The following is a 57,671-nucleotide window of genomic DNA, read 5'->3' as shown; positions in this document are numbered from 1 at the left end:
TGTGGCCCATCTGCGAGCCCGACGGGTCGAGGTAGGTCGTGTGCGCGCCCTGGTCGAAGGCCGCCACCTCGAAGGAGCAGCGCGTCCGCGTCGAGGTCTTCTCGAAGATGAGGGCGATGTTCTTGCCCTTGAGGCGCTGGACCTCGGCTCCGTTCTTCTTCGCCGCCTTGAGTTCGGCCGCGAGGTCGATGAGCGAGAGCCATTCGGCGGGGGTGAAGTCGATCTCGCGGAGCAGGTGGCGTCCGTGGAGGGCGTGCGTCATGGAGTCGTGTCTCCTCAAAGTCGGGGTGCGGATACGGTATCGCGGATGATCGGGCAGGTCATGCAGTGGGCGCCGCCGCGGCCGCGCCCCAGCTCGTTGCCGGGGATCGTGAGGACCTCGAAGCCCTGGGAGGCGAAGTAGTCGTTCGAGGCGGTGTTGCGCTCGTAGGCGACGACGACGCCCGGTTCGAGGGCGAGGAGGTTCGAGCCGTCGTTCCACTGCTCCCTCTCTGCGGTGAGGGAGTCGGCGGGGACGGTGAGGATGCGGATGGCGTCGAGGCCGAGGGCGGAGGCGATGACCGCCTCCATCTCGTCGGCCTCGTGGACGGCGATGTCGAGTCCGCCGCGTGCTCCGGGGCGGATCGACTGGGTGCGGACGCGACCGAGGCCCGCGTAAGCGGTGAAGGTCCCCTCGTCGAGCATCGTGAGGATCGTGTCGAGGTGCATCTGCGCGCGCTTCTTCTCGATCTGGAGGACGATGACCTCCCGCGCGGCGCCGCCGTCGAAGAGCCGCTGGGCGAGCCGCTCGATGCCCTGCGCGGTCGTGCGCTCGGAGGCGCCGATGATGAGGGCGCCGTTTCCCGCGTTGATGATGTCGCCGCCCTCGATCGTCGCCGACCCGTCGAGCGTCCCGTGCTTCCAGAAGGGGATCTCCTCGGACGCGAATCGCGGGTGGAGGCGGTAGACGATCTCCTGGTTGATGGTCTCGCGCCTGCGGGCGGGCTTGCGCATGGAGGAGACGGCGACGCCGCCCGCGATCCACGAGGACGTGTCGCGGCTGAAGAGATGGTTCGGCAGCGGCGCGAGAATGAAATCGTCGAGGGCGAGGCCGCTGATCCACGCGGACCGCGGTTCCGCGATCCTCTCGAGGAGCTCGCGCTTGGTGAGTCCCTCGATGAGCATGCCGGCGAGGTCGGCGGAGGCGAGGGCCGCGCCGAACTCCCGGAGGGCGTCGAGGGCGGCCGGACCGACCGTCCGCTCGGTGAAGACGAGCTCGAGGGCCTCTTCGCGCCCGCCCTCGACCTCGAGTGCCTCGGTGAGGAGGTCGGCGAAGTAGAGGACCTCGATGCCGCGCGCGCGCATGAGCGCGGTCATCGCGTCGTGCTCGGCCTGGGCGCGCTCGAGCCAGATGAGGTCGTCGAAGAGGAGCTCCCCCATATTCGACGGCGTCAGCCGGTTCATCTCGCGACCCGGCCGATGGACGAGGACCGAGCGGAGGCGACCGACCTCGGAGGCGACCCGTGGCTGCATGACTCTCATTCCCTTCCGAGCGCGATGCGGGGCGGGGCCGTCCGGCCCCGCCCCGACGCTCACTTGGCGCCGCGCTCGGCGGCCTCGACGACGTTCGTCACGAGGAGGGCGCGGGTCATCGGACCCACTCCCCCGGGGTTCGGCGAGATCCACGAGGCGACCTCGTCGACGCCGTCGGCGACGTCCCCGGCGAGCCGCGACTTCCCGTCCTCTCCGGCGATCCGCGAGACGCCGACGTCGAGGACGACGGCCCCCGGCTTCACCATGTCCTTCGTGATGAGGCCCGCGGACCCGGCGGCGGCGACGACGACGTCGGCGCGGCTCACCTTGTCGGCGAGGTCCTTGGTGCCCGTATGGCAGATCGTCACCGTCGCGTTGACCTCGCGGCGGATGAGGAGCAGGCCGATCGAGCGGCCGACCGTGACGCCGCGCCCGACGACGCAGACGTCCTTGCCGGCCAGGTCGATCCCGTGACGGGTCATGAGCTCGATGACGGCGCGCGGCGTGCACGGGAGCGGCGAGTCGATCGGGCCGGAGCCGCGCAGGACGAGGCGCCCGAGGTTCGTCGGGTGGAGGCCGTCGGCGTCCTTCGCCGGGTCGATGCGCTCGAGGACGGCGTTCTGGTCGATCCCTTTGGGCAGCGGGAGCTGGACGATGTAGCCGGTGCAGGCCGGATCGGCGTTGAGCCGGTCGACGGCCGCCTCGATCTCCTCCTGCGTCGCGGTCTCCGGCAGGTCGACGCGGATCGACGCGATCCCGACCTCGGCGCAGTCGCGGTGCTTGCCCGCGACGTAGGTGACCGAGCCGGGGTCCTCGCCGACGAGGATCGTCCCGAGGCCGGGCACGACGCCGCGCTCGCGGAGGACGGCGACCCGCTGGGCGAGCTCCGTCTTGATGGCCGCCGCCGTCGCCTTCCCGTCGAGGACCTTCGCGGGCCCCTCCCAGGGCGCCCTCATTCGCCGAGCCCCGCGTAGAGCGGACGGGCGTCGGTGAGGGCCTTGACGCGCTTGCGCAGTCCCTCGACGTCGACGGAGCCGCCGGACGCGCCCTGGACGAGGGTCGTGCCGATGATGTCGGCGACCTCGGCGAAGTCCTTCGCATCGAAGCCGCGGGTCGCGAGCGCCGGCGTGCCGATGCGCAGGCCCGAGGTGACCTTCGGGGGGCGCGGGTCGAAGGGGACGGCGTTGCGGTTGACGGTGATGCCGACCTCGTGGAGGAGGTCCTCGGCCTGCTGGCCGTCGAGCTTGGAGTCGACGAGGTCGACGAGGACGAGGTGGACGTCCGTGCCGCCGGTGACGAGCTTGACGCCCGCGCCCTTCGCGTCCTCGGCGCCGAGGCGCTCGGCGAGGATCTGCGCGCCCTCGAGGGTGCGGCGCTGGCGGTCCTTGAACTCCTCGGTCTGCGCGACCTTCATCGCGATCGCCTTCGCGGCGATGACGTGCATGAGCGGCCCGCCCTGCTGGCCGGGGAACACGGCGGAGTTGATCTTCTTGCCCCACTGCTCGCCGCGCGAGGAGAGGATCATGCCGGAGCGGGGGCCGCCGAGCGTCTTGTGGACGGTCGTCGTCACGATGTCGGCGTGCGGAACGGGGCTCGGGTGGAGGCCCGCGGCGACGAGCCCGGCGAAATGCGCCATGTCGACCCACAGCGCGGCCCCGACCTCGTCGGCGATCTCGCGGAAGGCCGCGAAGTCGAGGTGGCGCGGGTAGGCGGACCAGCCCGCGATGATGACCTTCGGGCGCTCGCGCAGCGCGGCCTCGCGGACCTGCTCGGGCTCGATGCGCATCGTCTCGCGGGAGACCTCGTAGGCGACGGCGTTGTAGTTCTTGCCGGAGAAGTTGATCTTCATGCCGTGGGTGAGGTGGCCGCCGTGGGCGAGCGAGAGGCCGAGGATCGTGTCGCCGACGTTCGCCATCGCCATGAGGGCGGCGGCGTTCGCCTGAGCTCCCGCGTGCGGCTGGACGTTGACGTAGTCGGCGCCGGCGAAGACCTGCTTCGCGCGCTCGATCGCGAGATTCTCCGCGACGTCGACGGCCTCGCAGCCGCCGTAGTAGCGGCGACCCGGGTACCCCTCGGCGTACTTGTTCGTCAGCACCGAGCCCTGCGCCTCGAGCACGGCGCGGGGCACGAAGTTCTCCGACGCGATCATCTCGAGAGTCGTGCGCTGACGCTCGAGCTCCGCGTCGAGGACGGCCCGGATCTCCGGATCGAGCTGGGCCAGGGTCATGTCATTGAGGGAATCCATCGGGTTCTCCTGTTCTGGTCTTCTGAACCGCCGATTTCTCGGTCGGCGCCAGGGCCCAGGCGGGCGGCCTTGACGCCAGTTCATCGCTCCCCGGTGGTTTCCCACCTGTTCGCCAGTCACGACCCCTCCACCCTATCGCGGGCGGACTCCAACGGGCGCCGCCGTCCGCGAAGGGGCAATCGAGAGGATTCAGCGGGAGAAGACGACCGTCCGCGAGCCGTCCATGAGGACGCGGTGCTCGACGTGCCAGCGGACCGCCTGGGCGAGGACGCGGCGCTCGACGTCCTGGCCGAGCGCGACCATGTCGGGGGTCGAGTCGGCGTGGGTGACGCGGGTGACGTCCTGCTCGATGATCGGCCCCTCGTCGAGGTCCGCCGTCACGTAGTGGGCGGTCGCGCCGATGAGCTTGACGCCGCGGTCGTGCGCCTGCGCGTAGGGGCGGGCGCCCTTGAACGACGGGAGGAAGGAGTGGTGGATGTTGATGACGCGTCCGCTCATCTCCTCGCACACCTTCTCCGAGAGGATCTGCATGTAGCGGGCGAGGACGACGAGCTCGACCTTCTCGGAGCGGGTGAGGTCGAGGAGCTCGGCCTCGGCCTTCGCCTTCGTCTCCTTCGTCACCGGGATGTTGAGGAAGGGGACGCCGTAGAACTGGGCGACCGGCGCGAGGTCGGGGTGGTTGCCGACGACGGCGACGACCTCGATCGGCAGGCCCTGCGAGCGCTGCCGGTAGAGGAGGTCGGTGAGGCAGTGCCCCTCGCGGCTCACCATGATGATCGTGCGGACCGGCCTCCCGAGCGCGTCGATCGACCAGGTGGCGCCGAAGCGCTCGGCGACCCTCTTGAGCCCCTCCTCGACCGGGCCGCGCCCGACCGGCGAGTCGACCTCGACGCGCATGAAGAACAGGCCGGAGTCCGGATCGCCGAACTGCTGGGACTGGATGATGTTGCCGTCGACCTCGCCGATCACCCCCGACACCGCGTGGACGATGCCCGGCTGATCCGGGCACGAGAGGGTGAGGACGAGCTTCGTGTTCTGGGACGCCGTTTCGGTCATGGGGACAGAGTAGCCGGACGGCGCCGGGCCCCGCGGGGAGGGGCCTCGCCGCGGACCCCGTTCGGCGCGCGGCCCCGCCCTCGTCGATGATCCCCGGGCACGAGGCCGGGGCGGCGAACTCGCGAGGGGCGGACGACGCGACCCCTGATCGGCTCGGGCGTCACCGCGCGGCGCCCTCGAGCACTCCCTGCGCGGTCGCCGAATCGGTGACGACGACGTTCGCGAAACCGCCTGCCAAGCAGTAGCGGATCGGATCGGCCTTCCCCGATCCGGCTCCGACGACGACCGAGCGCTTGGCGCGCGCGAGGGCCTCGAGCTCGATGCCGATGCAGCGGTCCTCGAGCTCGGCGGAGACGGGCCTCCCCTCGGCGTCGATGAAGTGGGTGAAGAGGTCCATCACCGCTCCGAGCCCCTTGATCTCCTCCATCTCCTCGGGGCTGAGGTAGCCGTTGCGGACGAGGACCGACTCGGTCGACAGGACGCCGGGCGAGAAGAGGACGACGTCGGCGGCGGGGGCCGCCTCGAGGGTCCGGGCGACGCTCGGTTCCTTCTTCAGGCGGCGGCCGAGCTCGGGGTCGGCGACGATCGCCGGGGCCGGGAGGAGGTGCCCGATGCCGCGGCCCTTGAGGGCCATGAGGCCGATCGAGTCGGCGACCTCGTCGTCGTTCGAGCGGACGAGGCCCCCGTAGGTCTGGAAGACCTCGAGCCCTTTCGTCCACTTCGCGGGCATCGCCCGCGCGATCCGCGTGACGGTTCTCCCCCACGCGACGCCCATCGAGGTCGGCCTCGGCCGCAGTCCCGTGAGGTACTCGGCCGCGGCCTCGGCGAGCACGCTCCCCGTCGCCGAGTCCGAGGACTGCGTGGGGACGACGATCGCCTCGCGGGCGCCGAGCTCCTCGACGAGCCGCTTCTCGAGGTCGAAGCGGCGGGCGTGGGGGTGGTTGATGGAGATCGTGACGATCCCCCGCTCGCGCGCCTCCTCGAGGAGGCGCCCGACGGTCCAGCGCGTGGAGTCGACGCGGTCGGCGATCGCCGCCTGCGTGAGCGACTCCATGTAGTACATCTGCGCGACCCTCAGGAGGAGGGCGTCACGATCCCCATCGGCCGTCATCGTCGTTCTCTCGGGCCCGCGCTCACGCCTGCGCGGCCTCGGCGCTGATGCGCCGGAGCTCGTGCATCGTCTCGTCGGCCAGGCCGAAGCGGTCGTAGAGGCGGCGGTAGAGGGCGTAGAGCGCGTCGTAGCGGGCGGCGCGCTCCTCGTCGGGCCGGTAGACGACGTCGGAGACGCCGCCCATGACGGCGCTCGCCTCGGGGACCGACTCGTAGGCGCCGGCGGCGACCGCCGCGAAGATCGCGGAGCCGTGGGCGCCGGCCTGGAGGGTCGTCGCCGTGAGGAGCGGGCGGCGGGTGATGTCGGCGTACATCTGCATGAGGAACGCGTCCTTGAGAAGCCCTCCGGCGACGCGGATCTCGTCGACCGGGACGCCGTGCTCCTCGAAGTTCTCGATGATCACGCGGGCGCCGAAGGCCGTCGACTCGAGGAGGGCCCGGTACTGGTCCTCGGCGGTCGTCGTCAGCGTCTGGCCGATCATGAGGCCCGACAGGCGCGAGTCGACGAGGGTCGAGCGGTTGCCGTTCCACCAGTCGAGGGCGATGAGCCCGTGCTCGCCGACCTCCTGCTTCTCCGCTTTCTCGCCGAGGACGCGGTGGATGGAGACGCCGCGCTCCTTCGCCTCCTCGAAGTAGGAACCGGGGACGCAGTGGTCGATGAACCAGGCGAAGATGTCGCCAACCGCGCTCTGGCCGGCCTCGTAGGCCCAGTGACCGGCGCAGACGCCGCCGTCGACGACGCCGAAGACGCCGGGGACGTCCTCGAGGGTCGCCGAGGGGAGGATCCAGCAGGTCGAGGTGCCGAGGATGCCGGTGAGCTGGCCGGGGCGGACCGCGTCGACGGAGGCGCACTGGACGTGCGCGTCGATGTTGCCGGTCGCGACGGCGATGCCCGCGGGCAGGCCGAAATCGCGGGCGAACTCGGCGGTGAGGCTGCCGATGCGCGCGCCGAGCGGGACGATCTCGTGGCTCATCTTCTCCTCGAAGACGTTCGCGAAGCGCGGGTCGAGGGCGGCGAGGTATTCCTTCGACGGGTACGCGCCGTCCTGGTACATGCGCTTGTAGCCCGAGTCGGCGGCCGAGTACGCGCACACGCCCGTGAGGCGCCAGGTCACCCAGTCGACGAGGTCGACGATCTCCTCGGTCGCGGCGAAGAGCTTGGGGGCGTTGTCGAGGGCCTCGAGCGCCTTCGGCATGAGCATCTCGGAGGAGAGGATTCCGCCGTAGCGGGCGAGCCACGGCTCGTTCCGCTCCTTCGCGAGGGCGACGATCCGGTCGGTCTGGTCCTGGGCGCCGTGGTGCTTCCACAGCTTGAGGTAGGCCTGCGGCTCGTTGACGAACTCGGGGCGCTCGCACATGGGAACGCCCTGCGCGTCGGTCATGAGGACCGTCGAGGAGGTCGCGTCGATGCCGATGCCGATGACGGAGTCCGGGTCGACGCCGGACTTCGCGAGGGCGGCGGGCACGGCCTCGCGCATCGAGGCGAGGTAGTCGGAGGGGACCTGGAGGGCGAAGCCCGCGGGGAGGCGGCGTCCGTCGCCGACCGCGAGCGTCCGATCCATGATGGGGGTCGCGTATTCGCTCACGGCGTCGGCGAGCACGGCGCCGTCGTTCACGCGGACGACCGCCGCGCGCACGGAGAGGGTGCCGAAGTCGAGGCCGAGCACGTGGGCCTGGGAGAAGTCGTCGTTGACCATGATGTTCCTTCGTCGTCGGAGGGGGGTGGGCGGGGTTTTCCGGTACGAGGGCGGACCCGCTCGCGGACGTGGATCGACGAGGGCGGAGCGCCTCGTCGGATGAGGGGTCGGGGCTGCGCCCCATCGGATTCGGATTCGGTGGGGGCGCGGGGCCGCCGGCGCCGGGGCGCCGGCGACGGCGCGCTCAGTCCTCCGCCTTGTGGGGGTGCTTCCCCCAGTAGCCCTCGGGCGCGAAGAGCCGGTCGACGACCGCCTCGAGCTGTCCGAGGTCGGTGAGGACGTCGAAGACCGTGTAGCGCGGGCGGATCATCTGCGCCTTGAAGTGGGTGTCGCGGAATCGGCCCATGTCGATCTCGATCATCTCCGGGTGGAAGGGGGCGCCGACCTTCTCGAGGCGTTCGGCGACCTCGTCCGGGGAGATGAGCTGGGGACGGACCCGCTCGACGATCCGCGGCCAGGCCGCCTTGATCGCCTCGACGCGCTCGCGCAGCGCCTCGCCCTGGAGGTTCTTCCCGACGGCGTGGCCGACGGCGGCGTCGGCGATGCGCGGGAGCAGGGAGGCGCGGACGCGTTCGGCGATCTCCTCGTCCGTCTTGGCGTTCGCGACGATGGCGTCGACGTCGAGGTTCGCGACGTCGATCTTCAGGGCTTCCTCCCAGATCGCGCAGGAGGCGACGGTGCCGACGCCGACCTTGAACCCGTGCGAGAGCGGGGGCTCCCAATCGAGGCCGTGGCCCTCCATCTCCCACACGTGGGAGAACTGGTGGCCCGCACCGGAGGCGGGGCGGGAGGACTGGGCGGCCTGCATGGCGAGGCCCGACATGATGTTCCCCTCGGCGAGGCCGGTGATGGCCTCGGGGTCGCCGGCGCCGATGCGCTCGGGGTCGGCGAGGGCGTCGCGGAGCGGCCCCTGGACGAGCGACCACACGTAGTCGTCGATCCCCTCGATGCCGAGCTCGTCGGCGAGGATCCAGTCGGCGCCCGCCGGGATCTTCTCGATGAGATCGCCGTAGCCCGTCGCCGTGAGGCGGCGCGGGGCCGCGGCGATGACGTCGAGGTCGGCGACGAGGGCGGCGGGCGCCGGGCAGTTCCGGGTGATCTTGAAGCCGTCTCGCGAGATGGCCGCGCCGAAGGAGGCGTAGCCGTCGACGGAGGCGGCGGTGCAGACGTTCATGTACGGGCGCTCGAGTTCGCCGGAGGCAAGCTTCGCGATGTCGTTGAGCGTGCCCGAGGCGATCGAGCAGATCACCGTGTTCTCGAGGGGGCGCGCGTGCTCCCGCAGAAGCGAGACGTTGTCGTAGTCGCCGTAGAGGGTCGGGGTGCCGGGGAAGACGTAGGGCTCCTCGGCGAATTCGACGCCCGCGGCCTTGAGGGAGGCGACGACGGGATCGCCCGCCGCGCCGTAGGTGTTCTCGTCGGCGACGACGAGGACCCTCGCGCCGGGGAAGGTCTCCTTGAAGAGCTCTCCCGTCCGGTCGAGGACGTTCCTTCCGATGATGATCGCCTTCGTGTCGGTCGCCGTGGTCAATGCCTGTTCGATGAGTTCCGCGCTCATGTCCTGTTCCTTCCGGTGTCCTGCTGACTTCCGTGTCCTGCTGCTCGCGCCTTGCGTCCGGACCGCCGTCGATCCGGCCTCGTTCGTGCGCCGTCCTCGGGTGACGGCCCTCGGGGCGGTGCCGTGCGGTTTCAGTTGATGGGGTCGTTGTCCTCGGTCCACCCGATCTCGTCCCACAACGCCTTCGGAATCAACCGATCCACACGATCCACCACATGCGTCGGACGATGCGCCGCATCCAACGCCACCGCCTCCGCAAGAGTCGACTCCCCCGTCAACGGCATCGCCGAACACATCCCCGTATTCACCGCCATCTGAATATCCGTCATAATCCGATCCCCCACCATCACGCAGTTCGCCGGATCCACATCCAAACCACCCAACGCCGCACCCAACATCACCGGATCCGGCTTCCCCACCACCATCTCGCACCGCGCACCAGTGCACGCCTCAATCGCCGCAATAATCGCCGCACAATCAGGCTCACCCCGACCACCCGGAAAAGGACAAAAACGATCCGGATTCGTCGCGATCAACACCGCGCGCTTATAAAACCAAATCGCATCAAACGCGATCTGCAACTTCCGATAATCAAACGTCCGATCATACGACGCCACCACCACGTCAATCTCAGACGGATCCTCACTCATCCGAATCCCCGCCCGCGCGAACGCCCGCTTCAACGGCTCCTCCGCAATCGGAAACACCGTCTGCCCCGGCTTGTTCTCCAACAACCACCGAGTCGTCGTCACCACCGTATTCGCGATCTCCTCCACAGGAGTCGGCAAACCCAGCATCCCCAACTTCTCGACGTACTGACCAGGATCCTTCGTCGGATTATTCGACAAGAACCGCACAGGAATACCGCGCCGCCGCAACTCCTCAATCAACCGCTTCGCACCCGGAAGCAGATGATCACCCAAATAGATCGTCCCATCCATATCGAACACATACGCGTCATACAAACGCTCCGGCCACGCGGTCATCTCGGTGTCGACGGCGGTCACGGTCTTCCTCCTGCGGGTTCTCGTATCGGTGGACTCAGGCGGTGAGCGCCAGGGTCGTGACGGCCAGGGTGTTCATCAGCCAGATGACGGCGGCCGGCGGATCGATGTGGGTGTCGCCGTGGGCGTAGGTCCACCGGGCGGCGTATTCGCCGGCGAAGCCGGCGATGACGCCGAAGATCGTGCCGACGAGGATCGCCGCGAGGCCGGAGCCGGTGTTGTTGAAGGTGATGACGGCGGCGAGGCCGGCGGAGATCGTCATGTGGTGGGTGACGGGGAAGCGCAGGCCGCCGGCGACGAAGAAGATGCAGAGGGCCGAGATCGCGAAGGGGATGGTCTGCGCGTTCGCGACGATGACGTCGCCGTTCTTCGAGAGCGGGGCGATGTAGCCGACGAGCATGGTCGCGATGCCGGAGGCGAAGAGGCCGGCGAAGGCCGACACGGTGAGGAGCTGTCCGGGGGTCTCCTGCCAGTCGAGCCAGCGGGTCGTGCCCTCGGGCTTCGTGATCGCGTGGAAGACGCCGGTGCGGCCGAACATGATGCGGACGAGGACGCCCGAGGTGATGACGGTGAAGGCGACGGTGTCGGTGTGGGTGCCGAACCACGGGATGTGGGTGACGATGCGCTGGAAGATGTAGCCGCCCATGCCGAAGGCCGCGCCGACGAGCAGGACGTCCGGCTTGCCGAGGCCCGCGAGCGGGCTGTTGACGTCCTTGCCGCCCGAGGCGAGGTAGCCCTTCCGCGCGGCGTAGGCCGCGGCGGCGACGCCGCCGGCGAAGGCGATATGCGGGCCGAAGGCCGGGCCGAAGGCGACGTAGTCGAGGACCATCGTGTTGCCGGTGGCGGCGGCGACGCCGAATCCGAGGAGGATCGTCACGCCCGTGAAGGAGAATGCGTAGTTCGCGCCGATCATCGTTCCGAACACGCCGCCGGCGGCGGCGAGGAGCAGCCAGAAGAGGTCGAAATTCGACGCGAAGGTGAATACTGCATCAGGTGTCATTGTCTTCGTCCTTGAAGAGGGGCCCCGCCCTCGTCGATGGGGACGGTCGGCCTGAAGGGATGAATTCTTCTCGCGAGCGCGGTGTCCTCGGGAGGACTTTCGGGGGCCGCTCGTGCTCGCATTCGAGCGGCCCCCGAGTTCTGGGGGACTCAGCAGCCCGTGGGCTCGTAGTCCGGGTTCTCGTCGTACGCCTCGAGGGCCGCGACCTTGGGCGCGGACGAGGAGTTCGGGTCGAAGGTGTAGCCGAGCCACTCCTTGGCGAGGCGGCGGGCCAGCTGAAGGCCGATGACGCGCTGCCCGAAGGTGAGGACCTGCGCGTTGTTCGAGAGCACGAGGCGCTCGACGGAGAAGGAGTCGTGCGCGACCGAGGCGCGGATGCCGGGGACCTTGTTCGCGGCCATCGCGACGCCCATTCCGGTGCCGCAGACGAAGAGGCCGCGGTCGGCCTTCCCCTCGGCGATGAGGCGCGCGCCCTTGACGGCGACGTGCGGGTAGTCGACGTCCTCGCCGGGGGCGAGGCCGACGTCGATGACCTCGTCGACGCGGGGATCCTCTTCGAGATCCTTCTTGAGAACTTCCTTGTAGTCGACGCCGGCCGAATCGGCGGCCACGACGATCCTCAGACCCACTGTTGCCTCCTCGCTGCAGTTCCGGGAGCGGCACGAGCGCCGCGCCCGATGGGTTGAACGGTCTCATCGTGCCCGCCCGGGCCCCTGCTGCGAAGGCTCTGCACCCAGGTGCGAGGGCCCTCCCACCGGCTCGAATGCTGGACCTGGCGCGCCCCCAACAAAAGTGCGGGCCCGATAGACGACGAAGCGGCCGCGAACCCGTTAGGGTCCGCGGCCGCTTATTCGGCGCTGAGTCTCAGCGACTCACTTGATGAAGCCGAGCGCCTTGACGGCGTCGTACTCCTCCTGGAGCGCCTTGATGTTGTGATCGATGCCGGCGCGGGTCGCCTCGGAGATCTCGAGGCCCTCGACGACCTGCCACTCGCCGCCGTCGGAGGTGACGGGGAAGCCGAAGCAGAGGCCCGCGGGGACGTCGTAGTGGGTGCCGTCGGACATGATCGCGGAGGTCACCCACTCGCCCTCGGGGGTGCCGTGGATCCACGAGTACATGTGGTCGATGGCGGCGTTCGCGGCCGAGGCGGCCGAGGAGGCGCCGCGCGCCTCGATGATCGCGGCGCCGCGCTTGGCGACGACCGGGCGGTAGGTCTCCGAGAGCCACGCCTCGTCGACGAGCTCGGGGGCGGGCGTGCCGGCGACGGTCGCGTAGGAGACGTCCGGGTACTGGTCGGCGGAGTGGTTGCCCCACACGACGAGGTTCTTGATGTCGGCGACCTTCGCGCCCGTCTTGTGGGCGAGCTGGGCGACCGCACGGTTGTGGTCGAGGCGCATCATCGCGGTGAAGCGGGACGCAGGGACGTCCGGGGCCGCGTTCTGGGCGATGGTGGCGTTCGTGTTGGCCGGGTTGCCGACCACGAGGACGCGGACGTCGTCGGCGGCGCCGTCGTTGATCGCCTTGCCCTGGGGGCCGAAGATGCCGGCGTTCGCCTCGAGGAGGTCCGCGCGCTCCATGCCCTGGCGGCGCGGCATCGCGCCGACGAGGTAGGCGACGTTGGTGCCCTCGAAGGCCTTGGTCGCGTCGTCGAAGATCTCGACGCCTGCGAGGGTCGGGAAGGCGCAGTCGTCGAGCTCCATGGCGGTGCCCTCGGCGGCCTTGACGGCCTGGGGGATCTCGAGAAGGTGGAGCTTGACGGGGACATCGGGACCGAAGAGCTGGCCGGAGGCGATCCGGAACAGCAGGGCGTAGCCGATGTTGCCGGCCGCGCCGGTGACGGTGACGATGCGAGGTTCTGCCATGATGCGGCACTCCTTCTATTCGTGGACGACGCCGGATGTCGACGTCGACTAGTGGCGGCCGGGCCGCGCACTCATGGCACCAGACTAGGCGTCGCGACGGCGCGGGTGTAGGGTCTGCCGTCCCAAATGCTCATTGGTGCTGCGCGTGATCTGGGCCATGAATAGAGTTGAACCCGCGCGTCGGACGGGATTCCGCGCGTCCTCGGGCGCGTGCCCGAGCCGGGGATCGGAGGGACGACATGGGCGCCAAGAAGGATGCGAAGAAGGAAGCGAAGAAGGCGAAGGCCGAGGAGAAGGCCCGCAAGAAGGCGGTCGAGCGCTCGAAGGCGATCGCGAAGGACGCCCGTTCGAAGAAGAAGGACGAGGCGAAGCGGGCCGCGAAGGAGAGGAAGGCGGATCTCGCCTACCTCGACGGCCCCGCGAAGGAGTGGGAGACCGATCCGCGAGAGGCGCTCGCCGTCGGCCCCGACTTCTCCCTGACCGACTTCGTCCGCGATTCGACTCCCGGCTGGGACGGGGACGAGGACGAGGCCGTCAAGGCCCTCGAGAAGCGCACCCTCGACTTCTCCGAGCTTCAGGAGCGCCTGTACGCCGCCTCGAAGGAGGGCGCGAAGGACGCGGTCCTCCTCGTCCTCCAGGGGCTCGACACCGCGGGCAAGGGCGGGATCGTCCGCCACGTCGTCGGCCAGGTCGACCCGCAGGGCATCGTGCTGACGGCCTTCAAGGCGCCGACGGAGGAGGAGCGCGCGCACGACTTCCTCTGGCGCGTCGCACCGCGCCTCCCCAAGCCCGGCATGATCGGCGTCTTCGACCGCTCGCACTACGAGGATCTCCTCGTGCCGACCGCGCAGCGCCTGACGGGCCGCCCCTCCGAGTTCGCCGCGGAAGAGGACGAGCTCAACCGCCGCTACCACGACATCTACGAGATGGAGCTCGAGGCGATCCGCGCGGGCATCCGGATCGTCAAGGTCTGCCTCGTCGTCTCCTACGAGGAGCAGGGCGATCGCCTGCGCGAGCGCCTCGACCGCCCGGACAAGCACTGGAAGTTCTCGCTCGGCGACCTCGATACGCGCGACGACTGGGCGTCCTATCAGGAGGCCTACTCCGAGGTCGTCCGCCGCACCTCGACGCGGGTCGCGCCCTGGTACGTCGTGCCCGCGGACCACAAGTGGTACGCGCGTCTCGCGGTCCAGGAACTCGTCGTCCGCACGCTCGAGGACATCGATCCACAGTGGCCGGCCGCCGACTTCGACGTCGAGGCCGCCAAGGAGCGGCTCGCCCGTCAGACGGAGCCCGAGGCTCTCGCCGCCTTCCGCCACGAGAGGACCGCTCCCACGCCCGAGTCCCCGGCCGAGACGATCGCCGTCAACGCGCTCGGCCCGGTCGACGCGCCCGCGCGCGCGGACTGACGAGGACGGGGCGCGGCCCCGGAAGCGCGAAGGAGGGGCGAACCGATTCCGGTTCGCCCCTCCTCGTGCGTCGAGCGCCGAATCCGAGTCGCGGGGGCGGCCGGGAGGCCGCCCCCGCAATCGCTCAGGCGCGGTTGGCGCGGTAGTACTCGATGAGCGCGCGGGTCGAGGAGTCCTGCGCCTCGAGGGCGGCCTCGTCCCCCGTGATCGCCGGGAGGATCTGCTTGGCGAGGACCTTGCCGAGCTCGACGCCCCACTGGTCGAAGGAGTCGATGCCCCAGACGGCGCCCTGGACGAAGGTGATGTGCTCGTAGAGGGCGATGAGCTCGCCGAGGACGCGCGGGGTGAGCGAGGCGGCCATGATCGACGTCGTCGGACGGTTGCCGGTGAAGACGCGGGCCGGGATGATCGCCTCGGGGGTCCCCTCGGCGCGGACCTCGTCGGAGGTCTTGCCGAAGGCGAGAGCCTTCGTCTGGGCGAGGAAGTTCGAGAGGAACAGCTCGTGCATGTCGGCCTCGCCGTCCTTCAGCGGCCACGCCGGGTTGGCGAAGGCGATGAAGTCGGCGGGGACCATGCGGGTGCCCTGGTGGATGAGCTGGTAGAAGGCGTGCTGGCCGTTCGTTCCGGGCTCGCCCCAGAAGACCTCGCCGGTCTCGTAGGTGACCGGCGCCCCGTCGCGGCGCACCGACTTGCCGTTCGACTCCATCGTCAGCTGCTGGAGGTAGGCGGGGAAGCGGTGGAGGTACTGGGAGTACGGGAGGACCGCGTGCGTGTCGGCGCCGAGGAAGTTCGAGTACCAGACGTTGAGGAGGCCCATGAGGAGCGGGACGTTCTCGGCGGGGGCCGCGGTGGCGAAGTGCTCGTCCATGGCGTGGAAGCCGGAGAGGAACTCCTCGAAGCCGTCCGGGCCGATCGCGATCGCGAGCGAGGTGCCGACCGCGGAGTCGACGGAGTAGCGGCCGCCGACCCAGGACCAGAAGCCGAAGGCGTTGTCCGGGTCGATGCCGAACTCGGCGACCTTGTCGAGGGCGGTGGAGACCGCGACGAAGTGCTTGGCGATCGCCTCCTTCTCCCCCGCCTCGTCGGTCGCGAGGCCGCGCTCGCGCAGCGCCGTGAGGAACCAGTCGCGCACGACCTTCGCGTTCGTGATCGTCTCGAGGGTCGTGAAGGTCTTCGACGCGACGATGACGAGGGTCGTCTCCGGGTCGAGGTCCTTCGTCGTCTCACCGGCGTCGGTCGGATCGATGTTCGAGATGAAGCGGCACTCGAGTCCCGCCCGGACGAAGGGCTTGAGCGCCTCGTACGCCATGACGGGGCCGAGGTCGGAGCCGCCGATGCCGACGTTGACGACCGTCTCGACGGGCTTGCCGGTGATGCCGGTCCACTCGCCCGAGCGGACGCGGTCGGCGAAGTCGTAGACCTTCGCGAGGACCTCGTGGACGTCGGCGATCGCGTCCTGGCCGTCGACGACGAGCTCGTCCTCGGCCGGGCGGCGCAGCGCCGTGTGGAGGACGGCGCGGTCCTCGGTGACGTTGATGTGCTCGCCGGCGTACATGCGGTCGCGCAGCTCGAGGACGCCGGTCTGCTCGGCGAGGGCGAGGAGGTCGGCGAGGACGCCCGCGTCGACGAGGTTCTTCGAGAGGTCGACGCGCAGGTCGGCGGCTTCACGGGTCCAGGTCGCGGCGCGGTTCGGGTCGGCGGCGAACCAGGCCCGCAGGTCCGGGTCGAAGGCGTCGGCGCGGGCGTCGAGCGCCTCCCAGGCGGGGGTCATCGTCGGGTCGACGGCCGGGATGTCGGTCATGGGTTCTCCTGTGTTGTCGTTCGCTTCGATCTCAGGCTTCGGGGTCGGCGATGGTGATCGCCAGGGCGGGGGTGTCGGCGTCCTTCATCGACACGATCCGCTGGATGGGGGTGAGTTCGCGCCACCACTGGTGGAAGGGGCGCCGGTTGACGATGTCGAGGTCGTCGAACATGTTCTTCACGAGGCGGGCCTCGATCCGGTTCCCGACCTGGCCGATGTAGACGCCCTCGGCCTCGCCGCGGGTGAACTGGTTCTGGACGTGCTCGAGCGCCCGGTTCGCGAGTCGCGTCGCGAGGAGGCGGTCGAAGGGGCTCGGCGCGCCGCCCTGCTGGAGGTGTCCGAGGGCGGAGTTGCGGACGTCGTAGGCGCCGTCGGATTCGGCCTCGTAGACGGAGGCGAGGAATTCGCGGTCGTAGAAGCGGGAGACGGCTTCGTTGACGAGGACGAGGAAGAGGCGGCGCCCGTCCTTGAAGCTCTCGACCATGCGCTGCGAGTCCTTCGAGATCGTCTCGAGGTCGACGGCGTCCTCGTTGAGGTACGCGTACTCGGCGCCGGAGGCGAGGGAGGACATGAGGGTGAGGTAGCCGCAGCGACGGCCCATGAGCTCGGCGACGAAGCAGCGCTTGGTCGCGGCCGCGGACTCCTTGATGCGGTCGAGGGCCCACGTCGCGTTGTTGATCGCCGTGTCGGCGCCGATCGAGAGCTCGGAGCCGGGGAGGTTGTTGTCGATCGAGGCCGGGACGAGGACGATCGGGATCCGGAACGCCGGGTAGCGGTCTCGCTCGTCCATCATCGCCTTGACGGCGAGGTAGGCGTTGAGTCCGCCGATGACGAGGAGGGCGTCGAACTCGTTGCGCTCGATCGCGCGACCGAGCGCGTAGTACTGCTCGACCTCGGGGACCTCGCGGCGGGTGCCGAGCTCGGCGCCTCCCTTGAAGGCCCAGCCCTCGACGTCGGACCAGGTGAGCTCCTCGACGTCGTTGTCGGCGAGGCCCTTCCACGAGCCGCGCACGCCGAGCATCGTCCAGCCGCGGGCGATGCCGAGGCGGACGGCGGCGCGGGCCGCGGTGTTCATGCCGGGCGCGAGGCCGCCGGCGTGGAGGATGCCGATGCGCCGAGGCGTCCCGGTGGGCTCGGGGGTGAGCTGCGGGGGCGTCGAGAGGATCTCGTTGATCGTCACCATCGTCGCGAAGGAGACGCCGCGCGAGGCCTGGGCGCCCTCGAAGTCGCCGGCCTTAATGAGGTCCTTGACGGCGCGCGTGTCCTTCACGGCCTTCATGAGGGGGACGCGGGTGACGCGGTTGTGGCGGACGCCGAGGATGTGGGGGACGTCGTCGGGGCCGGCGGCGAGGATCTCCTGGACGGCCGCGTAGCCGAGGAGCGTCGACATCCAGCGGTCGTAGGCCGAGGGCGATCCGCCGCGCTGGACGTGCCCGAGGATCGTGACGCGCGCGTCCTCGCCGGTCCGCTCGGTGATCGTGTCGGCGATGTGCTGGGTGGTGAGGAGGTTGCCCTCGCGGTCGGTCGCGCCCTCGGCGACGAGGACGATCGACTCGCGGCGACCGGCCTCCCGACCGAGGCGCAGGTGCTCGGCGAGATCGTCCTCCCAGCCCGGTCCGGCGGGGTCCTCGGGGGTGAAGACGTAGTCGGCGCCGCCGGCGACCGCGGCCATGAGGGGGAGGTAGCCGCAGTGGCGGCCCATGACCTCGACGACGAAGGTCCGCTGGTGGGAGGCGGCGGTGCTCGTCAGCTGGTCGATCGCGTCGACGATGCGGTGGAGGGCGGTGTCGGCTCCGATCGTCATGTCGGTGCCGACCATGTCGTTGTCGATGGAGCCCACGAGGCCGACGACCATGAGGGCGGGGTGCTTCGCGGCCTCCTCCGGGGCCAGGGCGCCCTCGTCGACGAGTTCGGCCACGTGCTGGGCCCACTCGGAGCGGAATTCGTCGGTGCCGGAGAGGGAGCCGTCTCCGCCGATGACGACGAGGCGGTCGATGCCGTGCTCGAGGAGGTGGAGGGCGGCCGCGTGGCGGCCCTCGTAGTCGCGGAACTCCGGGCAGCGCGCCGTGCCGATGACGGTGCCGCCCTCGGCGAGGATGCTCGAGACGTCGGACCAGCCCATCTCCTTGATGGCGTCGCCGCCCGAGACCGCGCCGGCCCAGCCCTCGAGGACCGCGTAGGGCCTCGCGCCGACCGCGAGCGCGGTGCGGACGACGGCGCGGACCGCGGCGTTCATGCCCTGGGCGTCACCGCCCGAAGTGAGGACGCCGATGCGGAAGTCCGAGTCCGCGACAAGCTGCGGGTGAGAGTTCATTCCTTCGCTCCGTTCTCGTCGGCTGGCCGGACGATGCCGACCCCTCCCATTCTAGGCCGGTCCGGCCAGCCGACGAGAACGGAGCGAAGGAATGAACTCTCACCCGCAGCTTGTCGCNAGCATTCGCCGAGGCCGAACGCCAACTCAACACCCGACCCCGCAAACGCCACGGCTGGAAAACACCCGCCGAACTCATGCAAAAATTACTCGACGACAACGCCGTTGCACTCACCGCCTGAAACCGCCATGCTCTCGTCGCACGAAGGTGATGCTCTCGGCGCGCGCACGCGCCCGATTAGGAGACAATGATCCGGAACCCCACGAGGAGGACTTCCGTGAACTTCCATTCGCTCTACGACCAGGGATTCGCCCGGGTCGCGGCCGCCACCGTCCCCGTCCACCCCGCAGAACCCCTGCGCAACGCCGCGGAGGTCGTCTCCGTCGCGAAGGAGGCCTCCGACAGAGGCGTCGTCGCCCTCGTCCTCCCCGAGCTCGCGCTGTCGGGCTACGCGATCGACGACCTCCTCCTCCAGGACGTCCTCCTCGACGAGGTCGACGAGGCGATCCGCGTGATCGCCGAGGCCTCGGTCGACCTCCTCCCGATCATCGTCGTCGGCGCGCCGATCCGCGCCGAAGGGGCCCTCTACAACTGCGCGGTGACCATCCACCGGGGCCGGATCCTCGGCGTCACGCCGAAGCTCCATCTCCCGAACTACCGGGAGTTCTACGAGAAGCGCCATTTCGTCACGCCCGGCGTTCAGACGCCGTACGCCATCGACGCGTCGAAGTGGTCGGCCGCGGGCGACGACCTCGTCCGCTTCGGCTCGATCCTCGTCGAAGCGGAGGACCTCCCCGGCTTCGTCCTCGCGCCCGAGGTCTGCGAGGACATGTGGGTCCCGATCACCCCGTCCTCCTACGCGGCGCTCGCCGGGGCGACCGTCCTCGTCAATCTCTCGGCGTCCCCGATCACGGTGGGGCGCGCGGAGGACCGCCGTCTCCTCGTCCGCTCGGCCTCCGCCCGACTCAACGCGGCCTACCTCTACTGCGCGGCGGGCGAGGGCGAGTCGAGCACCGACCTCGCGTGGGACGGCCAGACGATGATCTACGAGTGCGGGGACCTTCTCGCCGAGGGCGAGCGCTTCGCGCGCGGCGGGCGGACCCTGTCGATCGCCGACGTCGACCTCGACCGCCTCGTCACCGAGCGCACGCGCCAGAACTCCTTCAAGGACAACGCCGACTACGCGGGAGAGAACTCCCCCGCCGACGCCTTCGACCGCGAAATCGTCCGCCTCGATCCGCCGCGGACGGACCTCGGGCTCGAGCGCCCGGTCGACCGCTTCCCCTTCGTCCCCGACGACCCGGCGCGCCTCGCCCAGGACTGCTACGAGGCGTACAACATCCAGGTCTCGGGCCTCGTCCAGCGCCTGCGCGCCATCGGGAACCCGAAGGTCGTCATCGGCGTGTCCGGCGGCCTCGACTCGACGCACGCGCTCATCGTCGCGGCCCGCGCGATGGACCTCCTCGGGCGCCCGCGCACGGACATCCTCGCCTACACGATGCCGGGGTTCGCGACCTCGGAGGGGACGAAGTCGAACGCGCTCGCCCTCTGCGAGTCCCTCGAGATCCCCTGCGAGACGATCGACATCACGCCGGCCGCCCGCCAGCTCCTCTCCGACCTCCACCACCCCTGCTCGGAGGGCGCCGACGACTACGACGTCACCTTCGAGAACGTCCAAGCGGGACTGCGCACCGATTACCTCTTCCGCATCGCGAACCACCGCGGCGGCATCGTCCTGGGGACGGGCGATCTGTCGGAGCTCGCGCTCGGCTGGTGCACCTACGGCGTCGGCGATCAGATGAGCCACTACGCGGTGAACACGGGCGTCCCGAAGACGATGATCCAGCACCTCATCCGCTGGGTCGTCACGTCGGGCCAGTTCTCCGACGAGGCGGGCCGGGTTCTCCTCTCGATTCTCGACACGGAGATCTCCCCCGAGCTCGTTCCGTCGAAGCCCGGCGAGAAGATCCAGTCGACGCAGGACACGATCGGCCCGTACAACCTGCAGGACTTCACGCTCTACCACGTGCTGCGTCGCGGTTCGCGCCCCTCGAAGATCGCGTTCCTCGCCGAGAAGGCCTGGTCGGACGCGGATACGGGCCAGTGGCCCTCGGGCTTCCCGGCCGAGGACCGCGTCGCCTACTCGCTCGACGAGATCGTGAAGTGGGAGACGCTGTTCCTCAAGCGCTACTTCTCCCAGCAGTTCAAGCGCTCGGCCCTTCCGAACGGTCCGAAGGTGATGGCGGGCGGCGCGATCTCGCCGCGCGGCGATTGGAGGATGCCGTCGGACGTCACGGGCGCGCGCTGGATCGCCGAGCTCGAGCGAGCGGTCGCCGGCGTCCCGGGCTCGGGCGTGGACGCGCCCTCCGACGGCGCTGAGGCGAAGGCGGAGGCGAAGTGAACCCGCTCGGGATCTTCGGCCTGCTCGGCTTCGGGCTCCTCGCTGTGCTCTACGCGCTCGTCGCGGCTCGCGGCCGCGCGGGCACGTTGAAGAAGGGCGCGGCGATCGGCCTGCACAACCGGGAGCTCGAGGCCTCCGAGGAGGCCTGGCGGACCGGCCACGAGGCCGCCTGGCCGATCCTCGCGATGGCGGCCGCGGTCGCGGCGTTCCATGCGGTGGGCTGCGCGATCGCGGGGCTCCTCATGGGAGCCGACGGCGTGGCCTTCACCCGGATCCTCTGCCTCTCGGGGGTCGTCGTCGCGATCGCGCTGTGGTTCGTCGCCTCGGCGGCCGCGGTGTCGGCCGTCAATCGCATGAAGTGACGAGGCCGGGGCTGGGCGCCCTCGTCCGAATGCGCTGAGGCGCGCGGCCGCTTCGTTCCCGATCGACGAGGCCGGGGCCGGGCGCCGATCGGACGGACGCTCAGGCCCTCGGGCCCATCGGGTCCTCCGGCGCCGCGGCCCGCTCAGTCGCACCCGCCGGAACCGTGTCCGGCGGATACGCGGGCGGCGCGGGGATCGGCGGGATCGGCCGGTCGATCTCGGAAAGGGCGACCGCCCTGCGCAGGAGCCGTTCGAAGGGGCCGCGCGCGTATCCGGCCCGCTCGAGCAGGCCGCACATGGCGGCGAGCGCCGCCCAGACGCCGACGGCGATGAGGAATCCAGCGAACTGGCCGACGCCGCGAACCCCGAGGAGCCCGGCGATCCCGAACACCGCGACGAAGAGGATCGTCTGCCCGATGTAGGCGGTCATCGAGCGCTTCCCGATCGCCGACAGGAGCCCGCGGACCGCGCCGAGGCGCTCGGCCGGCGGACCCGCGAGGAGGGCGAGGAGCGCGAGCCAGCCGATCGCCCCGGGGATCCCGGAGAGCTCGTGGAGGGCGTGCGCCCACGACGGCGCGGACGCGGCGAATCCCGCGGCCTCGAGGGCCTGCGGGGCTCCCCCGGCGGCCGCGAGCGCGAGTCCGCCGAGCCCGATCGCGACGAGGAGCGGGCGGTGAAGGTCCGGGCGGGCGAGGAGGTCTGTGCGGGCGAGCGCCGCGCCGATGACGACGCAAGGGACGACGGCCGCGAGCACCGCGATGAGCAGCGTCGAGGTCGCCCACAGGAGCCCCGAGAGGATCGGGTAGTACCAGTCGAGGAGGGCGGCGATCGAACCGTCCCCCATGGAGCCCGCCGAGCCGCCCGCGGCCGACGCCCCCGGGCTCGCGAGGAGGGCGAGAGTCATGACGAGGACCTGGGCGACGCCGAGCGCGGTGAGCGTCTTCCACGCGCGCCGGGCGAGCAGACCGGCGAAGAGCACCGCGACGAGCCCGTAGGCGCCGATGATGTCGCCGGCGAAGACGAGCCCGTGGACGAGGCCGAAGAGGAGCATCCACCAGCCCCTGCGCCGGACGAGGCGCCTCGAACGGTCGCGGGCCTCGCGGGCGAACCCCTCGATCCAGCCGGTCCGCACGTCCTCCGGCATGCCGGGGAGCCGCGCGTCGAGCTCGGCGGTCCTCGCGTCGATGTGGCGCTCCTCCCCGCGGTCGAGCATCGTCATGAGACCGAATCCGAAGAGGATCGAGAAGAGCGGGTAGGCGCGGTGGTCGACGAGGAGCGAGCGGACGAGCACCCACCCCCGGTCGAGGGAGCCGCCGGCGGGGGCGTCGGGGAAGAAGGCGAGCCAGAAGGGGACGTTCGCGACCGCGATGAGGAGGAGCATGAGGCCCCGGGCGACGTCCGGCGCGGGGTAGCGGATGCCGCGCGCGCCGGTGAAGGACGTGGAGACGGACATGCCCCGAGGCTATGCGAGCGAGCGCCCGCGCGCATCGGGGAATCCCCTGGTCCCGGGCCTGTTCAGCGCTCGCGGAGGGACGCGACGCGATCCGCGGCTCAGACGAGGAGGAGCCCGAGGATCCAGAGACTCGCGACGACGAGCGCCGCGACGACCTCGATGAGGATCGAGAGCCCGAGGGACTTCAGCACGTCGAGGATCGCGGACCATGCGTCGGCGTGAGCGCCGAGGCGGTGGCGCTCGAGGAGGTAGACGGCCCCCAGGGCTCCGAGCGGGAGGCCGAGGACGGGGACGACGAACCAGCCGACGACGCCGACCGCGAGCGCGAGGAGGAGCGTCGAGTTCGGAGTCCCCGACTTCACGAGCCGCTTGCCCGGGATCGCGTACTTCAGCGCGGTGGACGCGGCGAGGACGAGGAGCCCGGTGACGACGATCGCGTCGTCCGCGGAGGGCGCTTCGGGCGCTTCGCGCGACTCCTCGCCGAAATGCGCAACACCGGCGATCGCTAATCCGCCGTCGCGGACCGTTCCCTCGATTCCACGGGGCTCTGGGAGCACCCGCCCCGATGCCCGGACCACAGGCCTCCGCTCGTCGACGATCCGCATGGTGGAGCCGAAAACCGGCCGCCCGGGAGCCGAGGGGTGCGCCCCGAGTGAACAGGAGGGACCCCCGTCCCGCGAAGCGGCGACCCCGCGCCCTACCGTGGGTCCGAACGACGAACGACACGAGGCGCGAAGGAGCCGAAACGTGACCGAGTTCTTCTACGAGGACATGCTGCCGCTGGGCGAGGACACCACGGAGTACCGACTGCTCACCACCGAGGGGGTGTCGACCGTCGAGGGGCCCGACGGGAAGTCCTTCCTCAAGGTTTCCCCCGAGGCTCTCGAGCTCCTCGCGAAGACCGCCTACCACGACATCTCCTTCTACCTGAGGACCGCCCACCTCGAGCAGGTCGCGAAGATCCTCGCCGACCCCGAGGCCTCCGCGAACGACAAGTTCGTCGCCCTCGACCTCCTGAAGAACGCGAACGTCGCCTCGGCCGGCGTCCTCCCCATGTGCCAGGACACGGGCACCGCGATCATCAAGGGCGAGCGCGGCCAGCGCGTCCTCACCGAGGGCCCGGACGAGCGCCCCCTCGCGAAGGGCGTCTTCGACGCTTACACGGAGCTCAATCTCCGCTACTCGCAGAACGCCCCGATCTCCATGTACGAGGAGAAGAACACCGGCTGCAACCTCCCCGCGCAGATCGAGCTCTACGCCGACACCCGCCCGGGCGAGGAGACCTCCTACCACTTCCTCTTCATGGCGAAGGGCGGCGGCTCGGCGAACAAGTCGTACCTCTACCAGATGACGAAGGCGATCCTCGATCCCGAGCACATGATGCAGTTCCTCGAGGAGAAGATCCGCTCGCTCGGCACGGCCGCCTGCCCGCCCTACCACCTCGCGATCGTCATCGGCGGCACCTCCGCCGAGTTCGCGCTCAAGACCGCGAAGTACGCGTCCGCCCACTACCTCGACGCGATGCCGACGCAGGGCTCCGAGCTCGCGCACGGCTTCCGCGACGTCGAGATGGAGGAGCAGGTCCTCGAGCTCACCCGTCAGATGGGGATCGGCGCCCAGTTCGGCGGCAAGTACTTCTGCCACGACGTCCGCGTCGTTCGACTCCCCCGACACGGCGCCTCGCTGCCCGTCGCGATCGCCGTGTCCTGCTCCGCCGACCGCCAGGTGAAGGCGAAGATCACGCCCGAGGGCGTCTTCCTCGAGAAGCTCGACACCGATCCTGGCCGCTTCCTCCCGGCGACCGACCCGGCCGAGCTCGGCGAGGACACCGGCGCCGTCCGCATCGACCTCGACCGCCCGATGAAGGAGATCCTCGCCGAGCTCACGAAGTACCCGGTGAAGACCCGTCTCTCGCTCAACGGCACGATGATCGTCGCCCGCGACATCGCCCACGCGAAGATCCGCGAGCGCATCGAGAACGGCGAGCCGATGCCGCAGTACATGCTCGACCACCCTGTCTACTACGCGGGCCCGGCGAAGACCCCGGAGGGCATGCCCTCCGGTTCCTTCGGCCCGACGACCGCGGGGCGTATGGACTCCTACGTCGACCAGTTCCAGGCCCTCGGCGGCTCGATGATCATGGTGGCGAAGGGCAATCGCTCGAAGCAGGTGACGGACGCGTGCGAGAAGCACGGCGGCTTCTACCTCGGCTCGATCGGCGGCCCGGCGGCCGAGCTCGCGGCGAACTGCATCAAGAAGGTCGAGCTCCTCGAGTACCCGGAGCTCGGCATGGAGGCCGTGTGGAAGATCGAGATCGAGGACTTCCCGGCGTTCATCGTCGTCGACGACAAGGGCAATGACTTCTTCGCGGGCACGCAGGAGGTCACGCTGATGATCGGCAAGCGCCCGGGCCTGTGATCCGGTGTGGCCTCGCGCCGTCGGTCGGCCCCGCGCGGCTGATCGACGAGGGCGGGCCCGCTGCGCGGGTGGCAGGACGAACGAAGGGGCGGCGGCACGGGGATTCCCCCGGGCCGCCGCCCCCGTTTCGTCGCATCGGCGGGTCCCGTTCGCTCGCGGGGTCGAGGCCGTCGCCCGCCGCGTCCGCAACCCCGAGGGGGCGGGTCCCGTTCGCTCTTGGGGTCGAGTCCGCTTCGCCAGCGGAGTCGGGTCCGCTTCGCGCGCGGGGGCGGGTCAGGTTCGCCAGCGGAGTCGGGTCCGTTGAGGACGTCGCGCCTCCCCGCGCTCGTCTTCCCCCTCCAACACGCGTTTGGCGGGTTTCACAGCGTTTGGCGGGTCTTGTGGCGTTTGGCGGCGGAATCTTGGCAGTTTCTCGCCGCCAAACATCCGGAAAGCCGCCAGACATCCGGAAAGCCGCCAAACGTGCGGAAAGCCGCCGTACGTGCGGAAAGCCGCCAATCACTCCCGGGGATGCGGAAGGGCCCCGCGCCGGAGCGCGAGCACGAACAAGCACAACGGCGACGACATGCCCGGGGATGCGGAAAGGCCCGCGCCGGAGTGCGAGCTCCCCTGCGCGGGCCGTATCCATTGTCGCGTCACCGGGGCGCAGCGGCGTGAGCACGTGCCGATGCGCCCCGGATCCGCGCGTCAGATGCCGATCGCGGCGCCGAATTCCGCCTTGATCGTCTCGAGGCGCGCCTTCGCCTCGTCCCAGGGGGCGGGCTCGCCCTCGGCGACGGGGAGGATGACCTCGAGGTAGCACTTGAGCTTCGGCTCAGTGCCGGAGGGGCGCGCGATGACGCGGTCGCCCGCCTCGGTCATCACCATGAGGGCGTCGGTGCCGGGCAGTCCGTCCCAGCCCTTCGAGAGGTCGACGATCGAGGAGACCGGGGACCCCGCAAGGGTCGCGGGCGGGTTGTCGCGGAGGCGCTCCATGCCCTCGGCGATGAGCGCAAGGTTCTCGACGCGGAAGGTGAGCGGCGCCGTGAGGTGGCAGCCGTACGCGTGCGCGAGGCGCTCGAGCTCGTCCTGACCGGTGAGGCCACGGGCCTTGAGACCGGCGAACAGCGAGGAGGCGACGACCGAGGTCGAGATGCCGTCCTTGTCGCGGGCATGGTCGGGATCCGGGCAGAAGCCGATCGCCTCCTCGTAGCCGAAGAAGATGCCCGGGGTGCGGGCGATCCACTTGAAGCCGGTGAGGGTGTGGCGGTACTCGAGGCCGTGCGCGTGCGCGATCTTCTCGAGGAGTCGGCTAGAGACGATCGAGTTCGCGAGGACGGCGCCCTTCGGCGCGCGCTGGGTCGCGTACTCGCCGAGGATCGAGCCGGTCTCATCGCCCGAGAGCTGGCGCCAGCCGGATTCGGCGGACGCGTCCGGGATGGCGATCGCGCAACGGTCGGCGTCGGGGTCGACGGCGATGATGAGGTCCGCGCCCTGCTTCCGGGCGTGCGCCATCGCGAGATCAAGGGCGCCCTTCTCCTCCGGGTTGGGGAAGGAAACTGTCGGGAAGTCGGGATCGGGCTCGGCCTGCTCGGCGACGAGCTCGACCTGCCCGAAGCCTGCGGCCTCGAGGACGCGCTTGGTGAGCGCGGCGCCGACGCCGTGCATCGCGGTGAGCGTGATCTTGAGGTCGGCGCGGGCCTCGGGGGTCTCGGAGGCGAGGGCGGCGGCCGCGGCGACGTAGTCGTCGCGGGGGTCGACCTGCTCGATGTTCGCCTCGTCCTGGAGAACCTCGTCGGCCTTGGGGGCCGCGGCGATCGCGGCGGCGATGCCGGCGTCGTACGGCGGGACGATCTGGGCGCCCTGGCCGGCGTCGGTGACGACACTCCCGCCGAGGTAGACCTTGTAGCCGTTGTCCTTCGCGGGGTTGTGCGAGGCGGTCACCATGATGCCCGCGTCCGCGTCGAGTGCGCGGACCGCGAAGGAGGTGAGCGGCGTCGGGTTCGAGACGGGGAGGGCGAGGGCGCGGCAGCCGGCCGCCGAGACGACCCGGGCGGCGGCGCGCGCGAAGTCGACGGAGCCGTGGCGGGCGTCACAGCCGATGACGACGCGGGGCTCCCGGTCGGTCTGCGTCTTGAGGTAGGCGGCGAGGCCCGCGGTCGCGCGGATGACGACGGCGAGGTTCATCCGGGATTCGCCCGGGCCGATCTCGCCGCGCAGACCCGCTGTGCCGAACTCGAGCGGACCGGCCATCGCGGCGCGGATCTCGGCCGCGGCGGTCTCATCGCCGGCCTCGGCGGCCTTCACGGCGTCGAGGAGGCGCGCGGAAGTCGCGGGGTCCGGATCGTGGAGGGCCCAGTCGCGGGCGGAGTCGAGAAGAGAGGCGTCCATGCTCACTCCTCGATTCCGTCGAGGATGGCGAGGGTCGCCGACACGCCGAGGCGCGAAGCCCCGGCCTCGATCATCGCGAGCGCGGTCGCGGCGTCGCGGATGCCGCCCGAGGCCTTGACGCCGAGGCGGTCGCCGACGGTGGCGCGCATGAGGGAGACGGCGTGGACGGACGCGCCGCCGGCCGGGTGGAAGCCGGTCGAGGTCTTGACGAAGTCGGCGCCGGCGGCCTCGGAGGCCTTGCACGCCATGACGATCTCGTCGTCGGTGAGGGCGGCGGACTCGATGATGACCTTGAGGACCTTCGGGGCGGGGATCTGCTCGCGGACGGCGCGGATCTCGGCCTCGAGGTCGTCGGCGCGGCCCTCCTTCGCGAGGGCGATGTTGATGACCATGTCGACCTCGTCGGCGCCGTCGGCGACGGCGCGCGCGGCCTCGGCGGCCTTGACCTCGGCCTTGACGGCGCCCGACGGGAAGCCGGCGACGCAGGCGACCTTGAGGCCGGCGGGGACCTCGAGCGGAAGCATCGAGGGCGAGACGCACACCGAGTAGGTGCCGAGCTCCACGCCCTCGGCAACGATCCTCGCGACGTCGGCCGCGGTGGCCTCCGGCTTGAGGAGGGTGTGGTCGATCATCTGAGCGACTTCGAACTTCTTCATGAGAGTGTTCTCCTTCGGATCAGATCTGGGCGAGGGGGAGCGCGAGCTCCATCATCTGGGTGAATGCCGTCTGGCGTTCGGCGGCCGTCGTCGCCTCGCCCGTGACGAGCGAGTCGGAGACGGTGAACATGCCGAGGGCCTCGACGCCGGCGTGGGCGGCGGTCGCGTAGAGTCCGGCGGACTCCATCTCGACCGCGAGGATCCCCATCGCCTGCCAGCGGGCGTTGAAGGTCTCGTCGGCGTTGTAGAAGGTGTCGGACGAGAGGATGTTGCCGACGTGGGTGACGACGCCGTTCTCCTTCGCGCGCTCGCGCACGGCCTCGATGAGGCGGTAGGAGCCGATCGGCGCGTAGGTGCCGGGCAGGTCGTACTGGTCCATGAACGCCGAGTTCGAGCAGGCGGCCTGGGCGATGACGACGTCGTAGAGGTTGACGCCGGGCTGCATGGCGCCGCACGAGCCGATGCGGATGAGCTTCTTGCAGCCGAAGACGTGGATGAGCTCCCAGGCGTACAGGGAGATCGAGGGGATGCCCATGCCCGAGCCCATGACGGACACCTGGGTGCCCTGATAGTAGCCGGTGAAGCCGAGCATGTTGCGGACCGAGTTGAACTGCTGGGCGTCCTCGAGGTAGGTCTCGGCGATGAACTTCGCGCGGAGTGGGTCGCCGGGGAGCAGGATCGTCTCGGCGATCGGGGCCTGCGGGTCGATGTGCGGCGTGGCTTTCATGTCTCCTCCAGTCCTGTCGGGCATCGGGTGCTCGAATTCGCGGGGCGTCCTCGCCCCGATGCCGTCCAGAGTATTCAGTGTCTCACCTAGTGTCAATTGCGTTTTTGACAATTGTTCCACCTGTGGGTGCGGCCCCGCCGCTCCCCGTTCCCCCGGTATCAGTCCCCGTCCTCGTTGAGCAGTGCGAGGGCGAGGGCCTGATCGACGACGATGTGCGTCGCCAGACGCATCCGCATCGCCGTCGACAGCGCTTCGGCCTTCTTCGGACCGCCCGCGATGAGCACGCGAGTCGGCCGCTTCGCAAGATCCGCGAGGGCGATCCCCGCGGTCCTCGCATCGATGTCGGGCGCCGCGACCTCGCCCGACGCCGTGAAGAACCTCGAGCACGCGTCCCCGACCGCCCGGTCGAGCAGCGTCCGGATCTCCTCCTCGCGCAGATGCCCGAGGTTGAGGAGCAGCGACTCGCGCGCCACCGACCCCACCGTGAAGATCACGAGGTCGGTATTGCGGCCCGCCTCGAGGATCCCCGCGATATGCGGGTCGTCCTCGACGATCCGGAGCGTCCGGACGTCCTCGAAGATCACCGGCAGCGGCAGGTAGCGGGCCGTCGCGTTGAAGGCCTCGCAGAACGCGCGCATGATCTCGAAGTCGTTCGTCGCGTGCTCCGAATGCGAGGTGCCGCCCTTGAGCTGGACGATCTCGACATCTCGGCGGACCGTCCGATGGAGGTTCGCCGCGAGGGCGCTCATCGTCCGGCCCCACGAGACGCCGACGCTCATGCCGTCCTCGACGAGTCCCTCGACGAGGGTCGCGCCGACCCGGCCGAGCTCGTCGAGCAGTTCGCGCTCATTCGAGGCGACCGAGTGGACGACACGCGCCTCGGCGAGGTCGAAGCGATCGCGCAGCCGCACGCCGAGCTCCGACGAGGTCTCCCTCGGATCATGGATCTCGACCGTGACGAATCCGGCGTCCTTGCCCCTCTGCAAGAGCTTCGCGACCGTCGGGCGCGAGATCCCCATCTTAAGCGCGACCTCGGCCTGGCTGAGACCGTGCTCGAAGTAGAGGCGCACCGCGTCGATCGCCTGCTCGTCCTTCTTGTCCACTTCGTCCTCCCCTGTGGACCGGGTCGGCCCCGAAGGGCCGACCCGTGCTGGATGGTGCGGCGTTCAGCCGATCTCGTCGAGCAGGACGGAGCGGCGCTCCGGCGCGCCCTGCCCGATGACGATCCCGCCCTCGAGGGACTCGAGTGCGCGCGGGATGCGCCACTCGTCGTCCGTGTGGAGGGTGAGGAGCGGCTGCCCCTTCTTCACGGCGTCGCCCGGCTTCGCGTGGATCTCGATGCCGGCCCCCGCCTGCACCGGATCCTCCTTCACCGCGCGCCCCGCGCCGAGACGCCAGGACGCGACGCCCACGGCGAGCGCGTCGAGCGTCTCGAGGACGCCGTCGGCCTCGGCCACGACCGTCTCGGTGAGCGCCGAGGTCGGAAGGGTCGCATCCGGGTCGCCGCCCTGGGCGGAGATCATTTCGCGCCAGCGGTCCATCGCGCGACCGTCCTTGAGGGCGGCCTCGACGTCGACGTCGGTCTTGCCGGACATCTCGAGCATCTTGCGCGCGAGCGCGACGGTGAGCTCGACGACGTCGGCGGGGCCGCCGCCGGCGAGGACCTCGACGGACTCGTCGACCTCGAGCGCGTTGCCGACCTTGAGGCCGAGCGGCGTCGACATGTCGGTGAGGTAGGCGAAGGTCTTCACGCCGGCGTCGGTGCCGAGGTCGACCATCGTCCGTGCGAGCTCGCGCGCCTGGTCGATGTCCTTCATGAAGGCGCCCGAGCCGACCTTGACGTCGAGGACGAGCGAGCCCGTGCCCTCGGCGATCTTCTTCGACATGATCGAGGACGCGATGAGCGGGATGCAGTCGACCGTCGAAGTGATGTCGCGCAGCGCGTAGAGCTTCTTGTCCGCCGGCGCGAGGCCCGAGCCGGCCGCGCAGATCACCGCGCCGCAGCCCTCGCCGAGCTGCGAGTAGATCTCCTCGTTCGACAGGGCGGCCCGCCAGCCGGGGATCGACTCGAGCTTGTCGAGCGTGCCGCCGGTGTGCCCGAGGCCGCGGCCCGACAGCTGCGGGACGGCGACGTCGAAGCAGGCGACGAGCGGGGCGAGGGGCAGGGTGATCTTGTCGCCCACGCCGCCCGTCGAGTGCTTGTCGGCGGTCGGGCGGGAGATCCGCCCGAAGTCCATGCGCTCGCCCGACGCGATCATCGCGGCGGTCCACTGCGCGATCTCTTCGCGGCTCATCCCGCGCAGGAAGACGGCCATCGCGAGGGCGGCCATCTGCTCGTCCTTGACGGCTCCGCGCGTGTAGGCGTCGATTGTCCAGTCGATCTCCGCCTTCGAGAGGACTCCCCCGTCGCGCTTGGTCCGAATGACGTCGACGACGTCGAACTTCTCCATTCCACTACTCCTTCGTACGGCGGCGCGGACCGGTTCCCCGGCCCGCGCCGCGCCATCGTTCGTATCAGTCGTGCCGAGAGGCCGCGCTCGCGACCTCGTCGAGGTCGGCCGGGCCGAACGCCCCCGGCAGTACCTCGCTCATCGGCATGGGTCCGGTCGGCATGAGGACGACGCAGTCGTTCCCGCCGTGCTCGAAGATCAGCTGACGGCATCGTCCGCAGGGGACGATCGATTCGCCGTTGCCGTTGACGCAAGCCACCGCGGCGAGGCGTCCGCCGCCGGTCGCGACGAGCTCGGAGACCATCGAGCACTCGGCGCACAAGCCGCACCCGTAGGAGGCGTTCTCGACGTTCGAGCCCGACACCCACCGGCCGTCGGTCGTCAGACCGGCCGCGCCCACCGGGTAGCCGCTGTACGGGCAGTACGCCCGCTTCATCGCCTCGACCGCGAGGGAGGTCAGGCGCTCCCAGGTCGCGGCGTCGATCGTGTCGTTCACATCCGCCTCACTTCACGTAGGGGATGTTCTCGGCGGCCGGCGGACGGGACTTCCCGACGAAGCCGGCAACCGCGATGATCGTCACGATGTAGGGGATCATCGACACGAGGTCGGAGGGGATCCCGGGCGCGACGTTCGGGAGCATGCGGGCGACCGCCTGCGCGAAGCCGAACATCACGGCGGCGGCGGTGGCGCCGAGCGGGTGCCACTTGCCGAGGATCATCGCCGCGAGGGCGATGTAGCCGTTGCCCGCGGAGATGTTATCCGTGAAGGCGAGGCCCGATCCGATCGTGAAGAACGCGCCGCCGAGGCCGGCGAAGCTCGAGGCGAGGATCGTGTTGCGCGTGCGGGTCCGGTTGACGTTGATGCCGACCGTGTCCGCGGCCTTCGGGTGCTCGCCGCAAGCGCGCAGGCGCAGGCCCCAGCGCGAGCGGAAGAGGAACACGGTGAGGAACGCGACCGCCGCGTACATGAGGTACACGAGGATGGACTGGTTGAAGAGCATCGGGCCGATGACCGGGATCTCGGCGAGGCCGGGGATCTTCACCGCCTGGAGCGAGAACCGGTTCGTATTGAGCGTCTCGGGCGAGACCTTCATCAGCGTTCCGTAGAAGAACGTCGTGAGGCCGAGCGCGAGGACGTTGAGGACGACGCCGACGATGATCTGATCGACCCCGTACTTCACGGAGAAGAGGGCGAGCAGGCATCCGAGGAGCGCGCCGGCGAGCGGCGCCGCAACGAGCCCGGCGAAGGGCGTGTGGAAGAAGGAGGCCGCCATGACGCCGGCGAAGGCGCCGACGAGGAGGTCGCCCTCGATCGCGATGTTGACGACGCCGACGCGCTCGGACACGACGCCCGAGAGGGAGCCGAAGATCAGCGGGGTCGAGATCGCGACCGTGCCGACGAGGACCGAGGTGAGCGTGAGGACGCCGGACGAGCCGGTGCCCGCGAAGATGAGGAAGCCGAGGATCGTGCCGAGGCCGGCGACGATCATCGCGACGATCCCGACCCAGCGCGGCGAGGTGCGGCGCGTCGCGGTCGTGTAGAGCGCCCACGCGGCGACGATCGCGACGAGGACGAGAAGCACCCAGAGGATGCCCGCGCCACCGACGACGACGTCGGGGATCTTGTAGGCCTGCGACTTGTCGGTGAGGCGGATCTTCACGTCGCCCTTGGCGGTGGACGCGAAGCAGGCGAGGAGGAGGGTCGCCAGCGTGTAGACGACCGGCATCTTCCAGGAGCGCTTGACGACGACGTCGTCCATCTGCTGCTGCGGGGCGCTCATCGGGCTTCTCCTTCCTTGATCGTGGCGGCCTCGTCGACGGCGGCGGCGCCGTTCGACTCGGTGGCGGGGGCGGCGGTCGCGGTCGCGAGCGCCGGCTCGCCGAGTCCGGCGAGCTCCTCGCGCAGGGACTTCGTCGATTCCTTGGGGAGGCGGAAGAGCCAGCGGACGAGCGCGGGCGCCGCGATGAGGAGGACGATGACCGACTGGAGGATGAGGATCATGTCGATCGGCACGCCCTTCGGCTGCATGACGTAGCCGCCGGCCTTGAAGGCGCCGAAGAGGAGCCCGGCGAAGAAGGTGCCGAGCGGCTTGTTGCGTCCGAGGAGGGCGACGGTGATGGCGTCGAAGCCGATCGAGCCGGCGATGCCGTGGGAGACGTAGCCGATCGTGCCGAGCGCCTCGTTCGCGCCGGCGAGGCCGAGGAACGCGCCCGAGATCATCATCGTGACGGTCGTGATCTTGCCGACCGAGATGCCGGCGGTGCGCGCAGCGTCGGGGTTGGCGCCGACGGCCTTGATTTCGAAGCCGAGCGTCGAGCGGTCGAGAAGCCACCAGAAGACGACGACCGCGAGGATCGCGACGAAGAGTCCGGCGTGGAGCTTGAACGGCGCGGGCAGCAGCTTGATGAAGGCGGCCGAGTCGGCCACCTGCGGCGTCTGCGGCTGGTTGGAGCCGGGGACCTGCCAGGCCTTCTGCGAGAGCGTGAACCCGAGGGCGAGAGCCGCGATCGAGTTGAGCATGATCGTGAGAATGACCTCGTTCGCGCCCGTGCGCGCCTTCAGGGCGCCGGCGATGCCCGCGTAGAGGGCGCCCGCGGCCATGGCCGCGGCGACGGCGATGAGCGAGTGGAGGACGGGCGGGAAGTCCATCTTGAAGCCGACCCACACGGCGGCGAGGGCTCCGAAGATCACCTGGCCCTGTCCGCCGATGTTGAACAGGCCGGCGCGGAATCCGAAGGCGAGGCCGAGGCCGCCGATGATCAGCGGGATGGCGTAGAAGAAGGAGTTGGTGAGCGGCTTGATCTGCCTCTCGAAGCTCGCGGCCTGCGGATCGAAGATCGCGCCGCGGAACATCGCGTAGTAGGCCTCGGTGACCGAAGCGCCCGCCATGACGATGAGGATCGCGCCGATCGCGAAGGCGATGACGACGGCGAGGACCGAGACGAACCACTTCGATCCGAGGGCACGGCGGAGGAGGATCCCCGCCTTGGACGGCTGCTTCTGCGTCATCGTTCCTCCTCGGACTCGGAAGCGGACTGGGGGGCCATGGCCTCGTCGAGCGGGACGCCCGCCATCATGAGGCCGAGGACCTCACGGGGGGTGTCGGCCGGGACGACGCCCATGATGCGGCCGCGGTACATGACCGCGATCCGGTCGGCGAGGGCGACGACCTCGTCGAGTTCGGACGAGATGAGGAGGACCGGGGTCCCCTTGTCGCGCACCGCGACGATCTGCTTGTGGATGAACTCGATCGAGCCGACGTCGACGCCGCGGGTCGGCTGGTTGACGACGAGGAGGTTGAGGTCCTTCGACATCTCGCGGGCGACGACGACCTTCTGCTGGTTGCCGCCCGAGAGGGAGGAGATCGGGTCCTCGATGTAGGTGAGGCGGATGTCGTACTCGTCCTTCTTCGCGTGCGCGTTCTTCGCGATCGTGCCGAGCCGGAGCATCGGGCCGGACGAGAACGGGGCGCGGTCGTACTGATCGAGGACGAGGTTCTCCGCGATGGAGAAGGAGGCGATGATGCCGTCCTTCGAGCGGTCCTCGGGGACGAAGCCGATGCCGGCCTCGAGGGACTTGCGCGGATTCGCGTGGGTGATGTCCGTGCCCTCGAGCGAGATCGTTCCGGAATCGGGTGTGGTGAGGCCGAGGATCGACTCGGCGAGCTCCGTCTGGCCGTTGCCCTGAACGCCGGCGATCGCGACGATCTCACCGCGCTCAACGTCGAGGGTGATGTGGTCGAGGATCGGGGCGCCCGAGGGCGCGAGCAGCGACACGTGGTCGAAGGAGAGACCGCCGCCCGCGGGCCTCGCGGCTTCCTTCTCGACCTTCATCATAACGGCGCGGCCGACCATCTTGTTGGCGAGCTCGCCCTCGGTGTCGGAGGGCTGGGCGGTGCCGACGACGGCGCCGCGGCGGATGACCGTGATGTCGTCGGAGACGGCGCGGACCTCGCGGAGCTTGTGGGTGATGAAGACGATCGAGGTGCCCGAGTCGGCGAGCTGGCGCATGATCGCCATGAGCTCGTCGGTCTCCTGCGGCGTGAGGACCGCGGTCGGCTCGTCGAGGATGAGGACCTTCGCCTCGCGGGAGAGGGCCTTGACGATCTCGACGCGCTGCTGGGCGCCGACGGGGAGGTCCTCGATCTTCGCGTCGGGGTCGAGGTCGAAGCCGAAGCGGGCCGAGACCTCGCGAACGAGCTCGCGCGCCTTGGCGACGTCGATGAGGCCGGCGCGGCCGACGGGCTCGTAGCCGAGCGCGATGGACTCGGCGACGGTGAAGACGGGGATGAGCATGAAGTGCTGGTGCACCATGCCGATGCCGGCGGCGACCGCGTCGCCGGGCCCCTTGAAGACGACGGGCTTCCCATCGATGAGGATCTCGCCCTCGTCGGGCTGGTGCAGCCCGTAGAGGACGTTCATCAGCGTCGACTTACCGGCGCCGTTCTCGCCGAGGAGGGCGTGGATGCGTCCCTCCTCGATGGTGAGGTCGATGTGGTCGTTCGCGACGAGGGGGCCGAATCGCTTCGTGATCCCTCTGAGTTCCAGTTTCACCGGAAGCCGTCCTTCTGCTCTTCTTCGAGTCTCGGTTATCGGGCTTTGGAGACGCCGAGGGCGCGGCGGATGAACGCTCCGCCGCGCCCTCGGTCCGTCATCACTTCGGGGAGTTCTGCGACTCGACCTTGAGCTCGCCGCTCTTGATCTGGTCGGTCAGCTTGGTGACCTCGTCCTTGAGCTCCTGGGGAACCTGGGAGTCGAAGTCGTGGAACGGGGCGATGGAGACGCCGCCGTTCTCGAGGGTGCCGACGTAGGGATCGGCGGTGAACTTGCCGTCGACGGAGTCGGAGATCGCCTGCTCGACGGAGGCGCCGATCTGCTTCATCACCGAGGTGAGGACGATGGAGGAGTAGTCGGGGTTCGCCTCGTACCAGTCGGAGTCGACGCCGATGATGAGGGTCGAGCCGTTCTCCTTCGCGGCGGCGGCGGCGCCGAGGCCGACCGGGCCGGCGACCGGCATGATGATGTCGGCGCCCTGGTCGATGAACTGCTGGGCCTGCTGCTTGCCGAGCGACTGGTCGTCGAAGGACTGGGTGAAGGAGCCGTTCTGCGAGGCCTTGTCCCAGCCGAGGAGCTCGACGTTGGTGCCCTTCGCCTTGTTGTAGGCGGCGACGCCGTCGGCGAAGCCGTCCATGAAGACGGTGACGGACGGGATCGGCTTGCCGCCGAAGGTGGCGACCTTTCCGGTCTTCGTCATGCCCGCGGCGACGTAGCCGGCGAGGTAGGCGGCTTCGGCGGTATTGAAGAGGAGCGGGCGGGCGTTGTCGATCGTCACCGTGTTGAAGTCGGCGTCCGTGAAGGAGGAGTCGACGAGCGCGTAGTGGAGATCGGTGTTGTTCGTCGCGGAGTCGTGGAGCGCCTTCTCGAGGTTGAAGCCGACGCCGATGATGAGGTTGCAGCCGTCGTCGACCATGGCCTCGACGTTCGGGGTGAAGTCGGCGTCGGAGGAGGACTCGGCGGTGTTGATCGCGATGCCGAGCTTCTCCTTGGCGGCCTCGAGGCCGTTGTACGCGGACTCGTTGAAGGACCTGTCGTCCCAGCCGCCGGCGTCGGAGACGGCGCAGGCCTTGAAGTCGGAGGCGGCGGACGAGCCGGACTCGGACGAGGACGACGAGCTGCTCGAGCCGCTCGCGCATCCGGTGAGCGCGAGCGCGGCGACACCCGCGATCGCGAAGCACTTGGAGAGGGTCTTCATGGGGTTTCCTCCAGATTCGGTCGTTCGTCGTTGAACAGCGCTGTCGGCGCAGCCGTCGTCGGCACCGTTTCGTCTTCGGAGCCGCTCGCACTGGCCGGAACGTTTGTAAAACTCCGAATTGACGTGTGAGCAAATTCTGTGTTGTTGGACGGGAACTGTCAAGTCCCCCGGGTCAATCATGCAACGAGAGGGCGAGCCGCCCCGCCTCGTCGCGGAATCCCATCCGGCGGAAGTAGTCCGGATCGGAAACGGCTCCGACCTCGACGACGAGTCGCGAGGGGGCACAGGCGCGCACCTTCTCGTCGGCGTAGAGGACGGAACCGGGCTTGAGGTCGCGATGACGCTCTGTGACGAAGTCGACGAGGATCCATCCGTCGGCGCCGTCGGCGACCTGGGCGAAGAGGCCCGCGACCTCGTCCCCGCTCATCGTGAGGAATGCCGTCGCGTTCGAATCCTCGAGATCGGAGGCGCGGAAGGCCGGGAAGGCACCGCGAATGCCGTCGCCGTGGCGGGCGACGAAGTCGGCGACCGGCCCGGAGGCCGCATCGACGGGAACGACCCTGTACTCCCGCGCTCCCCCGCCGCGCAGGCGGATAAGCCAGTAGGCGTCGATGATCGTGATGACCGCGTTCATCGCCGCATAGGGCCAGATCCCGAAGACGACGTTGTAGATCGTCGCGATGAGCGAGCCGAGGAGGTTGAGCGTTCGGAATTTGCGGATCGAGGGGACGACGAGCGAGATGACGACGAGCGCCGATCCGGTCCAACCGATGATCTCCCACCAGGGCATGCATACTTCCTTCGATATCGAGGACGACGAGGCCGGGGCCGAGGATCGGATGAGTGGGCGGCATCGCCCGCTCGTCCGGCGCTCGTCGTCGAACATTGACATCCTGCAATGTCGGGAGTTGGCAACTGTAGCAAGGGTATGCGGGGTCGACTAGGGCCTTTATCTTTTCGCAATGTGAGCCGCCCAACAGGGAGCGCTCACCCCGGCAACGTGAGCGCGCACCGCGCCGTGCGCGGTGCGACTTTCGTCCCAGCACGAAGGACGCTGCCCCCGGCCGCGCCTTCACGCAACGGCGGACGCGCGCTCGACCGGCGATTCTGAGGCGCTCGGCGTGTCCGAGCGCGCGGCGCCCGGGGCGGCTGCGGGCCGCTCCCGGGCGCCGATCCATACGACTCGCGCGTCAGCGCTGCTTCGCCGCGAGCGCGACGGCGCTCGCGCCGAGGAGGAGGCCCGCGAACAGGAGGACGGATCCGCCATCGAAACCGGTTCGCGCGAGACCGCTCGCCTTCGTCGCTCCCGACGGGGTTCCGGTCGTGGACGCGGAGGGCGCATCGTCTCCTACGACTCCGACGCGATCGCGCAGATGGCCGGGTCCTCGGCCGCCGACCTGCGCCTCGCCGGGTGGGAGCACCCGCGCCCCGTCGTCCACCGCGACGACCTCGCCCCCCTCCTCTAACCACCGAGAGCATCACCTTTCTCCGCCGAAAGCATCACGTTGCTCCGTCGAGGGGATCGGCGGTTTCGGGCGCGCTGTCGGCGGCGTGTGCCTGATTCCGGTGTATGTGCCCGATACGGCTGAGGTTGGGGTCGGTTTCGGGCGCGTTGTCGGCGGCGTGTGCCTGATTCCGGTGTATGTGCCCGATACGGCTGAGGTTGGGGTCGGTTTCGGGCGCGTTGTCGGTGGCGTGTGCCCGATTCCGGTGTATGTGCCCGATACGGCTGAGGTTGGGGTCGGTTTCGGGCGCGTTGTCGGTGGCGTGTGCCCGATTCTGCCGAGAGCATCACGTTCGCGCGTCGAGGGGATGGGTCAAGTCCCTTTGAGTGGTGTCACTTCGTCTGCTGGGTGTGGGTCAGGCGGTGAGGTGGAGCTGGGGTTTGGTGGTGTCGTGGTGGTCGGTGAGGGTGTGGATGAGTTTGCGCATGGAGATGTCGGAGAAGTAGCGGCGTTCGCCGTACTGCCATTCTTCGTGTTGCTCGAGCAGGACGGCTCCGATGAGGCGGGTGACGCACTGGCGGTCGGGGAAGATCTGGACGACGTCGGCGCGGCGCTTGATCTCGCGGTTGAGCCGCTCGATGGGGTTGTTGGACCAGACCTTCTGCCAGTGCTCTCTGGGCAGGGCCGCGAAGGCCGTCAGGTCAGCCTCGGCGTCGGCGAGCATGTGGGCGATCTCGGGGAAGGAGCCGGTTAGGGAGTCTGTGACCGCCTGGTACTGGGCGGTGACGGCCTCGGGCGTGGTCTGGGCGAAGATTGTGGAGATCAGCGCGTTCACGGGCTTGGAGCGCGCCGACCCCAGGCGCTGGGTGACGTTGCGCGAGAAGTGCACACGGCACCGCTGCCCGGCCACTCCCGGCAGGATCGCCTTGACCGCGGCCTTCAGGCCGGCGTGGGAGTCGCTGGTGACCAGCGTGACCCCAGCGGGGTCCGCCGGCGAGGCGACCTTCAGGCCCCGCTCGCGCAGGGAGCGCAGGAAGCTTGTCCAGAAGTCGGTGGTTTCGGCGTCCCCCAGGCTGATCCCGAGGATCTCGCGGCGCCCCTGACCGGAGACGCCGGTGGCGACCACCAAGGCCTGGGAGACGACGCGGCCCCGCACCCTGACGTCGAGGTAGGTGGCGTCCAGGAACAGGTAGGGGAACCAGGTGTGGTCCAGGGGTCGGGTCAGGAACTGCGCGACGGTCTCGTCGATCTCGGTGCAGATCCGCCAGACCGTGGAGCGGGAGATGCCCGTGTCGTTGCCCAGGGCGCGCACCAGCTGGTCGACCTTGCGGGTGGACACGCCGTCGATCCAGGCAGTGGCAATTCAACGGCGTACAGGGCCTTGTCGACCCTCCTGCGCGGGGACAGCAGGGACGGGAAGAACGACCCCTCCCTCAGCTTGGGGATCGCCAGGTCCACCTCGCCGGCTGGAGTGGCCAGGGTCTTCGAGCGCGTCCCGTTGCGGCGGGTCGTGCGCTCCGGGGTGCGCTTTCGGCACGCCCAAGTCGGAATCAATGCGCGCATGATTACCGCGCACTTCCTACCATTAATAGGGTCACCCTTAGTGCGTCAACGGTACTGACGACTCGTCAGGAACGGGCTCCGCGACGACGGGGCGGAGACGAGGAGCGCCCGGCTGCGGCGACGAGCCGCGACCGGGCGCTCCTGGGCGATCCCGAGAAGGAGGTCAAGGACTCAGCTCGGCCGATACGGGCTGACGACGACCTCGACCTTCTGGAGGTCCTTCACCTCCGAGTAACCGGTCGACGCCATCGTGCGGCGCAGGGCGCCGACGAAGTTCAGCGAGCCGTCGGCCCGCGTCGAGGGGCCGTAGAGGATCTGCTCGAGAGTTCCCGAGGTGCCGACGCGAACCCGCTGGCCGCGCGGCATGTCGGGGTGGGTCGCCTCCGAGCCCCAGTGCCAGCCGCGGCCCGGCGCCTCCTCGGCGCGCGCGAGGGCCGCCCCGAGCATGACCGCGTCCGCGCCGCAGGCGATCGCGCGGGAGAGGTCGCCCGAGCGCCCGATCCCGCCATCGGCGATGACGTGGACGTACCGCCCGCCCGACTCGTCCATGTAGTCGCGCCGGGCGGCCGCCACGTCGGCGATCGCCGTCGCCATCGGCGCGTGAACGCCGAGCGACTGGCGGGTCGAATGGGCCGCTCCCCCTCCGAAGCCGACGAGGACTCCCGCGGCGCCGGTCCGCATGAGGTGGAGGGCCGCGGTGTCCGTGCAGACTCCGCCGACGATCACGGGGACGTCGAGCTCGTAGATGAAGCGCTTGAGGTTGAGGGGCTCGCGGCGGCTCGACACGTGCTCGGCCGACACCGTCGAGCCTCGGATGACGAAGAGGTCGACGCCGGCGTCGACGACGTAGCGCCAGTACTTCTGGGTGAGCTGCGGGGAGAGCTTGCCCGCGACGACGACCCCGGCCTCGCGGATCTGCTGAAGGCGCGCGGTGATGAGCGAGGGCTTGATCGGCTCGGAGTAGATCTGCTGGAGCCGGGCGATCGACTCGGATTCCGCGAGGCGCGAGATCTCCTCGAGGATCGGCTCGGGGTCCTCGTAGCGGGTCCACAGCCCGTTGAGGTCGAGGACGCCGATGCCGCCGAGCCTCCCGAAGGCGATCGCGGTGTCGGGGCTCATGACGGAGTCCATCGGCGCGGCCATGATCGGGATGTCGACGTGGTAGGCGTCGATCTGCCAGCCGACGTTGACGTCCTCGGGGTCGCGGGTGCGCCGCGAGGGCACGAGGGCGATGTCGTCGAGCGTGTAGGCGCGCCGGGCGCGCTTGCCCCGGCCGATTTCGACTTCGTTGCTCACAACGCGATCCTATCGACTCCCTCCCGCCGGGGACGGGCGTTCGCCCTCGTGACCTGGGAGGACGAGGGCGGGGCGCCGCGTCGGCGGAGGGGCGCGGGAGGGTCCGCGCGCGGGCCGAGGGACGCAGACGGGGGCGCCATGGCGCACACTGGGGGCATGAACGGAGCGCGGAACTGGACCGAGGTCCCCTGGCTGGGATTCGACACGGAGACGACGGGCGTCGACCCTTCGTCCGACAGGCTCGTCACCGCGGCGCTCGTCCTGCGCCTCGACGGCGCCGATCGGGGCCGTCCCGACCAGGTGCGGACCTGGCTCGCCGACCCGGGGGTGGAGATCCCCGCGCAGGCCGCCGCCGTCCACGGGATCACGACGGAGCGGGCGAGGGCGGAGGGCCAGCCGGTCGCGGAGGTCCTCGACGAGGTCGCAGGCGCTCTCGTCGAGCACTGGCGGCGCGGCTTCCCGGTCGTCGCATTCAACGCGTCCTACGACCTCACGCTCGTCGACGCGGAACTCGCCCGCCACGGGCTCGGCACCTTCGCCGAGCGGCTCGGACGGACGCCCGCGCCCGTTCTCGATCCGCTCGTGCTCGACCGCGCCCTCGACCGGTATCGCAAGGGGAAGAAGACGCTGACGGACATGGCGCCGGTCTACGGGGTCGACGCCTCGCCGAACGCGCACACCGCCGAGGTCGACGTCGCGATGACCCTCGACGTCCTCGCGGGGATCGCGCGCCGTTTCGACGCGCTCTCCGGCATGGACGCCGCGGCGCTCCACGCCTACCAGATCACAGCCCACCGGGACTGGGCGGAGGACTTCGAGGGCTTCTTGCGCCGCAAGGGCCGCAACGCGCATATCGACCCGTCCTGGCCGATGGCCTCGCGCTGACCCGAGGCGAGTCCGCTCCCCGTCATCGGATGCCCGGGGAGCGGAGCCGTCTCACTTCTCGTCGATGAGGTCCTTCCACGAGCGCTTCTTGCCGACGAGGATCTCGAAGTGGCGGTTCTGCTCGGCGATCGCGGCGTCGGTCGCCGGGTTCTTGATGAGCGCGGCGAGAACGTCGGGGGCCGCGGTGATCGCGCCGACGCCCTGGCGGACGAGCTCGAGGACCTGCTCGGAGTTCTTGAAGGAGGCGGCGAGAACGTCAGCCTCCATGCCGTAGGACTTAAGGGTCCGGTGAATCTCGGTGGCAACACGGACGCCGTCGATACCGTAGTTGTCCATGCGGTTGACGTAGGGGGCGACGTAGCGGGCGCCGGCCTTCGCGGCCATGAAGCCCTGCATGGACGAGTGAATGCCGGTGGCGGTGACCTGGATGCCCTCGGCGACGATCCGCGGGATCGCCTTGAAGCCCTCGCGGGTGACGGGGAGCTTGACGAAGAGCTCGCCGGCGAGTTCGCCGCGGAGCGCGCGGGCCTCCTCGACCATGTCGTCGGCGCGCTCGGAGACGATCTGGACGTGGAGCTGGGCGCCCTCGGGGAGGACGTCCTGGATGCGGTGGAGGACCTCGAGGGGCTCCTTGCCCTCGCGGTAGAGGATGGTCGGATTCGTCGTCACGCCGTCGACGGGGAGGTAGGTGAGGGTCTCGGCGATGGCCTCGACGTTCGCGTGGTCGATGAGAATGAGCATGTGCGCAGCGCCCTTTCGCGATATGCGGGAATTCGTTCCGACGGGTCCAGCTTATCGACGGCCCCGCCCGGGAGACTGGGACCCCCGTCGCAGCCCGGGGGCGCGGCGGGGGTCCCAGTGGGGCTCAGCGATTCGCCCCTGAGGAGTGGTAATTCGGAGCCTCGGACGTCATCTGGACGTCGTGCGGGTGCGACTCGCGCAGGCCCGCCGAGGTGATCCGCACGAAGCGGCCGTTCGCCTTGAGCGCCCCGATCGAAGAGGCGCCGAGGTAGAACATCGTCTGGTGGAGGCCGCCGACGAGCTGGTAGACGACGGAGGCGAGGGACCCCGTGTAGGGGACCTGGCCCTCGATGCCCTCGGGGACGATCTTGTCGTCGCTCGTGACGTCGGCCTGGAAGTAGCGGTCCTTCGAGTAGGACTTGCGCCCGCGCGAGCTCATCGCTCCGAGCGAGCCCATGCCCCGGTAACGCTTGAACTGCTTGCCGTTCGTGAAGACGACCTCGCCCGGGGACTCCTCGCAGCCGGCGAGCAGGGAGCCGAGCATGACGGTGTCGGCGCCGGCGACGAGCGCCTTGCCGATGTCGCCGGAGTACTGGAGGCCGCCGTCGGCGATGAGCGGGACGTTCGCCGGGCCGCAGGCCTTCGCGGCGAGGGCGATCGCGGTGATCTGGGGGACGCCGACGCCGGCGACGACGCGGGTCGTGCAGATGGAGCCCGGGCCGACGCCGACCTTGACGGCGTCGACGCCCGCGTCGATGAGCGCCTGGGCGCCCTCGGTCGTCGCGACGTTGCCGCCGACGACCTCGACGCCCGCGAACGCGGGGTCGGTCTTGATGCGACGGATCATCTCGAGGGCGAGCTTCGCGCCGCCGTTCGCGGTGTCGACGACGAGGACGTCGACGCCCGCCTCGGCGAGGGCGGTGGCCCGCTCCCAGGTGTCGCCCCAGTAGCCGACCGCGGCGCCGACGACGAGGCGTCCGCGCTCGTCCTTCGTCGCGTTCGGGTACTGCTCGGTCTTGACGAAGTCCTTCACCGTGATAAGGCCGGTAAGGCGGTCGGACTCGTCGACGATCGGGAGCTTCTCGACGCGATGCTCGGCGAGGAGGGCCTTCGCGTCCTCGCGGGAGATGCCGACGCCGCCGACGACGAGCCGCTCGCGCGGGGTCATGCAGTCGCGGACCGTGAGGCGGCCCCAGTCGGACTGAGGGACGAAGCGGAGGTCGCGGTTCGTGATGATGCCGAGGAGCAGGCCGTCCTCGGACACGACGGGCAGGCCGGAGACGCGGTAGTGGCCGCAGAGCTCGTCGAGCTGCTCGATCGTCGCGTCGGGGCCGACGGTGACCGGGTCCTCGACCATGCCGGATTCGGAGCGCTTGACGAGGCGGACCTGCTGGGCCTGCTCCTCGATCGAGAGGTTGCGGTGGAGGATGCCGATGCCGCCCTGGCGGGCCATGGCGATCGCCATGCGCGCCTCGGTGACGGTATCCATGGCGGCCGACAGGAGCGGGACGCGGAGCGCGATCTTCTTCGTGAGCCGCGAGGTCGTGTCGACTGTGGAGGGGACGACGTCGGTGAGCTCGGGGAGCAGGAGGACGTCGTCGTAGGTGAGACCGGTGAGACCGAAGGGGTCGGAAGTGGTGAAGTCGCCCATATGCCGAGTGTAGGCGGCTCCTCCGTCCCGACGGACCCGAGGTCCGCCCGGCGGCCCCGGGCGTGGGGAGTCTCACGCGAGAGATGCCCGGCGGGCGCGAACGGATTCCCGCCCCTCCCGCTCCCCTGTCGTCGGCCTCGCCCCCGCCCTCGTCGATCGACGAGGGCGCGGCGGCGCGCCTGATCGCGGGAGGCGGACGGCCTCAGGCGTCCCGCCGGTCGGCCGCGAGCGCGGCCGCGAACCCCGGGGCGAGTCCGATGCGCGGAAGGAGGAGCATCTGGGCGACGTGGTAGGCGTCGGGCTTGCCGCCCCACACGGTCGTCGAGGGGGCCCCGTCCTCGTCGACCTCGTGGATCCAGCGGCCCGGCCCCTCGTGGAGGTACTGGTCGGCCCAGGCCACGTAGCGGGCGAAGCGCTCGGACTGAACGGCGACCCCGTCCTCGTCCCCGGCGTCGTCGAGGGTCTTCCCGAGCGCGAGCGCGGCGTTGACGGCCTCGCAGGCGACCCAGTGCATGCGCGTGGGGACGACCGTCCGTCCGTCGAAGTCGGTCGTGTAGACGATGCCTCCGGCATGGCCGGTGTCCCATCCGTCGATATCGGCGCGGTCGACGAGGGCGCCGGCGACCTCGACCATCCATGGGCCGGGGCGGTCGTCGATCGCGAGGAGGGAGGCGCGGCCGTGGAGGATGAGGCGCGCCCATTCGAATCCGTGTCCGGGGGTCGCGCCGTAGGGGCGGAAGGGGTCGGCCGGATTGTCGGAGAACATGTCGGGCCTCGGCTCCCAGTCGGCCGAGAAGTGCTCGGGGAGGCGCCATCCGAAGCGGGCGCCGAGGTCGGCGACGAAGCGCATGATTTCGCGGGCGCGGGCGAGCCAGATGCGGTTCCCCGTCGCGTCGAAGGCGGCGAGGTAGGCCTCGACGGTGTGCATGTTGGCGTTGAGGCCGCGGTAGTCCTCGCATTCGGTCCAGTCCCGGTTCCACGAGTTGCGGACGCGCCCGTGGGAGGGCTCCCACCAGTGGGCGTCCTGATCGGCGAGGGCCTCGTCGAGGAGGGCGCCCGCGCGCTCATGGCCGGCGAGCATCGCGGCGGCTGTGGCGAGGACGACGAAGGCGTGGGAGTAGGCCTCCTTGCGGACGCCCTCGACGGGGGCGGCGTCGGCCTCGAAGCCGTCAACGGCGGAGAACCAGCCCCCGAACTCGTCGTCGTGGAAGGGGCCGGACAGTGCGTCGAGGCCGTGCTCGACGAGGTCGGCGGCGCCCTCGATCCCGCGCATCTGCGCGAGGGTGAAGACGTAGGTCATCCGGCAGGAGATCCACAGCTCGACGGGCTTGGAGTCGTCGAGGGCGCCGGCGGCGTCGAGGGAGCCGAAGCCGGAGGGGACCGCGGACGCCGAGGCGAAGTCGACGAGGGCGCGGAAGTCCTCGTCGAAGGCGGCGAGGAGGGCGGTGTCGTTCCACGGGGTGTTCATGTCGGCTCCCAGATGCGTCGTCGCGAATGGTTCTTGACCGTTCAACGGTAGCACCGGGAGGGCCGCCGACCTGCGCGCTCGGGCGCGGATTCGCCGGAGGCTCCGGGGCTCCCGCGCCGGGAGCGCGGGCCCGACCCGGCGGGCGCGGCGGCCGTCCGGGGAACGATACCGCCCGGGTCAGCCGCCGATGGCGACGAGGTCGACGCCGGGGGCGAGGAGCGCGAGGGCCTCCTCGACGCAGGCCGCGGGCGTGCGGACGCGCAGGACCCGGCCGTCGACGACGGGCGGAGCGTCGGCGCCGACGAGGAGGACGTCCGTCTCGCAGTCGTCGGCGATGAAGGCGATGAACTTCTCGCAGCTCGTCCCCGTCCCCATGACGATGGCGAGGTCGATGGGCCGGCGGGCGATGTGCGCGCGGAAGCGCTCCGAGCCGGTCTGCCCGTCGATCGAGCCGGTGGCGACGATGCGGGCGTCGACGCCGTACCAGCGCAGGGCGACGCCGACGACATGGGCGGCGAGCTCGTGGGCGACGTCGGTGAGGACGATGACGGACGCGAGGGCGGAGCCGCGCGCGGGGCTCTGGTCGGCGATCCGGGCGAGGATCTCGAGGAAGGCGCCCTGGAGGACGGCCGAGGGCGCGCACCCCGGCAGCTGTCCGAGGTCGTCGGCGCGCAGACGGTCGAGCGCGGGGCTGACGAGCCGGGACCACGTGTGGACGAGGCCTTCCTCCTCGATGGCGGCGCCGAGCACGTCGCGCAGGCCCGCCGGGCCCGCCGAACACGACGAGTCGACGAGGTCCTGCACGCAGTGGGGGGCGGCGACCTCGGCGGGGGCCTCGACGGGGTCGGCGAGGGCGAGGACGGAGGCGGCCGCATCCGCCGGGGACACGCCCTGGTGGACGAGTTCGACCATGCGGGTGAGGCGGGCGACGTCGGCGGGGAGGTAGCGGCGATGGGCTCCGGCTCTGCGGTCCCCGGGCCCGAGGCCGTAGCGCCGTTCCCAAGTCCTCAGGGTCGAGGGCGAAATGCCGAGCCGCACGGAGACGGCGGTGACGGTGAGGGGCGCCTCGAAGGGGGCGCCGGCGCCGACGTGGGCTCTGGGCACGTCCGCCCTCCTTCCGTTCCCCGTTCGCTCCGCAGGCCGGCGCCCGCGGAGGATTCGTCGTCTGTGTTCGGACTCGGACGCGTCGGGCGAACCGGGTCTTCGCCGAATTGTCGCGGTTCTTGACCGCGTTCGCAGGGCGCGGCGCGCCCTTGAGGACGATTCTCGCCCGCGCCGCGCGCGCCCGCCACTCGAAGCGACGTAAGGAACTCGGCGCGACTTGTTCACAGACTGTTCACCGAAGTTTACCGATTCCCCAGCCTTTTCCCAGGTTCGACGCCTTTCCTGAGATTCCACTCGGAATTCTTGAACGGGTCTTGAACAACTTGCGCACAATAAACTATCCTGGCTGAGGCCGCACGGGGACGGACCCCGATACCGGCCGCGATTGAGAGGTACCCATGACCGACGTCTCACGTCTCCCCGGCCCGATGATCGACGCCTGGGACTGGCAGTACGACGGCGCGTGCCGCGACCTCGACACCGAGCTCTTCTTCCACCCCGAGGGCGAGCGCGGCTCGGCGCGCCGTCGCCGCGCCGCGAACGCCAAGGCGATCTGCGCGACCTGCCCCGTCATCGACCAGTGCCGCGAGTACGCGCTGGCCGCCCAGGAGCCCTACGGCATCTGGGGCGGGATGACCGAGGAGGAGCGCCGCGAGGAGATCCGCTCGACGTCGAGGACCCGTCGGGCGTCCTGACCCGGCACCGCACTGCTTCGCAAGGGGCGCCGCGCATCGCGCGGCGCCCCTTCGCCGTCTCTGAGACACTGGAGAGACCCGTCGTCCACGCAGGAGTTCCCCGTGTCGCAACCGCTTCGCCCTCAGTCGCCCGAGATCCCGGCCCGCCCCGAGGGAGCCGCTCGCCCCGGGGACGCGTCGATCCCCCCGTCGAGCGCGCCGAAGGCGCGGAGGGCCCGATCCCCGCTGACGGCGCTCCTCCTGCTCCTCGTCGCCGCCCTCGTCCTCACGACCGGGGTTCTCGTCGCCGATCGTCATCGATTGACTGCGGAGTTCGCCGGCGCCCAGTCGGCGCTCGAGGCGGCCCGCGCCGCCCAGTCGACGGCGCAGGCGGAGGCGCAGGCCGCAGCCGGCTCGACGGCGTCCGGCGAGGGCGCGCCCTCGGAGACGAACCCGGGCCTTCTCGAGGTCATCCGCAAGCAGGCCCGCCGCGATCCCGCCGATGCCCAGGCCCAGGGCGCGGTCGACGCGCCCGTCGTCATGGTCCTCTACTCGGACTTCGCCTGCCCCTACTGCACCCTCTTCGCCAAGCAGGTCGAGCCGGGCCTCGCCGACCTCGTGAAGGACGGAACCCTGCGGATCGAGTGGCGCGATCTCGCGCAGATCACGCCGACCTCGCCGCTCGCCGCCCAGGCGGGCCGCGCCGCCGCGGCCCAGGGGCGCTTCTGGGAGTTCCACGACGCCGTTTACGCCGCGGCCGGGGACGGCGAGCACCCCGAGTACACCGAGGACAACCTCACGGAGTTCGCGAAGGCCGCGGGCGTCCCCGACCTCGACGCGTTCCGTCTGGCGATGACCTCCGCCGAGACGGAGAAGGCGGTGACCGACGCGAAGACGGAGGCCTACAACCTCGGCATCACCGGGACGCCGTTCATGTTCATCGGCGAGGCCTACATCTCCGGCTACCGCGACCTCAAGTTCGTCCGAGCCACCGTCGAATCGCAGGCCGAGGCGCTGAAGTGACGCTCGCCCCGCTCGCCGCGCTCCTCGGCGGGGCGCTCACACTCCTCGCCCCGTGCTCGGTGATGATCCTCCCGGCGTTCTTCGCCTACGCCTTCCAGTCGCGTTCGGCGCTCATCGGACGCACGCTCCTCTTCTGGGCGGGCCTTCTCGTCTCGCTCGTCCCGCTCGGCGTCCTCGCCGGCGCCGCGGGAGCGGTCCTCCGCGACCACCTCGGACTCCTCACGAGGATCTGCGCGCTCCTCGTCATCGCCCTCGGCGTCGTCGAGATCCTCGCCCTCGAGCTTCCCTCATTCCGGCGGACGCGCGCGGGCGTCGGCGCCCGCGCCGAACGGGATCGCACCCATCCGGCGTCGATCCTCCTCCTCGGCATCGCCTACGGGTTCGCCGGGATCGGGTGCGCGGGCCCGATCCTCGGAGCGGTCCTCGTCGCCGCGGGCGTCGGCGGCGATCCGGCGTCGGGCGCGCTTCTCATGGTCCTCTACGCGACGGGCATGGCCCTGCCGCTCGGGCTCCTCGCGGCACTGTGGCGCGGTGCCCGCCTCGCAGAGCGCGCGTGGCTGCGCCCTCGTCCGGCGACGGTGCTCGGACGGGCGACGACGTGGACGAACATCGTGTCGGGCGCGCTCCTCGTCGGGCTCGGCGCTCTCCTCCTCGTCTCGGCGAACAATCCGCTCGGCGGCCTCGTCCCCTCGGCGCTCCTCGCCTCCTGGGAGGAGTCGCTCATGGGCTGGGCGGCCCTCGTCCCCGCTTGGGCGCTCCTCGTCGCCCTCCTCGCGATCGCCGGCGCCGCCTGGTACGCCTGGCCCCGCCGCATCGACGAGGGCGTCCGCCCCGACGGCGGCGCCCTCCCCGACGGCGGCGCCCCTGCGAGCTGACCCCACCCCACCGAGAGCATTACCTTCGCGCGCCGAAAGCATCACCTTGCCTCAGCGAGGGGATCTCGCCCTTCTCGCTCGGATCGGCGGGCTCATGCGAGGCGATCACCGAAGTCGCAGCCCTCGACCGAGGCGGGGGTTCAGAGATCCCCTCGATGCGCGAACGTGGTGCTTTCGGCGAAGGTCGGCGGCACGGAAGGCGACGAGGGCGAGCGGCGCCCCGATTCTGGGCGCGACGCTACCTGGATCGCACACTCGACGCCACACCCCACCCGCCACGCACGCCGAGACGGCGATCCAAGTCACGCAGGCCGCCGATTCCGCGCGCCGGACAACCCGGATCGCACACTCGACGACCCTCTCCACCCACCACGCACGCCGACACGGCGATCCAAGTCACGCAGGCCGCCGATTCCGCGCGCCGGACAACCCGGATCGCACACTCGACGCCACACCCCATCCACCACGCACGCCGACACGGCGATCCAAGTCATGCGAGGCATCGGCAACCGACTACACCCCAACCCGTGAGGAGCCAGAGATCCCCTCGATGCGCGAACGTGATGCTTTCGGCGAAGGTCGGCGGCGCGGAAGGCGACGAGGGCGAGCGACACCCCGACAGACGAGGGCGAGGCAGCACGCGAAAGGGCCGGCGTCCGAGGACGCCGGCCCTTCGAGCCGAATGGGGCGAAGGCCCCCGCGCTCAGCGCTCGACGATCGCGAGGACGTCGCGGGCGGAGAGGATCTGGTACTCCTGGCCCTCGTACTTGACCTCGGTGCCGCCGTAGCGGGAGAAGATCACGGTGTCGCCGACCTTGACGTCGACCGGAACGCGGTTGCCGTTGTCGTCGACGCGGCCGGGGCCGACGGCGAGGACCTCGCCCTCCTGCGGCTTCTCCTTGGCGTTGTCCGGGATGACGAGGCCGGACGCGGTGGTCCGCTCGGCCTCGACCTGGCGGATGACGATGCGGTCCTCGAGGGGCTTGATGGAGATCGACACTGTCGCTCCCTTTCTCTGAAGAAGAACTGGTCGTCCCTCGCCCGCCGTCGCGGGGGTCGGGTGAGGAACCCGATCGCGGCCGGGGCCGCGCTTCACGCACGAGCATAGGCGCGCGTTGGCACTCGAGCAAGCCGAGTGCCAGACCGCGAGGACGCTTTCTTGCGCCGCCCGCCGGGCCCTTCGGCGAGTCCGTCCTCCCCGAGCGCCGACGCGTCCCTGCTCCCCCCCCCCGCCGACGGGCGCCGCATGGAAGAATCCTCCCGTGCCGTCCTCTCTCGCCCCGCTCCTCGCTCCCGAGGGCCGCGCGCTCCTCGAGCGCCTCGCCGAGCGCGAGGCGGAGCTCGCCGCCGACCCGCTCGCCGCAGGGGAAGCCCTGAGACGCGAGGGCGTGGAACCCGCCCTCGCCGCGGCCGCCCTCGCCCAGGTCGACTTGCGCCGACGCGGGCGCGCGAAGTTCGGCGACGACGCCGACTCGATGCTCTTCACCCGCGACGGCCTCGAGCAGGCGACGCGCGCGATCGTCTCGCGCCGCCGCGCGGAGCGATTCCTCGCGGCGGGGACGACGAGGATCGCCGACCTCGGGTGCGGCATCGGCTCGGACTCGATCGCGCTCGCGCGCGCGGGCCTCGGCGTCCTCGCCGTCGACCTCGACGAGGACGCGGCGACCGCCGCCTCGGAGAACCTCTCCTCCTATCCGCGAGCGCGCGTCGAGCGCGCGAACGCCCTCGACCTCGACATCGCCGCCCTCGCCGCGGACGGGGTCGACGCTCTCTTCGCCGACCCCGCGCGCCGCACGGGCTCCTCCAAGGGCGGCAGGCGCGTCCTCGATCCGGAGTCCTGGTCCCCTCCCCTCTCCACCGTCCTCGGCTGGCGCCAGACGATCCCCGCGGTCGGCGTCAAGGTCGCCCCCGGCATCGCCCACGCGGACCTCCCCGCGGACGCCCGCGTCGAATGGACGAGCGTCGACGGCGACCTCCTCGAGGCGGCGATCTGGACGGGTCCGCTCGCCCTGGAGGGCCCGGGCCGCTCGGCCGTCGTCGTGCGCGACGACGCGATCGAGGTCCTCTCCGAGGACGGCCCCGCGAACGCCCCGGTCCGCACCGCGGCGACCGGCCCGATCGGCGCCTTCCTCGCCGAGCCCGATGACGCGGTCATCCGCTCCGGCCTCGTCGCCCTCCTCGCCGAGCGGCACGACGCGCGCCTCGTCGACGCTCGGATCGCCTACCTCACCGCGGACGCCGCCGCGCCCTCGCCCTTCCTCGCATGGTTCGGGGTCGAGTCGGTGGTCGCCCTCAAGCCGAAGGCGATCGCTGCGGAGCTGAGGCGCCTCGGAGTCGGCCGCGTCGAGGTGAAGAAGCGGGGCGCCGACATCGACCCCGCGGCGCTGCGCGCCGCCCTCAAGCTCGACCCCGCTGCCGAGGGCGCGGCGGTCGTCCTCGCGACGCGGATCGACGGACGTCACCGCGCCGTCATCGCCCGACGGCGAGCTTCGATCAATGGGGTGCCGGGTCACGCGTCGGCCGTCCGCCGCCGATTGTCGAGCGCACCCGGGCAACCGTCAGGACGAGTGTCAGGCAGATGAGCAACGTCATGAGGGTCGTGACGATCCTCCAGTCGTTGATGAGCGTCACCATCGAGATGAATCCGAGGAAGAGAACGAGCATGAGCTCACGGAGTTCGTTGACGATCTTGGGCCCTCTGGAGGGCCTCACGCGGACAGGAACAAGCAGGTGCTCGGAGTGATTGAGCCGTACGCGTGCATCGTGGTCGAGGAGGATCGGCATGATATCCGGATGCACGCCCAGTCCTCGTCGGGCGCTCGAATAGAGCCCTCGGGCGGATCTTTGGATCGCCTCCCGTCGGTTGAGGACATCGTCCGTCATCTCGACGAGTCGTAGCCGGATCTCCGGGACCGTCCCGTCCGGGCTCGGGGCACCTTCGATGACGACTCGGTCGCCGCCGGAGATGCCGAGCATCGTGAGAGCGAGTGGCGGGGCCAAAGCGACGTCTGTTTCCATGTTGGTGTGGTCGGCGACTTGCGCACGCAGCAGCAGGTACCGGCGACCGCAGATGAAGTCGGCGATGGCGGTTCTTCTGAGCCGAGCTGGCTCAATTCGCACGTATTCGCCGTTCGCCACTCCGAGTCCATCTCGCAGCGTTTGGTCCAGTTCGATGGTCCCTGGGGATGCCGCAATCCCATGAGCGACGTGCGCGACTACGGGGAATACACCGGCTTCATGTGCGCCAAAGCCCTCTCCGCCGGGCTCGGCGCGCAGAGCGACGACGTCGGAGGCAGCGATGCTCCCGAGCGGAAGAACAACTGAGGGGCCACCGCGCCGATCGATCCCGAATCGGGTAGGGGTGACGCGATAGTGCTCCCCACTGTCCGGGGGGTCGCCGAAGTCCGATGCAATCTCCTCGTACCGAAGGGCATGCCCGGTGAGCTCCTCGCCTCTAATGTCGGCGGGATGGACCCTTCCCGCGTCGCGCAGGTTCGCGATGAGGCAGTGCTGATTGCGTTCCTCGGTGAGCCACGCGGCATTGGCGGCAGCGTCGCCGCCGGCTTCGGTTGGCAGGATTCCGTCTGTCCGTAAGGAATTGAGGAGCGCCGTCTGGCCGGGTACGAGGGAGAGCGGCTTCCCGGCAGCGTCAAGAAGATATCCGCAGTCGGCGTCGAAGATGTAGTAGGCGTCGGGGCGCTCGGCGATCTGCGACCCCGTACGCAACCCGGCCTTGGGCTCGCCGAGGATCTCCAGGGGGTAGTCGCGGGCGGACACGAGTCGGCAGGTATATCCCGGTTCTGTGCTGGTGAGCGCTGCGAATTGATCACCGGTAAGGAGCGAAGCCCAGACCTCGGAAGAATTTCCCGGTGCCGAGAACGGCGTGGCGGCGATGTATCCTCGCGGCGCGACGGAGGCGAAGTAGCCGATTCCCATTCCGTGGATGCGCGCGCGGATTATCGGGATGAGATGCGCGCCGCCAGGATTGCGCCGATTCATCTTGTTGATCATGACGGACGGAGAAGCGTTCGATCCAAGGGCGACGACGAGGATCCTCTGGTCCGCCCATTCCTCGTTGGCGATCTTGCAGACCGTGTCGAAGGAGTCGATTTGGCCGTCGAGCCCGCAAATCTTGAGATAGTTGAGCCTCCGTCCGGGAATCACCGTTGCGGAGCGCACCGTTGACTCGCCGCGGGCGCCGAGGTCGACGAGGCAAGACTCCTCGGGCGCGGCCCAGGGGTACTCCATCGGATTGTTGTCCGATTCAATAGCGCGCGGCAACATACGGCGAGCATAGCCGCTGGGAGCTTCGAGTTCGCGGTCGACTGCGCGCTGAGACCTCGTCGCGATCGACGAGGCCGGGGCCGCGCGTCCTCAGCGCGGGAGCATCGAGGTCTGCGTGAGGGGCATGCCCGAATCCGGGGAGAAGTCCCAGTCGGACGGGGCGACGCCCGCGGCGACGAGCTCGGAGCCCATCGCGGCGATCTGCGCGCCGTTGTCGGTGCAGAAGCGGAGCGGGGGGAGGCGGACGGCGACGCCGGCCGCAGCGGCCCGCTCGGCGAGGAGGGCGCGCAGGCGCGAGTTCGCGGAGAAGCCGCCGCCGACGACGATCGTGTCGCACCCGGTGTCGAGGGCCGCGCGGACGGCCTTCGAGGTGAGGGAGTCGTTCACCGCCTCGGAGAACCCGGCGCAGACGTCCTCGGCGCTCACCTGCTCGCCGCGGGCCGCCGCGCCCTCGATATACCTGGCGACGGCGGTCTTGAGGCCGGAGAAGGAGAAGTCGTACTTGTGGCGCTCCTTGTCCTTGCCGGCGGCGAGGCCGCGCGGGAAGCGGATCGCGTCGACGTTGCCCGCCTGGGAGAGGCGGTCGACGTGCGGGCCGCCGGGGTACGGGAGGTCGAGGAGGCGCCCGACCTTGTCGAAGGCCTCGCCCGCGGCGTCGTCGAGGGTGCCGCCGAGTTCGCGGACGTCGGTCGCGAGGTTCTCGACGAGGAGGATGTTCGAGTGCCCGCCGGAGACGACGAGTCCGATGAAGCGCTCGGGCAGCGGCCCCTCGGCGAGCTTGTCGACGGCGAGGTGGCCGATGACGTGGTTGACGCCGTAGAGGGGTGTGCCGGTCGCCGAGGCGAGGGCCTTCGCCGCGCAGATGCCGACGGTGAGCGAGCCGACGAGGCCCGGTCCCGCGGCGACGGCGATCGCGTCGACGTCGGAGAGCTCGACGCCGGCTTCGGCGAGGGCCGTGTCGAGGGTCGGGAGGAAGGATTCGAGGTGGGCGCGCGAGGCGATCTCGGGGATGATGCCGCCGTAGCGGGCGTACTGGTCCATCGAGGTCGCGGTGCGGTCGACGAGGAGCTCGCATCCGCGCACGAGGCCGACGCCGGTCTCATCGCAGGTCGATTCGATGCCGAGGACGAGGGGTTCAGTCACGCCCCCCAGTGTAGGTCCGCGGCGCGTTCGGCTCCCGGCGCGTTCCGGCGCGACCGGTCACACGCCTACTCCTGCGGGTCGGTGTCCTTCGAGCGGATGTTCGCGACGTACATGGCGACGCCGGCGACTCCGAGGGCGAGGAGCGACCAGGGGAAGGCCTTGTCGGCGATGGGCTTGAGGGAGTCGGGGCCGAACATCACGCCGCCGAGGAGGAGCAGGGAGAGGATCGCGAAGACGATCATCGCGCCGATCCCGATGGTCGAGGCCACCCAGTAGCGCCGCGTGCGCGTGTTCGGGCCGGTGGTGTCGTACTTCGTCATGCGTCCTCGCCTCCGTACGTCGTGGTGGCCCCATCCTATCGCCGCGCGCCCCAAGCGAATCGCGCCCGACGTGGCGGTTCTTCGGCGGCGCCCCGGGTCGCCGGACCGACCGGAGAGCTCCCGAGCGCGGGCGGGAGGAGGCTCAGACGCTCGGCGACGCCCCGGGGCCCAAGGGAGCCGCGCACGAGGAGCAGAAGCGGGCGTCCTCGGTCTCGAGGAAGCCGCACTTCGGGCAGCGCACCCGGATCTCCGGTCCCCGATTGCCGAGGGCGGAGGCGGCGTCCTTGAGAAGGGGGACTTCCTCCAGCGTCTGCTGCATCTGGGCGCCCTTCGCGCACGACGATCCGCGCTCCCGTGGCGCGTACCGCCAAATGCGCGGGACCCCCGGCCGCGTGCGCGGCCGGGGGTCCCGGATGGCCGATTCGGCGGATCAGACGCCCTTGAGGGTCGCCTTGCCGAGCTGGCGGTTGAGGGTCGCGATGACGTCGAGCGGGATCTGCTTGGGGCAGACCGCCGCGCACTCGCCGATGTTCGTGCAGGTACCGAAGCCCTCTTCGTCCATCTGGTTGAGCATGTTGACAACGCGCTTGTAGTTCTCCGGCTTGCCCTGCGGGAGGAGCTGGAGGTGCGTGACCTTCGCCGAGGTGAAGAGCATCGCCGACGCGTTCGGGCACGCCGCCACGCAGGCTCCGCAGCCGATGCAGGCCGCCGCCTCGAAGGCGCGGTCCGCGTCCTGCTTCGGGACCGGGGTGGCGTGGGCGTCGGGGGCGGCGCCCGTATTCACCGAGATGTAGCCGCCGGCCTGGATGATCCGGTCGAGGGCGGAGCGGTTGACGACGAGGTCCTTGATGACCGGGAACGCGTCCGCGCGCCACGGCTCGATCGTGATGACGTCGCCGTCGTGGAAGGTGCGCATGTGCAGCTGGCAGGTCGTCGTGACCTCCGGCCCGTGGGCGATGCCGTTGATGACGATGCCGCACTGGCCGCAGATGCCCTCTCGGCAGTCGGAGTCGAACGCGATCGGCTCCTCGCCGCGGGCGAAGAGGTCCTCGTTGAGGATGTCGAGCATCTCGAGGAACGACGACCCCTCCGAGATCCCCTTCACCTGGTACTCGTGCATCGCGCCGCGGTCCTCGGGACCGTTCTGGCGCCAGATCTTCAGTGTGAGGTTCACTTGTAGCTCCGCTGCTTCAGCTCGATGTTGGTGTAAATGAGGTCCTCCTTGTGGAGGATCGGCGGCTCACCCTCGCCGGCCCACTCCCACGCGGCGACGTACAGGTACTTGTCGTCGTGGCGGAGGGCCTCACCCTCGGGGGTCTGCGATTCGGCGCGGAAGTGGCCGCCGCAGGACTCCTCGCGGTGGAGGGCGTCGATGCACATGAGCTCGCCGAGCTCCATGAAGTCGGCGACGCGGCCGGCCTTCTCGAGCGACTGGTTGAGCTCGCCGATCGACTTGCCGGGGACGCGGACGTTCTTCCAGTAGTCCTTGCGGAGTTCGCGGATGAGTCCGATCGCCTTCTTCAGGCCCTCCTCGGTGCGCTCCATGCCGCAGTACTCCCACATGATGTGGCCGAGCTCCTTGTGGAAGGAGTCGACGGAGCGGGAGCCGTTGATCGACATGAGCGTGTCGATGCGGGACTGCGCGCTGGCGAGCGCCTCGGCGACGTCCGGGGAGGACTCGTCGAGCTTCGGCAGGTTGAAGCACTTCGACAGGTAGTCGTTGATCGTGTTCGGCAGGACGAAGTAGCCGTCCGACAGGCCCTGCATGAGCGCCGAGGCGCCCAGGCGGTTCGCGCCGTGGTCGGAGAAGTTCGCCTCGCCGGCGACGTACAGGCCCGGGAGGTTCGACTCGAGGTCGTAGTCGACCCACAGTCCGCCCATCGTGTAGTGGACGGCCGGGTAGATGCGCATCGGCACCTCGTACGGGTTGTCGCCGGTGATGCGCTCGTACATGTCGAAGAGGTTGCCGTACTTCGCGGAGACGGCG

49 protein-coding genes, 1 pseudogene and 1 riboswitch (2 of these 51 running past the window's edge) are annotated in these 57,671 nt (G+C 70.1%); of the genes and pseudogenes, 10 read left to right on the top strand and 40 right to left on the bottom strand.

Annotated features, from left to right (window positions below; translation table 11 throughout):
• From argF to DY157_RS01195, 12 genes are all read right to left on the bottom strand, one after another.
• Positions 1-262: the 5' portion of an ornithine carbamoyltransferase gene (argF, locus tag DY157_RS01250; protein WP_115726870.1), read on the bottom strand. It extends 737 nt beyond the left edge of the window; the window shows 262 of its 999 coding nt (coding positions 1-262); the start codon lies at positions 260-262; its stop codon lies off the left edge, out of view.
• 14 nt (positions 263-276) lie between these two features.
• On the bottom strand, positions 277-1,512 hold the full coding sequence (locus DY157_RS01245) for an arginine deiminase (RefSeq protein ID WP_115726869.1): 1,236 nt from the start codon (positions 1,510-1,512) through the stop codon (positions 277-279).
• 59 nt (positions 1,513-1,571) lie between these two features.
• The gene (locus DY157_RS01240) at positions 1,572-2,468 is read right to left on the bottom strand and encodes a bifunctional methylenetetrahydrofolate dehydrogenase/methenyltetrahydrofolate cyclohydrolase (protein ID WP_115726868.1); all 897 of its coding nucleotides are present in this window, start codon (positions 2,466-2,468) and stop codon (positions 1,572-1,574) included.
• Positions 2,465-3,757 (bottom strand): serine hydroxymethyltransferase, encoded by a 1,293-nt coding sequence (glyA, locus tag DY157_RS01235; protein ID WP_115726867.1) that lies wholly within the window; start codon positions 3,755-3,757, stop codon positions 2,465-2,467. Before glyA ends, DY157_RS01240 begins: the two co-directional genes overlap by 4 nt.
• Before the next feature lie 46 nt (positions 3,758-3,803).
• Positions 3,804-3,887: riboswitch (ZMP/ZTP riboswitch) on the bottom strand.
• Positions 3,888-3,946: 59 nt separating this feature from the next.
• Complete coding sequence (purU, locus tag DY157_RS01230) at positions 3,947-4,813, bottom strand: formyltetrahydrofolate deformylase (RefSeq protein WP_115726866.1); 867 nt, start codon at positions 4,811-4,813, stop codon at positions 3,947-3,949.
• A gap of 160 nt (positions 4,814-4,973) precedes the next feature.
• Positions 4,974-5,924, bottom strand: a complete 951-nt coding sequence (locus tag DY157_RS01225) for a sugar-binding transcriptional regulator (RefSeq protein WP_115726865.1) — start codon at positions 5,922-5,924, stop codon at positions 4,974-4,976.
• A gap of 22 nt (positions 5,925-5,946) precedes the next feature.
• Positions 5,947-7,620, bottom strand: coding sequence for a ribulokinase (locus tag DY157_RS01220; protein WP_115726864.1), 1,674 nt, complete (start codon positions 7,618-7,620; stop codon positions 5,947-5,949).
• A 184-nt stretch (positions 7,621-7,804) separates the two neighbouring features.
• The gene (locus tag DY157_RS01215; protein WP_115726863.1) at positions 7,805-9,175 is read right to left on the bottom strand and encodes a sn-glycerol-1-phosphate dehydrogenase; all 1,371 of its coding nucleotides are present in this window, start codon (positions 9,173-9,175) and stop codon (positions 7,805-7,807) included.
• 131 nt (positions 9,176-9,306) lie between these two features.
• Positions 9,307-10,161, bottom strand: coding sequence for an HAD-IIA family hydrolase (locus tag DY157_RS01210; protein ID WP_115727864.1), 855 nt, complete (start codon positions 10,159-10,161; stop codon positions 9,307-9,309).
• Positions 10,162-10,216: 55 nt separating this feature from the next.
• A complete protein-coding gene (locus tag DY157_RS01205) occupies positions 10,217-11,179 on the bottom strand; it encodes a hypothetical protein (protein ID WP_115726862.1) in 963 nt (320 codons plus the stop codon).
• A gap of 149 nt (positions 11,180-11,328) precedes the next feature.
• Complete coding sequence (locus DY157_RS01200; protein ID WP_115726861.1) at positions 11,329-11,808, bottom strand: ribose-5-phosphate isomerase; 480 nt, start codon at positions 11,806-11,808, stop codon at positions 11,329-11,331.
• Between the two features lie 243 nt (positions 11,809-12,051).
• The gene (locus DY157_RS01195; RefSeq protein ID WP_115726860.1) at positions 12,052-13,041 is read right to left on the bottom strand and encodes a malate dehydrogenase; all 990 of its coding nucleotides are present in this window, start codon (positions 13,039-13,041) and stop codon (positions 12,052-12,054) included.
• Positions 13,042-13,280: 239 nt separating this feature from the next.
• Between DY157_RS01195 and DY157_RS01190 the strand changes: the two genes are divergently transcribed.
• Positions 13,281-14,450, top strand: coding sequence for a PPK2 family polyphosphate kinase (locus DY157_RS01190; protein WP_115726859.1), 1,170 nt, complete (start codon positions 13,281-13,283; stop codon positions 14,448-14,450).
• A gap of 124 nt (positions 14,451-14,574) precedes the next feature.
• Here DY157_RS01190 and pgi read toward each other — a convergent pair whose 3' ends face one another.
• Positions 14,575-16,251: a glucose-6-phosphate isomerase gene (gene pgi / locus DY157_RS01185; RefSeq protein WP_115726858.1), complete on the bottom strand. Its 1,677-nt coding sequence runs from the start codon at positions 16,249-16,251 to the stop codon at positions 14,575-14,577.
• 31 nt (positions 16,252-16,282) lie between these two features.
• Positions 16,283-18,565: a 6-phosphofructokinase gene (locus DY157_RS01180; protein WP_115726857.1), complete on the bottom strand. Its 2,283-nt coding sequence runs from the start codon at positions 18,563-18,565 to the stop codon at positions 16,283-16,285.
• Positions 18,566-18,900: 335 nt separating this feature from the next.
• Here DY157_RS01180 and DY157_RS01175 point away from each other — a divergent pair, with 335 nt between their 5' ends.
• Together DY157_RS01175 and DY157_RS01170 are read left to right on the top strand one after the other, a co-directional pair.
• A complete protein-coding gene (locus DY157_RS01175; protein WP_115726856.1) occupies positions 18,901-21,024 on the top strand; it encodes an NAD(+) synthase in 2,124 nt (707 codons plus the stop codon).
• On the top strand, positions 21,021-21,386 hold the full coding sequence (locus DY157_RS01170) for a hypothetical protein (protein ID WP_115726855.1): 366 nt from the start codon (positions 21,021-21,023) through the stop codon (positions 21,384-21,386). Before DY157_RS01175 ends, DY157_RS01170 begins: the two co-directional genes overlap by 4 nt.
• 100 nt (positions 21,387-21,486) lie before the next feature.
• Here the strand turns inward: DY157_RS01170 and DY157_RS01165 are convergent, their stop codons facing one another.
• Positions 21,487-22,839 (bottom strand): DUF418 domain-containing protein, encoded by a 1,353-nt coding sequence (locus DY157_RS01165; RefSeq protein WP_115726854.1) that lies wholly within the window; start codon positions 22,837-22,839, stop codon positions 21,487-21,489.
• Between the two features lie 98 nt (positions 22,840-22,937).
• Positions 22,938-23,417: a DUF456 family protein gene (locus DY157_RS01160; protein WP_160159387.1), complete on the bottom strand. Its 480-nt coding sequence runs from the start codon at positions 23,415-23,417 to the stop codon at positions 22,938-22,940.
• A gap of 169 nt (positions 23,418-23,586) precedes the next feature.
• Here DY157_RS01160 and DY157_RS01155 point away from each other — a divergent pair, with 169 nt between their 5' ends.
• Positions 23,587-25,257, top strand: coding sequence for a fumarate hydratase (locus tag DY157_RS01155; protein WP_115726852.1), 1,671 nt, complete (start codon positions 23,587-23,589; stop codon positions 25,255-25,257).
• A gap of 687 nt (positions 25,258-25,944) precedes the next feature.
• On the opposite strand, the gene DY157_RS01150 is transcribed toward DY157_RS01155, so the two are convergent.
• From DY157_RS01150 to DY157_RS01100, 11 genes are all read right to left on the bottom strand, one after another.
• Positions 25,945-27,627, bottom strand: a complete 1,683-nt coding sequence (locus tag DY157_RS01150; RefSeq protein WP_115726851.1) for a phospho-sugar mutase — start codon at positions 27,625-27,627, stop codon at positions 25,945-25,947.
• A 2-nt stretch (positions 27,628-27,629) separates the two neighbouring features.
• On the bottom strand, positions 27,630-28,283 hold the full coding sequence (deoC, locus tag DY157_RS01145) for a deoxyribose-phosphate aldolase (RefSeq protein ID WP_115726849.1): 654 nt from the start codon (positions 28,281-28,283) through the stop codon (positions 27,630-27,632).
• A gap of 19 nt (positions 28,284-28,302) precedes the next feature.
• Entirely contained in the window at positions 28,303-29,010 is a 708-nt protein-coding gene (deoD, locus tag DY157_RS01140; RefSeq protein WP_115726847.1) for a purine-nucleoside phosphorylase, read from the bottom strand.
• A 158-nt stretch (positions 29,011-29,168) separates the two neighbouring features.
• Positions 29,169-30,113, bottom strand: a complete 945-nt coding sequence (locus DY157_RS01135; protein ID WP_115726845.1) for a sugar-binding transcriptional regulator — start codon at positions 30,111-30,113, stop codon at positions 29,169-29,171.
• A 63-nt stretch (positions 30,114-30,176) separates the two neighbouring features.
• Entirely contained in the window at positions 30,177-31,460 is a 1,284-nt protein-coding gene (locus DY157_RS01130; RefSeq protein ID WP_115726843.1) for a thymidine phosphorylase, read from the bottom strand.
• Between the two features lie 64 nt (positions 31,461-31,524).
• Positions 31,525-31,956 (bottom strand): cytidine deaminase, encoded by a 432-nt coding sequence (locus DY157_RS01125; RefSeq protein WP_268876480.1) that lies wholly within the window; start codon positions 31,954-31,956, stop codon positions 31,525-31,527.
• 7 nt (positions 31,957-31,963) lie between these two features.
• Entirely contained in the window at positions 31,964-33,241 is a 1,278-nt protein-coding gene (locus DY157_RS01120; RefSeq protein WP_115726841.1) for an ABC transporter permease, read from the bottom strand.
• A complete protein-coding gene (locus tag DY157_RS01115; RefSeq protein ID WP_115726839.1) occupies positions 33,238-34,470 on the bottom strand; it encodes an ABC transporter permease in 1,233 nt (410 codons plus the stop codon). The genes DY157_RS01120 and DY157_RS01115 overlap by 4 nt, the downstream gene beginning before the upstream one ends.
• Positions 34,467-36,014 carry an ABC transporter ATP-binding protein gene (locus tag DY157_RS01110; protein ID WP_115726838.1) on the bottom strand — a complete coding sequence of 516 codons (1,548 nt, stop codon included), beginning with the start codon at positions 36,012-36,014 and terminating at the stop codon, positions 34,467-34,469. Before DY157_RS01110 ends, DY157_RS01115 begins: the two co-directional genes overlap by 4 nt.
• A gap of 100 nt (positions 36,015-36,114) precedes the next feature.
• A complete protein-coding gene (locus DY157_RS01105; protein WP_115726837.1) occupies positions 36,115-37,212 on the bottom strand; it encodes a BMP family lipoprotein in 1,098 nt (365 codons plus the stop codon).
• A 172-nt stretch (positions 37,213-37,384) separates the two neighbouring features.
• Positions 37,385-38,002 (bottom strand): hypothetical protein, encoded by a 618-nt coding sequence (locus DY157_RS01100; protein WP_115726835.1) that lies wholly within the window; start codon positions 38,000-38,002, stop codon positions 37,385-37,387.
• A gap of 331 nt (positions 38,003-38,333) precedes the next feature.
• Between DY157_RS01100 and DY157_RS11940 the strand changes: the two genes are divergently transcribed.
• Positions 38,334-38,678 (top strand): hypothetical protein, encoded by a 345-nt coding sequence (locus tag DY157_RS11940; RefSeq protein WP_407923450.1) that lies wholly within the window; start codon positions 38,334-38,336, stop codon positions 38,676-38,678.
• A 394-nt stretch (positions 38,679-39,072) separates the two neighbouring features.
• Here DY157_RS11940 and DY157_RS01090 read toward each other — a convergent pair.
• Together DY157_RS01090 and DY157_RS01085 are read right to left on the bottom strand one after the other, a co-directional pair.
• Positions 39,073-40,175: pseudogene (locus tag DY157_RS01090) on the bottom strand (IS256 family transposase); the annotation flags it as partial.
• Positions 40,176-40,391: 216 nt separating this feature from the next.
• The gene (locus tag DY157_RS01085; protein ID WP_115726834.1) at positions 40,392-41,516 is read right to left on the bottom strand and encodes a GuaB3 family IMP dehydrogenase-related protein; all 1,125 of its coding nucleotides are present in this window, start codon (positions 41,514-41,516) and stop codon (positions 40,392-40,394) included.
• 156 nt (positions 41,517-41,672) lie between these two features.
• On the opposite strand from DY157_RS01085, the gene DY157_RS01080 reads away from it, so the two are divergent.
• The gene (locus DY157_RS01080) at positions 41,673-42,401 is read left to right on the top strand and encodes an exonuclease domain-containing protein (RefSeq protein WP_235827030.1); all 729 of its coding nucleotides are present in this window, start codon (positions 41,673-41,675) and stop codon (positions 42,399-42,401) included.
• Positions 42,402-42,452: 51 nt separating this feature from the next.
• Here the strand turns inward: DY157_RS01080 and DY157_RS01075 are convergent, their stop codons facing one another.
• From DY157_RS01075 to DY157_RS01060, 4 genes are all read right to left on the bottom strand, one after another.
• On the bottom strand, positions 42,453-43,142 hold the full coding sequence (locus DY157_RS01075; protein ID WP_115726830.1) for a transaldolase family protein: 690 nt from the start codon (positions 43,140-43,142) through the stop codon (positions 42,453-42,455).
• A 124-nt stretch (positions 43,143-43,266) separates the two neighbouring features.
• Positions 43,267-44,793 (bottom strand): IMP dehydrogenase, encoded by a 1,527-nt coding sequence (gene guaB / locus DY157_RS01070; RefSeq protein WP_115726828.1) that lies wholly within the window; start codon positions 44,791-44,793, stop codon positions 43,267-43,269.
• Positions 44,794-44,995: 202 nt separating this feature from the next.
• Positions 44,996-46,261, bottom strand: a complete 1,266-nt coding sequence (locus DY157_RS01065; protein ID WP_115726826.1) for an AGE family epimerase/isomerase — start codon at positions 46,259-46,261, stop codon at positions 44,996-44,998.
• Between the two features lie 177 nt (positions 46,262-46,438).
• Positions 46,439-47,365 carry a MerR family transcriptional regulator gene (locus DY157_RS01060; RefSeq protein WP_115726824.1) on the bottom strand — a complete coding sequence of 309 codons (927 nt, stop codon included), beginning with the start codon at positions 47,363-47,365 and terminating at the stop codon, positions 46,439-46,441.
• Positions 47,366-47,763: 398 nt separating this feature from the next.
• Here DY157_RS01060 and DY157_RS01055 point away from each other — a divergent pair, with 398 nt between their 5' ends.
• From DY157_RS01055 to DY157_RS01045, 3 genes are all read left to right on the top strand, one after another.
• Entirely contained in the window at positions 47,764-48,060 is a 297-nt protein-coding gene (locus DY157_RS01055) for a WhiB family transcriptional regulator (protein WP_115726823.1), read from the top strand.
• 102 nt (positions 48,061-48,162) lie between these two features.
• A complete protein-coding gene (locus DY157_RS01050) occupies positions 48,163-49,062 on the top strand; it encodes a DsbA family protein (RefSeq protein ID WP_235827029.1) in 900 nt (299 codons plus the stop codon).
• Positions 49,059-49,937, top strand: coding sequence for a cytochrome c biogenesis CcdA family protein (locus tag DY157_RS01045; RefSeq protein WP_115726821.1), 879 nt, complete (start codon positions 49,059-49,061; stop codon positions 49,935-49,937). Before DY157_RS01050 ends, DY157_RS01045 begins: the two co-directional genes overlap by 4 nt.
• Positions 49,938-50,640: 703 nt before the next feature.
• On the opposite strand, the gene groES is transcribed toward DY157_RS01045, so the two are convergent.
• A complete protein-coding gene (gene groES / locus DY157_RS01040; protein WP_115726820.1) occupies positions 50,641-50,937 on the bottom strand; it encodes a co-chaperone GroES in 297 nt (98 codons plus the stop codon).
• A gap of 262 nt (positions 50,938-51,199) precedes the next feature.
• Between groES and DY157_RS01035 the strand changes: the two genes are divergently transcribed.
• Entirely contained in the window at positions 51,200-52,519 is a 1,320-nt protein-coding gene (locus tag DY157_RS01035; protein WP_115726818.1) for a class I SAM-dependent methyltransferase, read from the top strand.
• On the opposite strand, the gene DY157_RS01030 is transcribed toward DY157_RS01035, so the two are convergent.
• The 6 genes from DY157_RS01030 to DY157_RS01010 all read right to left on the bottom strand — a co-directional run.
• Positions 52,431-54,185: a hypothetical protein gene (locus DY157_RS01030; RefSeq protein WP_115726817.1), complete on the bottom strand. Its 1,755-nt coding sequence runs from the start codon at positions 54,183-54,185 to the stop codon at positions 52,431-52,433. The two genes, DY157_RS01035 and DY157_RS01030, sit on opposite strands and share 89 nt — an antisense overlap.
• A gap of 126 nt (positions 54,186-54,311) precedes the next feature.
• The gene (gene tsaD / locus DY157_RS01025; protein WP_115726816.1) at positions 54,312-55,364 is read right to left on the bottom strand and encodes a tRNA (adenosine(37)-N6)-threonylcarbamoyltransferase complex transferase subunit TsaD; all 1,053 of its coding nucleotides are present in this window, start codon (positions 55,362-55,364) and stop codon (positions 54,312-54,314) included.
• Between the two features lie 65 nt (positions 55,365-55,429).
• Positions 55,430-55,684, bottom strand: coding sequence for a hypothetical protein (locus tag DY157_RS01020; protein ID WP_115726814.1), 255 nt, complete (start codon positions 55,682-55,684; stop codon positions 55,430-55,432).
• 142 nt (positions 55,685-55,826) lie between these two features.
• Entirely contained in the window at positions 55,827-56,003 is a 177-nt protein-coding gene (locus DY157_RS11265) for a hypothetical protein (protein WP_160159386.1), read from the bottom strand.
• Positions 56,004-56,114: 111 nt separating this feature from the next.
• The gene (locus DY157_RS01015) at positions 56,115-56,858 is read right to left on the bottom strand and encodes a succinate dehydrogenase/fumarate reductase iron-sulfur subunit (protein WP_115726813.1); all 744 of its coding nucleotides are present in this window, start codon (positions 56,856-56,858) and stop codon (positions 56,115-56,117) included.
• On the bottom strand, positions 56,855-57,671 hold the final stretch of the coding sequence (locus DY157_RS01010; RefSeq protein ID WP_115726811.1) for a fumarate reductase/succinate dehydrogenase flavoprotein subunit. 1,163 nt of this gene lie beyond the right edge of the window; the window shows 817 of its 1,980 coding nt (coding positions 1,164-1,980); its start codon lies beyond the right edge, outside the window; the stop codon is at positions 56,855-56,857. The genes DY157_RS01015 and DY157_RS01010 overlap by 4 nt, the downstream gene beginning before the upstream one ends.

Origin of the sequence: Actinomyces culturomici, assembly GCF_900499005.1 — a bacterium.
Classification (GTDB): domain Bacteria; phylum Actinomycetota; class Actinomycetes; order Actinomycetales; family Actinomycetaceae; genus Pauljensenia; species Pauljensenia culturomici.
Note: the sequence above shows the minus strand (reverse complement) of the source record. Positions and strands in the feature narration are given on the sequence as shown.

Coding starts and splice junctions, on each gene's coding strand:
- DY157_RS01130 (WP_115726843.1), bottom strand. CDS start 31,460: ATGGAGAAGTTCGACGTCGTCGACGTCATTCGGACCAAGCGCGACGGG.
- DY157_RS01065 (WP_115726826.1), bottom strand. CDS start 46,261: ATGAACACCCCGTGGAACGACACCGCCCTCCTCGCCGCCTTCGACGAG.
- DY157_RS01215 (WP_115726863.1), bottom strand. CDS start 9,175: ATGAGCGCGGAACTCATCGAACAGGCATTGACCACGGCGACCGACACG.
- DY157_RS01190 (WP_115726859.1), top strand. CDS start 13,281: ATGGGCGCCAAGAAGGATGCGAAGAAGGAAGCGAAGAAGGCGAAGGCC.
- pgi (WP_115726858.1), bottom strand. CDS start 16,251: ATGACCGACATCCCGGCCGTCGACCCGACGATGACCCCCGCCTGGGAG.
- DY157_RS01220 (WP_115726864.1), bottom strand. CDS start 7,620: ATGGTCAACGACGACTTCTCCCAGGCCCACGTGCTCGGCCTCGACTTC.
- DY157_RS01020 (WP_115726814.1), bottom strand. CDS start 55,684: ATGACGAAGTACGACACCACCGGCCCGAACACGCGCACGCGGCGCTAC.
- guaB (WP_115726828.1), bottom strand. CDS start 44,793: ATGGGCGACTTCACCACTTCCGACCCCTTCGGTCTCACCGGTCTCACC.
- DY157_RS01055 (WP_115726823.1), top strand. CDS start 47,764: ATGACCGACGTCTCACGTCTCCCCGGCCCGATGATCGACGCCTGGGAC.
- deoD (WP_115726847.1), bottom strand. CDS start 29,010: ATGAAAGCCACGCCGCACATCGACCCGCAGGCCCCGATCGCCGAGACG.
- DY157_RS11265 (WP_160159386.1), bottom strand. CDS start 56,003: ATGCAGCAGACGCTGGAGGAAGTCCCCCTTCTCAAGGACGCCGCCTCC.
- DY157_RS01245 (WP_115726869.1), bottom strand. CDS start 1,512: ATGCAGCCACGGGTCGCCTCCGAGGTCGGTCGCCTCCGCTCGGTCCTC.
- DY157_RS01165 (WP_115726854.1), bottom strand. CDS start 22,839: ATGTCCGTCTCCACGTCCTTCACCGGCGCGCGCGGCATCCGCTACCCC.
- DY157_RS01195 (WP_115726860.1), bottom strand. CDS start 13,041: ATGGCAGAACCTCGCATCGTCACCGTCACCGGCGCGGCCGGCAACATC.
- DY157_RS01030 (WP_115726817.1), bottom strand. CDS start 54,185: ATGGAGTACCCCTGGGCCGCGCCCGAGGAGTCTTGCCTCGTCGACCTC.
- DY157_RS01210 (WP_115727864.1), bottom strand. CDS start 10,161: ATGACCGCGTGGCCGGAGCGTTTGTATGACGCGTATGTGTTCGATATG.
- DY157_RS01075 (WP_115726830.1), bottom strand. CDS start 43,142: ATGCTCATTCTCATCGACCACGCGAACGTCGAGGCCATCGCCGAGACC.
- DY157_RS01150 (WP_115726851.1), bottom strand. CDS start 27,627: ATGGACGCCTCTCTTCTCGACTCCGCCCGCGACTGGGCCCTCCACGAT.
- glyA (WP_115726867.1), bottom strand. CDS start 3,757: ATGGATTCCCTCAATGACATGACCCTGGCCCAGCTCGATCCGGAGATC.
- DY157_RS01080 (WP_235827030.1), top strand. CDS start 41,673: ATGAACGGAGCGCGGAACTGGACCGAGGTCCCCTGGCTGGGATTCGAC.
- DY157_RS01100 (WP_115726835.1), bottom strand. CDS start 38,002: ATGCCCTGGTGGGAGATCATCGGTTGGACCGGATCGGCGCTCGTCGTC.
- DY157_RS01205 (WP_115726862.1), bottom strand. CDS start 11,179: ATGACACCTGATGCAGTATTCACCTTCGCGTCGAATTTCGACCTCTTC.
- DY157_RS01120 (WP_115726841.1), bottom strand. CDS start 33,241: ATGAGCGCCCCGCAGCAGCAGATGGACGACGTCGTCGTCAAGCGCTCC.
- DY157_RS01240 (WP_115726868.1), bottom strand. CDS start 2,468: ATGAGGGCGCCCTGGGAGGGGCCCGCGAAGGTCCTCGACGGGAAGGCG.
- DY157_RS01105 (WP_115726837.1), bottom strand. CDS start 37,212: ATGAAGACCCTCTCCAAGTGCTTCGCGATCGCGGGTGTCGCCGCGCTC.
- purU (WP_115726866.1), bottom strand. CDS start 4,813: ATGACCGAAACGGCGTCCCAGAACACGAAGCTCGTCCTCACCCTCTCG.
- DY157_RS01180 (WP_115726857.1), bottom strand. CDS start 18,565: ATGAACTCTCACCCGCAGCTTGTCGCGGACTCGGACTTCCGCATCGGC.
- DY157_RS01115 (WP_115726839.1), bottom strand. CDS start 34,470: ATGACGCAGAAGCAGCCGTCCAAGGCGGGGATCCTCCTCCGCCGTGCC.
- DY157_RS01225 (WP_115726865.1), bottom strand. CDS start 5,924: ATGACGGCCGATGGGGATCGTGACGCCCTCCTCCTGAGGGTCGCGCAG.
- deoC (WP_115726849.1), bottom strand. CDS start 28,283: ATGAAGAAGTTCGAAGTCGCTCAGATGATCGACCACACCCTCCTCAAG.